The sequence below is a fragment of the Micromonospora sp. B006 genome (genome assembly GCF_003408515.1).
Taxonomy (GTDB): Bacteria; Actinomycetota; Actinomycetes; order Mycobacteriales; family Micromonosporaceae; genus Micromonospora; species Micromonospora echinospora_A.
Window position 1 is genome coordinate 2657833 of the sequence record NZ_CP030865.1, and the last position, 56595, is coordinate 2714427.

Here is a 56595-nt window from a genome sequence, read left to right on the forward strand (position 1 = left end):
ACGTGCACCATGCTGGGCAGCAGGATGATCCGTTCGCCGGGCAGCGCGACGCCGTCGATGCGGGTGTAGCGGTGCACCTCGGCGACCAGGTCGGCGGCGGTGCGGCCGATCACCTTGGACGGCCCGGTGGAGCCGGAGCTGAGCTGGATCACCGCGTGCGGGCTGCCCGCCGTGCGGTCGGAGTAGGCGCTCACCCCGGCGGTGACGTCGACGAAGATCCGCAGCGCACCGCCGCCGGAACGCACCGGCGCGACCACCACCTGCGGGCTGAGCCGGCGCAGGGCCTGGTCGACCTCGTGGTCGGTGAGCCGGTGGTCGAGCAGCACCGCCTGGGCCCCGGTACGCCAGGTGGCGAGCAGGTGCGCCACGTACGCCAGCGAGGGCGGCAGGCGCAGCGCGGCGGCGCCTCCGGCGCGCAGCCCGGCCTCGGTCAGCCGGTTCTGCGCCTCGCCGACGAGCCGGCACAGCGTGCCCTTGTCGACCGGCTCGGGCAGGCGGAGACAGATGTCGGTGTCGCGTCCGGTGAGGAGGATGTCGTCCACCCAGTCCACCGTCGAGGCAGGGTCTTCCGCCACGGGATGTGCAGTCACGACCAGCCACTTCCACTGAGGAACTGGGCGGATCCGCCCAGCGGGTACGTCGTTCGGGTACGGACGGAACCCTACGACGCCCCTTCTCCGCATCGCCAGATGCAAATGGCTAGATCCAAAACGGCGGCTGGGTGGATTGCTCAGGCTCGATCGGACAGGCAGGATCGGGGCACGCCGGCAAGGTAGCCCGCCGGCCGCCGCATGCTGTGCGCGCGGCCCCCCGCGCGGACGGCGGGCGACTACGCTCCCGTTATGTTCCGTACGGCCCGGCCCGACGACTTCACCTCGGTCATCCGCCTCTACCGGCAACTGAACCCGGACGACCCGCACCTCGGCGACGGCTCCGACGAACGGGCCTTCGCGCGGATCCTGTCCACCGAAGGGCTGCACCTGTTCGTGCTCGAACTGGACGGCGCGGTCGTCGCCACCACGTACCTCAACGTGATCCCCAACCTGAGCCGGTCGGCGTCGCCCTACGCGGTCGTCGAGAACGTGGTGGTCGACGAGTCGCGGCGCGGCGCCGGCCTGGGCAGGCAGATCATGGCCGGCACGCTGCGGGCCGCCTGGGACGCGGGCTGCTACAAGGCGATGCTCATGACCGGGTCACGCTCGCCCGCGACCCACGCCTTCTACCTGGCCTGCGGGTTCTCCGGCGACGCGAAGACCGCCTACCTGGCCCGGCCGTCGTGACGGTCAGCGGTCACCCGCCGGTGGGGGCGCGGCGCCGCGCAGCACCAGCGCGCTGTTGAAGCCGTCGAAGCCGCGCGCCCCGACCAGCGCGATCCGGCTGCGCGGCGGGCGTGGCTGCCGCAGGAACGTCAGCTCGCAGCCGGGCGCCGGCTCCTCCGGGCCGGCGGAGGCGGGCAGCATCCCCCGGCGGAACGCCAGCAGCGCGGTGGCCGCGTCCAGCGCCGACCCGCCCTGATGGGCGCGGCCGGTCAGCGGCTTCTGGGTGGTCACCGGCGGGGTCCGGGCACCGAACACGGCGCGCAGCGCGTCGGCCTCGGACCGGTCGTACGCGGGCACTCCGAGCGCGTCCGGCCAGATCACGTCCACGTCGTGCGGGCGTACCGCGGCGCGTTCCAGCGCCAGCCGCATCGCGCGGGCGTAGTGGGCCGGGTCCGGGCCGACGGCCGGGTCGGTGGGCGCGGCGTCGTGGGTGGCGGCCCAGCCGGTGATCTCGCCGTAGACGCGGGCGCCCCGGGCCAGCGCGTGGCCCAGCTCCTCGACCACGAAGACCGCGCCGCCCTCGGCCGGCACGTAGCCGCTGGCCGCGACGTCGAACGGCCGGTACGCCCGCTCCGGGTCGGCCACGTCGCTGAGCAGGCCGGAACGCAGCTGGCAGGCGAGCGCGTACGGGCTCAGCGGGCACTCGGTGGCCCCGGCGATGACCACGGGCGTACCCCGGCGGACGGTGCGCACCGCGTGCGCCAGGCTGTCCAGCCCGCCGGCCGACTCGGAGACGGTCACCCCGGACGGCCCCTTGAACTGGTGGCGGATCGACAGCTGCCCGACGCTGGCCGCGTAGAACCAGGCGATCGACTGGTACGCCCCGACGGTGCGGGTCGGCCCGCCCCAGAGCCGTTGCAGCTCCCGCTGCCCGAACAGGTTGCCGCCCGAGGAGCTGGCGAGCGTGACCGCCCACTTGTACGGGTCCGGTGACACCTCGGGCAGCCCGGCGTCAGCCAGCGCCAGCTTGGTGGCGGCGAAGCCGAGGTGGGTCCACCTGTCGGTCTGCACCCGCTGCCGGGTGTCGCTGGACCCGGCCGGGTCGAAGCCGGCCACCTCCCCGGCCACCCGGGTCGGATACCGCTCCGGGTCGAACAGCGTGATCGGCCCGGTACGCCGGGTGCCGGCCAGCACGGTGTTCCAGTGCGCCTCGGCGCCGACGCCGCTGGGCGCGACCACGCCGATGCCCGTCACCACGGCCCGGGCGGTCACGGTGCCGTCCTCGTTCGCGACTGCGGGGCTCGCAAACCCGGCTCACTCCTCGCGCTCACGGTGCCGTCCTTGTTCGCGACTGCGGGGCTCGCAAACCCGGCTCACTCCTCGCGCTCACGGTGCCGTCACCGCGAGCCGGCGGAACACCATCGCGGACTGGAAGCCGCCGAACCCGCTGCCCACCGACAGGGCCACGTCCACCGGCACCTCCCGGGCCTCGTTCGGCACGTAGTCCAGGTCGCACTCCGGGTCGCGGGTGGTCCAGTTGGCGGTGGGTGGCACCACGCCGTACTCGATGGCCAGCGCGCAGGCGGCCATCTCGATCGAGCCGATGGCGCCGAGCGAGTGGCCGACCATCGACTTGATCGAGCTGATCGGAACCCGGTACGCGGTCTCCCCCAGCGCGCGTTTGAACGCTGCCGTCTCGTGCCTGTCGTTCTGCCGGGTGCCGGAGCCGTGCGCGCTGATGTACGACACGGCCGACGGGGCGAGCCGGGCCTGGCGCAGCGCGTCGCTGATGGCCACCGCCATCTCGGCGCCGTCGGGGCGCAGCCCGGTCATGTGGAAGCCGTTGCTGCGGCTGGCGTACCCGGCGACCTCGCAGTAGACGTGCGCGCCCCGGCGGCGGGCGTGCTCGGCCTCCTCCAGCACCAGCACCGCGGCACCCTCGGCGAGCACGAACCCGTGCCGGTCGGCGTCGAACGGCCGGGAGGCGTGCTCCGGGTCGTCGTTGTCCGGGCTGGTCGCGCCGATCGCGTCGAAGGAGGCGACTGTGACCGGGGAGATCGGGGAGTCGGCCGCCCCGGCCAGCACCACGTCGGCCTCGCCGTCGGCGACGAGCTGGTGGGCGTACCCGATGGCGTCGATGCCGGACGTGCAGCCGGTGGAGATGACCTGCGCCGGGCCGTGCAGGCCGTGCCGGCACGCCACGTCGGCGGCCAGGCTGCTGGGCACCAGCGCCTGGTAGAGGTACGGCCCGCCGAGGGAGTGGTCGACAAGCCAGTGCCGGCCGGAGTCGCTGACGCGCACGTACTCCTGCTCCAGCGCCATGGTTCCGCCGACGGCGGTGCCGAGCACCACCCCGGCGCGTTCGCGCTGCGCGTCGGTGAGGCTCAGACCGCTGTCCGCGAGCGCCTCGGCGGAGCAGGCGAGCGCGAACTGCACGTACCGGTCGGCGCGCTGCCGCTCGGCGAGCGTGATCCCGGCGGCGTCCGGGTCGAAGTCGCACTCGGCGGCGATCTGCGAGCGGAACGGCGACGGGTCGAAGAAGCTGATCCGCCGGGTCGCGGTGCGCCCCTCGGTGATCGTCTTCCAGAACCGGTCCCGGGTGGCGCCGCCGGGCGCGACGACGCCTACACCCGTGACCACCGTGCGCCGGCCGGTCACGACGGCTCCCGTGGCGGCGGCGCCGCACTCTCGGTGTCGACGTGGCCGAGCTCCGGGCGCGGGGCGAGGGGCCCGAGGTGGAACACCACCTCGGCGGGCTCGTCGCCGGTGTTGCGCAGCCGGTGCCGCACGTCCTTCGGCACGTAGAGCGCCTCCCCGGCGGCCACCGGCACCGGCACGTCGTCCAGGTCGACGGTGATCGCGCCGCGGGCGACGTAGAGGAACTCCTCGCTGTACGGGTGGTAGTGCTCGGCGATCCGCTCCCCCGGCGCGAGCGTGGCCACGCCCATGAAACCGGAGGTGCTGCCGACTGTCTTCGGGCCGAGCAGCACCCGCAGCTCCCCGCCGCGGCGGCGGTCGGCCGGTACGTCGTGGACGGAGACCCGGGCGGTGGTGGTGTCGGTCATCGCGTGCCTCCCGCGTGCGCCCGCTCGATCTTTTCCTTGATCACGGCGAGCTGGATCGCGCTGTTGGTGTTGATCCGGTCGGTCATGCCGGCGTTGTCGACGGGCGCGGTCGGCTTCATCGCGAAGTCCTGCGTCCATGTCATCCGGGTGCCGCCGGGGATCTCCTCGTACCGCCAGTGGATGCGCATGTACTCGAACGGCCCGGTCTCGACGCGCCGGGCGTGCACCTCGCGGGTGGCCGGGTCGGCCGTACGTTCGCTGACCCAGCTCCACGCCACGCCGTTCTCGTCGGGGTGCATGGTGAGCCGGAAGCGGACCGTGTCGCCGTCGCGGTGCAGGATCTCCGCGACCGCGTACTCGGTGAACAGCTCGGGCCACCCGGCCACGTCGTTGGTGATCTCCCAGACCAGCGGCAGCGGCGCGTCGATGTCGACGGCGTTCTCGGTGTGCCCGGGCGGATCCGCCTTGCGGGCCACCAGGTCGGCGACGCCGGCGATGCTGAGCTGCCCGGCCTGTTCGGGGATCTTCACCCGCCACCTGTCGGCCACCACCGCCGACAGTTCGAGCAGCGCCAGCGAGTCCATGCCCAGCTCCTCCAGGCTCGCGGCGGGCGTGCTGGCGGCGGCGTCCGGGTCCAGGCCGCAGTGCGTGACCAGAATGTCGGTGATCTCGCGGGCGAGCGGGCGGTCGGGGGCGACAGTCATCGGTTCCTCCAGGTGGTCGGGCCGGCCGCGGGCGCGGCGCTGACGGGGGTGCGGCCGGCCGGCTCGGCCGCGCCGCGCGGGTCGGGCACGGCGGCGCGTGCGGCGTCCTCGGCGGGCGGGGCGAGCAGGCGGTCCACGACGTCGGTGGTGTGCCGGGCGGCGCGGAACGCGGGGTCGCGCAGCACCCGCCGGGCGAACGGGATGGTGGTACGCACGCCGGGACCGGCCACGTCGAACTCGGCCAGCGCCCGGTCGAGCCGGTCCAGCGCGGCGTCCCGGTCCGGCGCCCAGACGGCCACCTTCGCCAGCAGCGAGTCGTAGTGCGGGCTGACTAGATAGCCGGCGTGCCCGTGGGTGTCGACCCGGGTGAACGGGCCGCCGGGCGGCCGGAACCGGTCCAGCCGACCGGGCGCGGGCGCGAAGTCGCGGTCCGGGTCCTCGACGTTGACCCGGCACTCGATCGCCACGCCGGTCAGCCGGACGTCGGACTGCCGCAGGCGCAGCGGGGTGCCGTACGCGATGTGCAGCTGCTCCTGCACCAGGTCCACGCCGGTGATCATCTCGGTGACCGGGTGTTCCACCTGGATCCGGCAGTTGATCTCCAGGAAGTGGCAGCGTTCCGCCTCGTCCACCAGGAACTCCACGGTGCCGGCGCCGACGAAGCCGACCGACAGCGCGCCGCGCAGCGCCACCTCGGCGACGGTGTCCAGCGTGGCCTGCCGCAGCGCCGGGGCGGGCGCCTCCTCGATCAGCTTCTGGTGCCGGCGCTGCACCGAGCAGTCCCGGGTGCCCAGGTGCACGCCGTTGCCCCCGCCGTCGCAGAGCACCTGCACCTCGACGTGGCGGGCGTCGGCGAGGTACCGCTCGACGTACACCCGGTCGTCGCCGAACGCGACCTGCGCGGCGGCGCGGGTGCGGGCGTACGCGCGGGGCAGCTCGGCGGCCGAGCGCACCACAGTCATGCCGCGCCCGCCCCCGCCCGCCGCGGCCTTGACGATGACCGGGTAGCCCACCTCGGCGGCCACCTCCTGCGCCTCGGCGGCCGTCGCCAGCGTCCGGACGCTGCCCGGCGGCAGAGGCAGCCCGGCCCCGCTCATCAGCGCCCGCGCTGTCGACTTGTCGGCGAGCGCGGCCATCACCTGCGGCGGCGGGCCGACGAAGACCAGCCCGTTCCCGGCGCAGATCTCGGCGAAGTCGGCGTCCTCGGACAGGAAGCCGTAACCGGGGTGGATCGCCTGCGCGCCGGTCTGCCGGGCGGCCTCGACGATCGCCGCCGCGTTGAGGTAGCTGCGCCGGCTGGCCGCCGGGCCGATCCGGACCGCCTCGTCGGCCAGCCGCACCGGCAGCGAGTCGGCGTCGGCGCTGGAGTGCACCACCACAGTGCGCACGCCGAGTTCCCGGCAGGCACGCAGCACCCGCAGCGCGATCTCGCCCCGGTTGGCGATCAGCACCTTGTCGAACATCAGCCGTCCTGTCCGGTGACCGGTTCCAGGGCGATCAGCGGCTGGTCGTACTCGACGGGCTTGCCGTCGTCGACAAGCACCTCGACCACCCGTCCGGCCTGGCCGGCGGTCACCTCGTTCATCAGCTTCATGGCCTCGACGATCCCGACCACCTGGCCGGGGCGGACCATGTCGCCGACCGCGACGAACGGCATCGCCCCGGGCTCGGGGGCCCGGTAGAACGTGCCCACCACCGGTGCCCGCACCGTCGGCCGGTCGGCGGGCGGCGCCGCCTGCCGGGCGGGCTCCTCGATCCGCGCGCCCACCGGTTCGGCCCCGGCGCGCGGCGCCGGGGGCGCCGGGTCGTGCCACTCGACCTCCAGCACCGACTCGCCGCTGCGCAGCCGCACCCGGCGCACCGGCCCGGCCAGGTCGGCGACGAGCTTGCGGGCCTGCCGGCGCAGCCCGTCGAGCACCTGCTCGGTTTCCGCTTCGGCCATCACGCCACCTCCGGCCGCTCGGCGGCGCGCGGGGCCGCAGCGGGGCCGGAAGTGGCCGAGCGGGCCGCCCCGAAGCGGCGGAAGCGCTGCCGGCGACGGCGTACCAGGGTGGCCGACGGGACGGTGAGCAGCGGGGCGAGGTTCGCCGCGACCGCGCGGCGCAGCAGCTCCGCCGCGCCGGTGGGGTCGGCGTGCGCGGCGGGACGCGGTTCCGGCACCAGTTCGTCGACCACGCCGAGGCGGCACAGGTCGGCGCCGGTGAGGCGCAGCGCGCGGGCGGCCTGCGGGGCGGCCGAGCTGTCCGGCCAGAGGATCGCGGCGCAGCCCTCGGGGCTGATCACCGAGTAGACGGCGTGTTCCAGCATGAGCACCCGGTCGGCGACCGCGAGCGCGAGCGCGCCGCCGCTGCCGCCCTCGCCGGTGACCACCGCCACCACCGGCGTGGGCAGCACGGTGAGCGCGAGGATGTTCTCCGCGATCGCCGCCGCCTGGCCCTGTTGCTCGGCGGTCACCCCCGGATCCGCGCCGGGCGTGTCCACGAGCGTCACCACCGGCAGCCGCAGCCGGGCCGCGAGGCGCATCAGCCGCAGCGCCTTGCGGTGCCCGGCCGGGCTGGCCATGCCGAAGTTGCGGGTGACCAGCTCGGCGGTGGTGTGTCCCTTCTGGTGGCCGATCACCATCACCGGCCTACCGTCGAGGCGGGCGATGCCGCCGACGACGGCTGGGCAGTCCGCGCCGAGCCGGTCGCCGTGCAGCTCCACGAACCCGTCGAACGCGGTCTCCAGGTAGTCCAGTGTGGTCGGCCGGCCCGGGTGCCGTGCCGTGCGTACCGTCTCCCAGGGGTCGCGGTCCGGCGCGGCGGGCGCGGCGGTCACGGTGGGCGCCGGGCGCGGCGCGGGCGCGGTCACCGGCGCGCGGCGGCCGGAGTCGGCGGCGGCGAGCAGCGCGGCGAGCCGGCCCCGCAGCGCGTGCCGGGGCACCACCATGTCGACCTGGCCGTGGCGCAGCAGGTACTCGGCGGTCTGGAAGCCCTCCGGCAGCATGGCGCCGGTGACCTGGCGGATCACCCGGGGGCCGGCGAAGCCCAGCCGGGCGCCGCTCTCGGCGAGCACCAGGTCGGTGTTGGTGGCGAAGGAGGCGGCCACCCCGCCGTACGTGGGGTCGGTGACCACGCTGACCGTGAGCAGACCCGCCTCGCGCATCCCCGCGAGGGCCTGGCTGACGGTGGCCATCTGCATCAGCGACAGCGCGCCCTCCTGCATCCGCGCGCCGCCGGACGCGGTCACCAGCACCAGCGGGACGTCGTCGGCCAGCGCCCGCTCGGCGGTGCGGGTGATCAGCTCACCGACCGCGCAGCCGAGGCTGCCGCCGAGGAAGCGGAAGTCCATCACCGCCAGCGCCACCGGGTGCCCGCCCACCCGGGCGGTGCCGCAGAGCACCGCCTCGTCCAGGCCGGTGCCGGCGCGCGCCGCGCCGAGCCGGTGCGGGTACGGCAGCGCGTCGACGAACTCGATCGGGTCGACGCGTACCGCCCGGTCCGGCAGCGGCGTGAACGAGTCCGGGTCGGCGAGCTGCGCCACCCGGTCCGGCGCGTCGAGCCGGGCGTGCGAGCCGCACTCCGGACACACGTCCAGGTTGCGGCGCAGCCGCTTGCGGTAGAGCAGCGAGGCGCACCCGTCGCACCGGGACCAGAGCTGCTCGTCGCGCGGGGCGGTGGTGGTCACTGTGGCCGCCCGGCGGCGTCGTGCAGGTGAGCCGGGGCGTCGTACCGGTAGAAGCAGTGCGCCATCGCGTCGCGGGGCGAGCGCCACGTCGGCAGGTACGGCGAGATGAACGGCCGCAGCCGTTCGCTGATCCGGACGAACTCCGGATGCCCACGGTTGTCCTCCACCGCGCCCTGCGCGGGCGTCTCCGTCTCCAGCAGATGGACGTAGAGATCGTGCAGCCGGTACAGCGAACGGTGCCGGACATCGACCAGGCCCGGCAGCTCGGTCGCGTCGGACTCGGCGAAGATCTCGGCCACCCGGTCCTCGGCCGTGGGCACCACCTTGGCGACGATGAGCGAACGGTCCATTCGCGGCCTCCCTGCGTACGTCCCGGTGCGCGGCGAACCGGTCGCGCCGCACGGATTGCCACACGGTGCCGCCGAGGCCGTCTACCGGGCGTCAACCGCGCCCCATCGCGCCACAAACATGGTGACGCTGCGTTGACGGAAGCTGTGCGCGAGCTATGGGAAGATCGCCTTCCGCGCTCCGGCGGCGACACTTATTCGCAGATCACGGGCGTGTCACGGTGCCTACTGCGGACAGTCGGGTGAACGACCGACCGTTGACTGAGAGTAACAGGCGTTGATATTCTCCGTCTCGGTCAGCCCAGCCACGGTGGAGGTTCCCGACCGTGGCGGAGGCGTTCCGACACCGGCGTCGCGGGCGACGGGCCGGGAGACGAGGTCGGGACGAGGGTTCCGGTGCTGGGGGGTGCGCCGTGTCGGGTGGATCGAGGATGCCGACGGCGGGGGAACCCGCCCCACGGGTGGCACTGCACCTGCTCGGCGGATTCCAGTTGCTGCACGACGACACACCGGTGGTCGTACCCCGGGGCCTGCAACGCGTCATCGCCCTGATCGGCCTGCGCCCTGCCGCCACCCGCAGCCACCTCGCCGGGCTGCTCTGGCCCGAGACCCCGGAGGAGCGCGCGCTGTCGTCGCTGCGTACCGCGCTGTGGCGGCTGCGGCAGGACCCGTGCTGCCCGCTGCGCACCGACGGCGACACGGTCCGCCTCGGCCCGACCGTCCGCCTCGACGTGGACGACCTGGTGGAGACGGCGACGCTGGTACGCGAGGGCGCCGTCCCCCGCGGCGCAACCGGCGCCGGCCGCCACGACCTGCTCCCCGGCTGGTACGACGACTGGGTGCTGCTGGAACGCGAGCGGCTGCGCCAGCTGCGCCTGCACATGCTGGAGGAACTCGCCGGCAACCACCTCACCGCCGGCCGGCACGGCGAGGCGCTGGAGGCGGCGCTGGAGGCGATGGCCGCCGAACCGCTGCGGGAGACCCCGCACCGCCTGGTGGTGCGCATCCACCTGGCCGAGGGCAACGCGTTCGAGGCGGTCCACTCCTTCTACGTCTACCGTGACCTGCTCCTGCGCGAACTGCGTCTGGAACCCTCCCCGGCCATGACGGCGCTGCTGGACGACACGCTCGCGCCGATCCGCCGCGCCAGCCGTCCGGAACCGCCGCCGCCGCGCCGCACGGACCGGGCCGCCAAGGCGGCACCACCATCAATACCCCGGGGTACGCGGTGACGGCGAGGTGACAGCGCGACCGACACGGTGAGGCCAGCAAGGTGCGGCGGAGGGGGTCACGATGAGTCGACTGTTGGTGGTCAGCCGGATCGTGCCGGGCGCACAGGGACGGGTGGCGCAGATCTTCGCCGAGTCCGACGCGACGGAACTGCCCCACCTCACCGGCGTCCGGCACCGGTCCCTGTACTACCTGCACGACCTGTGCGTCCATCTGATGGAGACGGTCGACGTGGCGCCCGACCTGACCGCGGAACTGCGCGACAACCCGCTCTACGAGCAGATGAACAAGCGGCTGTCCGCGCACACCTCGCCGTACCTGCCGACCTGGGACTCGCCCCGGGACGCGGTGGCCGGCTGCTTCTACAGCTGGACCGCCGCCGGCACCCCTGCGCCCGACCGGATCCACTGACCGGACACGGGCGACGGACGGGGCGCCCCGGAACCACGCACGGCACCCAGGTTCCGGGGCGCCTCCCGTCCGTCCACGACTCGATTCCCGCTGACCGCCTGGCCGTGCGCCGGCAGGTCCTCCATCGTCGCCCGACGCACGCTCGGTCACTTTCCGGCCACCGGCGGGCACCGCCCGTCCCGCCGTCGCGGCCCGCCACCGGCCTGCCTGTCGTCGGCGGCGCGCGTGTGCGAAGCTGCCCCGAGTCTTTCGCCATCGTCGTGCACGTACATAGAAGGAGGTTGGCCATGCCGTCGAGCTTCGGGCAGTGGCTGTTCGTGATCCTGGCCCTGCTCATCGGACTGGTCGTCGGCTGGGTGGTCAGCGGCCGCCGGTCCGGCGCCGCGACGCCCACGGTGGAGACCACCCCCGCGGTGACCGCCACCATCGACGAGCCGCGCCCGGTCGCGGTCGTCGACGAGCCCCCGGCGGCCGCCACCGTGTCCGAGCCCGCCCCCGCCGAGTCCGCGACCGCCGAGCCGGCCGTCGCCCGCTCCGCCGACGAGCCGGTCGATTCCTCCCCCGCCGCCTCCGACCCGGTCGCCTCCGACCCCGTCGCCTCCGAGCCCGAGCCCGTCGTGTCCGACTCGGTCGTGTCCGACTCGGTCGTGTCCGACTCGGTCGTGTCCGACTCGGTCGTGTCCGACTCGGTCGTGTCCGACTCGGTCGTGTCCGAGCCGGTCGTGTCCGAGCCGGTCGCCTCCGAGCCCGCCGCCTCCGAGCCCGCCGTGTCCGAGCCGGTCGTGTCCGAGCCGGTCGTGTCCGAGCCGGTCGTGTCCGAGCCGGTGTCGGCCCCGGCCGGGAACGAGCCGGTGGCCACCGAACCGATTGCCGTGCCCGTGGCCGACGCCGACTCGGTGACGGCTCCGGCCACCGTTGACTCCGACCCGGTGACCGTTCCGGCCACCGCCGCCCAGGACGAGCCGGTCGCGGAGCACGAGCCCGTGGTCGGCACGACCATCGACGCGCAGGCCGTCGAGGCCGCGCCGGTCGAGGCCACCGAGCCGCTCGCGGTGCCCGCGCCGCGTACCTCGGTCGAGAACGACGTCCCGGCCGCTACGGACACCGGCGCGCCGGACGACTTCCGGCGGATCCAGGGCATCGGGCCGAAGCTGGCCACCGCTCTGCAGGACGCCGGGATCCGCACCTACCGGCAGCTCGCCGAGCTGGACGAAGCCGCGCTGCGGCAGACGGTGAAGGCCGCCGGCCTGCGCTCCGCGCCGGGTCTGGCCACCTGGCCACAGCAGGCGAAGGTGCTGGCGGGTGCCGGCGCGGACGCCGATCGAGTGCTCCCGGCCGCCGCCGAGTAGACGCTCCTCCGCATTCCGGGCCGGTGGTGACGATGGTCGCCACCGGCCCGGCACGTTTCCCCACCCCCGCCACCTCCCCGACCTGGCGGCCCGCCCCACCAGTACGGGGAGGTGGTGATATCACCACCGCACCAACCCCGCCACCTCCCCGTACTGGCGGCCTGCCCCGCCGGTACGCCGAAGTGGTGACATCACCACCCCATCGACCCCGCCACCTCCCCGAACTCGCGGCCCCTCCCGCCAGAACCCCGAACTGGCCACATCACCACCGCACCGACCCCGCCACCTCCCCGAACTCGCGACCCGCCCCACCAGAACCCCGAACTGGCCACATCACCACCCCATCGACCCCGCCACCTCCCCGAACTGGCGCACCAACCCACCAAAACCCCGACGTGGTGACATCACCACCCGTCACCCAGGGTCCGGATCCGGGATGCCGGAAAACTGACCGCGCGCGGGCGGGCATGACTACGGTCGGTGAAGGGCCGGCACGGCCCGCCGCACGAACCGCCACCCGCAGGAGCATGTCGTGCCCACCGCAGCGCCGGAGCCCGCCGGCCGGCGAGCGCCGGTCCGCGATCCGGAGGCGCCGCGCCGGGTCACGCTGCTGGAGCTCTTCTTCGACCTGGTCTACGTGGTCGCGCTCGCGCTGATCTCGCGCAACCTGGTGGCCGGTGTCAGCTGGCAGCGGGCGGCCGAGTCCCTGATCATGCTGATGGCGATCTGGTGGACCTGGGCGATCACCACGCTCGTCACCGACATCTACGATCCGCAGCGCACCGAGATCAAGCTGCTGATCGTGGCGGTGATGTTCGGCGCGCTGCTGATGACGACAGCCATCCCGGAGGCGTTCGCCTCCCGCGGCCTGGTGTTCGGCGGCACGTACGTGGCGATCCATCTCGGACGCGGCCTGTTCCTGATGCCCGCCGTGCGCCGACATCCGCAGAGCAGCCGCCGGGCCATCCGCATCTTCGTCTGGTTCGCCGTGTCGGCGGTTCCCTGGTTGATCGGCGCGCTCGCCGCGCACGGCACCGCCCGGTTGTGGTTCTGGGCCGGCGCCCTGGCCATCGACTATCTCGGGTTCCGGCTGGCGTATCCGGTGCCCTGGCTGGGCGCGGTGCCGCACGCCCAGCGCAACGTGACCGCCGAGCACCTCTCCGAGCGGTACCAGCAGTTCTTCATCATCGCGCTCGGCGACGCCGTGCTGGTCGCCGGCACCGTGTTCAGCACGCACCACTCGGAGGTGGAGAACCTGGCCGCCTTCGCCGTCGCGTTCTCCACCACGCTGCTGCTCTGGCGCATCTACGTGCACAAGTCCGGTGAGCTGCTGCCGCACGCCATCGCCCGGGCCGCCCAGCCGAGCCGGTTCCTCAACACCGCGCCGTACACCCATCTGCTGATGGTGGCCGGCGTGGTGGCCACCGCGGCGGGCTTCGACCTGGTCCTGCTGGAACCGACCGGCCACACCCCGCCGGCCTGGCTGGCGGTGATCCTCGGCGGCCCGGCGCTGTTCCTGACCGGTCGGGCCGCCTTCGAGTACGAGGTGTTCAGCCGAGTCTCGCGGTCCCGCCCCGGCGGGGTGCTGGCGTTGTTGACGATCGCGCCGGCCGGGTTGTTCCTGGCGCCGGTCTACGCCTCCGCGGGCGCGATGCTGGTCCTGGCCGGGGTGGCCGTCGCCGACTACCGCCGGAGCCGGGGCCGTCCGCCCGAGGAGCCGATGCCGCCGCACTGACGAGCGCCACAGTGACGGGCGCCGCCGGTAATCGGAATCGGCCGTGCCGGGACCGGCGCGCCGTTTGACGGATCACCCGCCCGGGGTACATGGCCTCCACCTCGAATCCACCACAACCCCAGTGGAGGCAACTGATGCGCGGCACCTCGATATTCGGCGTCCTGGTCGTCATCTGGCTCATCATCGGTGCCATCGCCGCCGGTCAGCGCGGCTACTACGGCAACGACGAGACGAACTGCGCGGAGGCGGGCACGATCCTGGTCACCATCGTGGCCGGCCCGCTGAACTACATCGGCGCCAACCCGAAGGTGGACTGCAAGCTTCCCGAGCCGTCCAAGTAGGCCGCCACCCCCGTACTCCCCTTTCGGCCCGCGCCCGCCCGGCGAGCGCGGGCCGTTCCGTGCCCGAGGCGCGGCACGTCACCACCTCCAGGGCGTCCTAGGAGGCTGGGTTTGGTCGGGGTTTGCCGGGCGGAGGGGTGGGAACGGCAGCGGTCCGCCGACGGGAACGGAGAACCGGGCATGCGGATCGGCTACAAGCTCGCCTCGGAGGCGTTCGGACCCCAGGAACTCATCCGGCAGGCGATCCGGGCCGAGGAGGCCGGCTTCGACTTCGTCGAGATGAGCGACCACTACCACCCCTGGCTGGAGTCGCAGGGGCATTCCTGCTTCACCTGGAGCGCGCTCGGCGCGATCGCCGCCCGTACCAGCACGCTCGGCCTCGCCACCGGAGTCACCTGCCCCACCGTCCGCTACCACCCGGCGATCGTCGCGCAGGCCGCGGCGACCATGGCGCTGATCTCGGACGGGCGGTTCACGCTCGGAGTGGGCGCCGGCGAGCGGCTCAACGAGCACGTCGTCGGGCAGGGTTTTCCCAGCGTACGAGGGCGGCACGAGCGGCTGCGCGAGGCGCTGGAGATCATCCGGTTGCTCTGGCAGGGCGGTTACCGGTCCTACGAGGGGCGGCACCTGAAGCTGGAGGACGCCCGGATCTGGGACCTGCCCGACGATCCGCCGGTGATCGCCGTGGCGGCCAGCGGCCGGGAGTCCGCCGGACTGGCCGCCGAGCTGGGCACCGGCCTGTTCGCCACCGAGCCGAAGTCGTCCATCGTCGACCAGTACCGCAACGCCGGCGGCCGGGGCCCCCGCTACGCGGAGGTGCCGATGGCCTGGGCCACCGACGAGGAGTCGGCGGTACGCACGGCGAAGGAGACCAGCCGCTGGGCGGTCACCGGCTGGAAGGTGATGAGCGAGCTGCCGAACCCGGTGAACTTCGACGCCGCCACCACCTGGGTCGAGGACCACCACATCCGCAGGCAGTTCTCCGTCGGCCCGGACGCCGGGCCGCACGTGGAGAAGGCCCGCGCGTACGTCGAGGCCGGCTTCGACCACATCGTGCTGCAGAACGCCGGCCCGGACCCGGACGGCTTCCTCGACTTCTGCGCCCGCGACCTGCTCGCCCGGGTCCGTGCCCTCGGGTCCTAGCCGGGCGGGTCAGCCGCCGACGTGGATGCCGGGACGGCGGGTGGGATCCGGCTCGGACTTGCGGATGATCTCCCGCACCACAGGCGGGGTGTCACCCCGGCCGAGGATGAGGTAGCGCAGCAGGTGGGCGATCGGGTTCCCCTCCGACCACTCGAAGTGGCAGTGCGGGCGTACCCCGGTGGCGTCGCGCAGCGCCAGCAGGATCGCGGCGATCGCGTTCGGCGCGGCCGGGCTGCTGGCGCGCAGGATCCGGTAGCCGCCGGCCTCCACCCCGTGCACCCGCAGCACCTGGCTGAACTGCGACGGGTCGCTCACGTCGATCTCCAGGAAGAGCACGTCGGCGGCGCCGGGCACCGGGTTCATCGACCGTTGCGCCCGCTCCTTCACCCGGTACTCCTTGACCGACCCGCGCTGCCGCTTGTTGGCGATCAGGTGCAGCCGCCCGTCCCGGGCCACCGACTCGTCGACGAACCGGCGGGCCGTCTCGTCGAACTCGATCCGCTCGGCGCGCAGCTCGGTGGTCCGGGTGACCCGGGAGATCAGTGACACCGCGACGATCCCGGCGATGAAGAACCCGGAGATCGTGATCCCGTCGGGCTTGGCCACCACGTTCTCCGCCAGCGCGTACAGCAGCACGGCGGTGAGCAGCGCGAACCCGGCGCCGGCCGCGCGGCTGCCGGCCCGCAGCGCCGCGATGGTCACCGCTATCGCGCCGGAGACCATCATCGCCAGGATGCCCGTGGCGTACGCGCCGGCCTGGGCGTTGACGTCGGCGGAGAACGCGATGGTGATAGCCACGCTGATCGCGGTGTAGACCAGCACCACCGGGCGGACCGCGCGGCCCCACTCCGGCGCCATGCCGTACGACGGCAGGTAGCGCGGCACGATGTTGATCAGCCCGGCCATCGCCGAGGCGCCGGCGAACCAGAGGATGAGGATGCTGCTGATGTCGTAGACGGTGCCGAACGCCTGGCCGAGATGCTCGTGGGCGAGGAACGCGAGCGCCCGGCCGTTGGCCGGCCCACCGGGCTCGAACGCCTCGGGCGGGATCAGCACGGTGGTGACGAACGTGGTGGCGATCAGGTACACCGACATGATCAGCGCGGCGGCGGTGAGCAGCCTACGGGTGTTGCGGATGCGGGCGGCCAGCCGCTGCTCCGGATCGTCGCCGCCGCCGCGCACCAGCGGCATCATGCTCACCCCGGTCTCGAAGCCGGACAGTCCGAGCACCAGCAGCGGGAACGCGAGCACGCTGGTGGCCAGCACGTCCCCGGGCCCGCCGGCGTCGGCCAGCCGGCCGGTCCAGTCGGCCAGCGGCGCCGGGTCGGCGACCAGCTCGGCCACCCCGGCGACCACCACCACCGCGTTCAGCGCCAGGAACACCGCCACCAGCGGGATGGCGACCTGCACCGCCTCGCTGAACCCGAGCAGGAACACGCCGCCGAGCACGAGCAGCAGCGCCACGGTGACCAGCACCGCCGCGGTCTGCCCGTGCGGGAACGAGGCGGGCAGGACCGGGTTCTCCAGCAGGTGCACGCTGGCGTCGGCGGCGGAGAGCGTGATCGTGATGATCCACGAGGTGGCGACGAAGCCCAGCAGCACCAGCACGAAGACCTTGCCGCGCCAGAACGGCAGCAGCCGCTCCAGCATCGCCACCGAGCCCTGCCCGTGCGGGCTCTCCCGGGCCACCCGCCGGTACATCGGCAGCATCCCGAGCAGGGTCAGCGCCACGATCAGCAGGGTGGCCAGCGGACTGAGCGCGCCGGCCGCCACGACCGCGATGCCCGGCAGGTAGGACAGCGTGGAGAAGTAGTCGACGCCGGTCAGGCACATCACCTGCCACCACGGGTGCGACCGGGTCTGGTGCTCCCGGACCTCCGGGCCGACCGGTTCGACGCGGTGGGCGAACAACCACCGGTGCAGCCGCCCGGGCGGTGGGGCCGGACGGGCCGGGGCGGCCACCCGTTCCGGCAGCTCCGGCACGGGACGAGCGGGCCGCTCGGCGTGGTCGCCGTGCCGGCCGGCCCGGGCGGCCGCGGCGGCGTGCGCCTCCCGGCGCCGCGCCCGCGTACGCCTGGGCTGTTCCGCGTCCCCCGCCTGCCCCATTTGCTCCCCTTCGTCCCCCTGGCAAAGACGGTAGGGGTTGTCCCGGCCGTGGCCCGGTCGAACCGGTCAAAGATCCGCTGCGTCGGCGGTCACCGCGTCGCGCAGCGCCGCCGGGTCGGCCACGGTGACGGTGACCGCCGGGTGCCGTGGCCACGGACCGGGCGCCAGCGCCGGCACCGGCTCGGCGAACCGCAGGCAGACACCGGCGGCCACGCCGGCGCCGAAGGTCACCCCGCCGTCGGCCAGCGACAGGTGCGGGCCGATCGCCCGCCACCAGCGGTACGGCCCGCTCAGCTCGGCGCCGGTGACGTTGTCCCTGGTGGTGCGCAGCAGCCACGGGCCGAACCGGACGAGCAGACCGTCCGGGCCCCACTCGACCCAGGCCGTGGCGGGCCGTACCCGGAGCAGCGCCAGCGGCAGCCGGAACGCCGGGTCGAAGCGGAACGGGAAGCGGAGGGTCGGTTCGTCTCGCGGCACCGCGGCGAGGTACCCGGTCCGGCGGCGCCGACACCCGCCGGCGGCGTCCCCGCGTCCCGCGCCCGGACGGCGGGACGCGGGGACCCCCCGTCCCGGCTACTGCAGGAACGCCCCGAGGGGCGACAGCAGCAGCCGGCCGAGCAGCGCGGCGTTGTCGTCCAGCCGCGTCCGCTCACACTCGCGGGCCTCCGGGTCGTGGCGGCAGCGCCAGATCTTCTGCGCGTTGCGCCAGGCCACGTTCCGGGTGTACTCCACCAGTTCGCCCTGGTACCAGTCGTCGATGTCGCCGTTCACCATGTCGATCATGAGCTGCCACCTGTCCAGGTAGCCCCGGCGCAGCTGCGGGATCCGCTCGGCGAAGATCTTGTTGATCTCCAGGTAGTCGCAGTGCTGGTCACTGCCGTCGATCGGCTCGGAGTCCAGGCTGTCGAACGTCGTCACCAGCGCGAACGGCAGGTCGTAGTTGATGTGCGCGTTGACGCCCGCGGCGGCCGAGGGCAGCGGGCGGGCGTCCGGGCCGCGCATCCGCTTGAACAGGCACTCCCACGCCCGGGGCGTGCTCGGGCTGGAGTCGGTCCAGAACCGCAGCGCCTCGAAGTAGCGGGCCGCGAACTCCACGTCCAGGCGGGCCAGGAAGGGCGGGTCGTGGAACCGGTCCTCGTACAGGCCGTCGAGCACGGTGCTGGTGATGACCAGGTAGAGCTTGTTGAAGTCGGCGAGGGGGCAGCTCTCCTCCAGCGGCGGGAGCCGGACCAGCAGATCCTGAAGCTTGGTGAGATGGTCGACGACCGCGGGCACGTCGGCCGGGTGATCGGCGAGCAACCCGACGATGTCCTGGTGCACAGGACCCCAGACCGGTTCGGTCATCTTTCCTCCACGATGGTCGGCGCCCCCACGACGCGCCACTGCTCCGGCGCACAGCGTGCCAGCCGGCGACCGCCGCCGGATCCGTAGAACGACGTATTGCCGACGTACGTCTATGCCGGACGGTTACGCAGGAAGATGGCGCTGGCCTGCACCCGCGTACGGACCTGCAGCTTGTCGAAGATGTGCGAGACGTGGACGCCGATGGTCCGCTCACTGATGAACAGCCGCTGGCCGATCTCCCGGTTCGTCAGCCCTTCGGCGACCGCCGCGAGCACCTCCCGCTCCCGCGAGGTGAGCGCGGCCAGCTCGTCCACGCTGGGCCCGGCGGGGGCCGCCCGGGGCCGGGGCACCGGCGCCGGATCGGGCGCGGCGTCCACAGTCACCCGGGCCCGGGAGGCGATCGTACGGATCTCCGCGGTCAGCGGCGCCGCGCCGAGCGACTGGGCCATCTCGTACGCCTGCCGCAGCAGCTTGCCCGCGGTCGCCACCCGGCTGCGCCGGGCCAGCAGCGCCTCGGCCTGCCGCAACCGGGAGTACGCCGCCGGATAGGGGTGGTTGCGCCGGTCCCACTCGAGCGCCGAGCGCTCCCACAGCGCGGGGTCGCCACGGCCGTCGTCGAGCCGGCTCAGCTCGGCGTCGCAGAGCGCCAGGAATCCGTCGGCGACGTACCGCACCGGCGCGCCCGCCTGGGCGCTCTTGCGGGTCGCCCGGTCGACCGCCTCGCGCAGCCGGCGTACCGCGTTCGGGTCCGGCTCGATGGTGCGGCCGGCCGCGGCCTCGGCCTCCGCGCGCAGCCCGTGCCAGGCCAGCGTGGCCAGCACGATCACGTCGTCCGACCGGCTCTCGGTCAGGCCCCGCTGCACCGCCTGCCGGGCCAGGTCGTGCCGGCCCTGCCACATCGACAGGCCGGCGCGCAGGATGAGCATCGGCAGCACGTGCCGGGCGCCACCGCCGGCCAGCATGGTGGCCACCGCCTCCAGGTCCCGGTCGGACGCCTCGACGTCGCCGTACCCGACGGAGAGCCGGCACCGGGCCAGCAGCAGCTCGACCGCGTCGGCGCCGGAAGGGCGGTGCCGCAGCGCGGCGGCGACGACCTTCTCCGCCTCGGCCCACTGCCCCACCCGGAACAGCCCGTTCGTCGCCACCGCCAGCAGCCGGGTCTCCCAGGTACGGCCCAGTCCCAGCTCGGCGACCCGTTCGGCGCCGCGGCGGGCCACCACCACACCCTCCTCGAGAATGTTCAGCGGCCCGGTCATCAGCTCGGCCAGGTGCAGGTACGCGCACGCCACGTCCTCCGGGTGGCCGGAGCGCTCGGCGGTGTCCAGCGCCCGGCGCATGACCGCCAGACCGGACGTCGGGTCCTCCAGGAACGCCTCACTGAACCCGAGCGCGGCGCTGGCCATCACCACCTCGGAGGTGGAGTCCGGCACGTCGGCGGCGAGCGCCAGCGCCTCCCGGGCCAGCTCACCGGCCTCGGCGTAGCGGCCCAGGTGCAGCAGCAGCTCGGACAGCCGGGCCGCGGCGGCGCAGCGCTCGTACGGCGTGCAGTCGGGCGAGGCCAGCACCTGCCGGTACTCCTCCTCGGCCGGCGCGGAACGGCCCGCCGCGGCCAGGTAGCGGGCGCGCCGGATGTGCAGCGCGCAGACCGGCGGCCCGGACGGGTCGGTGGCCAGCTCCTCCAGCAGGGTCAGGGCGCGGGCGTGCTCCCCACTGTGGTGCGCGGCCTCGGCGGCGTTGCTGAGCAGCTCGGCGCGGTCCACCTGGACCGGCTCGGGCCGGCCGCCGTCGGGCAGCACGGCAGCCGGCTCGGTGGCGAGCGTCAGCGCGGCGGACCAGTGGCGGTGCGCCTCGGCGTACCCGTGCAGCCGCTCCGCCTCGCGGGCAGCGGCCATCGCGGCGGGCAGCGCCCGGGCCGGCTCGCCCGCGTGCCGCCAGTGGTGGGCCAGCCGGGCCTGGTGCAGCTCGCCCGGGGCGGCGGTGAGCGCCTCGGCGAAGCGGCGGTGCAGCGCGGCCCGCTCGGCGGGCAGCAGCTCGCCCGCCAGGACCTCGGCGACCAGCCGGTGGCGCAGCCGGTAGCCGTCGTCGGCGCCGACCAGCAGGCGGTGCGCCACCGCCTCGCGGACCGCGTCGAGCAGCTCCTCCTCGGGCAGCCGGACCACCTGGGCCAGCAGCCAGTGCGCGACCGGCTCGACGCCCACCGCGACCGCGTGCACCACGGCGTGCGCGGGCTGCGGCAACGCGTCGACCCGGTCGAGGAACACCTCACGCACGGTGTCGGAGATGCCGTCGCGGCCGTCGCGCCGGTCGCGGGCCAGCTCCTCGGCCACGAACGGGTTGCCGCCACTGCGCTGCCAGAGCTGGTCGGCAGCCTCCGGCGGTAGCGGCGCGCCGACCACGGCGGCGGCCAGCTCGTCGGTGGCGGCCCGGTCCAGCGGCAGCAGATCGACCACCCGCACCGAGCGCAGCCGGCGCAGTTCGGTGAGGACCCGGCGCAGCGGGTGCGCGCCGCGCAGCGACTCGGCCCGGATCGCGGCCAGCACCGACAGTTGGAGGTCGCCCAGGCCGGCGAGCAGGTAGAGCAGGAGCTGGCGGGTGCTGCGGTCGACCCACTGCAGATCATCGAGGACGAGCACCAGCGGCCGCCCGCCGGCCACCAGGTGCAGGCCCTGGGCGACGCGCTCCAGCAGCGCCCCGGCGCCGTCCGGGCCGGGCGTCTCCTCGTCGAAGACCCGCAACAACCCGCGGATCGCCGACGCGGTACGCGCCTGGTCCTGCTCGGCGTCGAGCCGGCGCACCGCCTGGCGTACCGGGTGCAGCGGCGAGGCGTCGCCGATGTCCAGGCAGGCGCCGGTCAGCACCAGGGCCCCGGCCTGCCGCAACTGCTCACCGACCTCGGTCAGCAGACGGGTCTTGCCCACTCCGCTCTCACCGGTGAGGAACACCGCCCCGGTCCGCCCGGGCCGCAGGTCGTCGAAGAGCGCCGACCGCAGCGTCGCCATGGTGCCGGTGCGGCCGACGAGCGGTGCGGTGTCCACTTCGCTGGCCATGGGACGCAGCCTAGTCACAGGGTCCCGCACCGTTCTACGGCCTCGGGGCCGGACTCGTACTCCTCGCGTCGACTACACGACTAATGGTTGCGCGTGGCCGACATACGTCGTCCTACCGATCCCCCGAGAACCCGGTGGTGAAAGTCTTCGGAGGTCGTCAGGCACCGGACCAGGGAAAGGGTGGGTGCGATGTTGATCACCACGCCCGTGGGGAGCCGGGAAGCAGTCGTCGCGGTGTGCCGGCCGCTGCCGGAGGAACGCCGCACGGTGACCGTCCTCTTCGTCGACATCGTCGGCTCGACCCGGCTGGTCGAGCGGCTCGACCCGGAGGACCTGCGGGCGTTGCAGCGCGCCTACTTCGGCACCGTCGCCTCGGTGCTGCGCCGCTGGCGGGGCGTGGTGGAGAAGTACGTCGGCGACGCGGTGATGGCGTTGTTCGGCGCGTCCGCTTCGGACGGCTTCGACGCGTACCGGGCGGTGCGGGCCGGGCTGGACATCCAGGCCGCGCTGGACCGGCGGCGGCCCGGCGGGATCCGGCTGCGCGTACGGGTCGGCGTGGCGACCGGCGAGGTGCTGCTCGACCTGGCCGGCGCCCACGACGGGGGCCACGGCGCGGCGAGCGGCGCGGTCATCACCACCGCGGCCCGGCTCCAGGAGCACGCGCCGCCCGGTGGTGTGGTGGTCTGCCCGGTCACCCGCGACGCGGTGGCCGGCCTGGTCGAGCAGCGTCCACTCGCCACCATGACGCTCGCCGGCAAGTCGCTGCCGCTGGACGTGTGGCGGGTGACCGGTCCGGCCGGGCGCCGGCCGGCGCGGCACCGCGCCCCGCTGGTCGGGCGGCGGCGTGAGCTGGCCACCGCGGCCGAGGAGGTGACCGCGGCGCTCCGGCAGCGGCGCCCTCGGTGGATCTCGCTGGTCGGGCCGCCGGGCAGCGGCCGCAGCCGGCTGCTGCACGAGGTGATCCGTGCGGTGTCGCGGGTGGACGGTGTCCCGGTGCGCCGGCGCGTGGCGTACTGCCCGCCGTACCCGGCCGGCGAGCTGGCGCCCCTGGCCGACCTGCTCCGTACCCGGGTCGAGGCCCGCCACCCGCTGCCGGGCGCGGCCGTCGCCGACGGTCCGGGCGGCGGGGCGCTGGCCGCGTTCCTGGCCGCGCCGCACGACGACACGGCGGCGGCGCGGGCCGTGGTGGCCTGCCGGGAGGCGCTGCTCGACCTGGCCACCGAGGCGCCCGTGGTGGTGGCCGTGGACGACCTGGACCGGGCCGCGCCGGCGCTGCGCCGGTTCCTGCGCCAGCTCCACGTCGCGGCGAGCGACCGCGGGCTGCCGCTCGCGGTGGTCACCACGTACGGCTCCGGGTCGGCCGACCCGCTGCCCGCCCCGGGAACCCGGCGGATCCCGCTGCGCCCGCTGGGCCCGCTGGAGACCGGACGGCTGCTGCGGCACCTGCTCGGCCACGCCGGCCGGCCCGCCGCGCTCGCCGCACGGCTGCTCCCGCTGGCCGGCGGCAGCCCGGCCGTCGCGACCGCGTACGCCCTGACCGACCCGGCGGACGAGCCGGCCGGCGTGCCCGCCGCGGTGCGCCGGCTGGTGGACGCCCGGATGGACCGGCTCGACGGCACGCACCGGGCGGTGCTGATGGCCGGCGCCGCCCGCGGTGGCCTGGTGGCCGCCGCGACGGTGGAGGCGATGCTCGGCTGGCCCGCCGGCCGGGCGGCACCGGTGCTGCGCGCCCTGGCGGTGGCCGGACTGCTGCGCCCGGCCGCGACGGGTGGGTGGACGGTCGAGCCGCTGGTGGCGCGGGTGGCCGCGCACCGGCTCTCCCGGGCCGTACGAGCGGACTTCGCCCGCCGCCTTCGCGCCGCGTCGCAGGGCGGCGACATCGGCGCTCCGGACGCGGTGGCCGACGGAGATCGTGTCGCCGCGCGGGCCGGTCTCCGGGCCGTCGGCGTGACCGGGACGCCGGGCGCGGGGGCCGATGGCGGACACGCCGCCGCCCGGGCGGCAGGAGCGGGCGCGGGTCGGCAGCCGGCCCGCGTCCCGGAGGACACCGCTGCCGGCTTCGCGCCGGCGGCGGGAACCGGTGTCCCCACGCGGGACACCGACGAGCGGGACATCTGCCCGCTCGGGGCGGGACGGTCGCGCCGGTCGGGTGGAGGGGCCCGACCGGCGCCCGTCCCGCCGGACCGGGGCGACGCGCTCCGGGTGGTGCCCCGGTTGCCGGCCCGGGCCGGCCCGGCGGCGGCCGGCGATCTCACGGCGTGGCCCGGGTGGCGGACCGTCCCGTTACCCGGAGCCGCGGCGCGGCCCGAGGGGGTGGGCCGCGCGCGGCGACGAGCCGGGCCCGGCGGGTACGCGCCGGGGCTCGCCGCATGAGCGTGACGTCCGGGTCGGAGCGGGCACGGGGCCACTCCGGCCCGGACGGTCACCGGCCGGGCAGCACGAGGGCGACGGTCGCGGGAGGCGCCGGGGCGTCAGTCGCGGGCGATCGTGCGGCTACGCCCCCGGAACTCCGCCACCACCTCGTCGCCGCGTCGCACCGTGACGTCGTAGATGCCGCTGCGGCCGTGCCGGACCCGCTCGGTGGCGTACGCCTCCAGCACGTCGCCCTCGCGCACCGGGCGCAGGAAGTTGATCTCGCCGCCGGCCGCCACGGTGGCCGGGCCGTGGCTGTTGCAGGCGAGCGCGAACGCCGTGTCGGCGAGCAGGAACACGAAGCCGCCGTGCCCGATCGCGTGCCCGTTGAGCATCGCCGGGGTGACCCGCATCCGCGCCACGGCCGCGCCGTCGCCGGCCGAGACGAGCTCGATGCCGAGCCCCTTGGAGGCCACGTCGGCGTCGAACATGTCGTGCGCCGCGGTACGGCCGCCGCCGTCGGCCATGTCAGGACTCCCGCCGCTGGTCGACGATGCGGCGCATCTTGCCCATCGACCGTTCCACGCCGTCCGGTTCGATCACCCGCACCGCGACGGAGACGCCGATGGTGTTCTTGACCTGCTCGGCCAGGGCCACGCCGGCCCGCTCGGCCTCGTCGGTAGCCGCGTCCGCGCGCCGCTCCACGTGGACGGCGAGCGTGTCCATCCGCCCCCGCCGGTCGAGCACGCACTGGAAGTGCGGCGACAGCGCCGGGGTACGCAGGATCAGCTCCTCGATCTGGGTCGGGAAGACGTTCACCCCCCGGACGATCATCATGTCGTCGGTACGCCCGGTGATCTTCTCGATCCGCCGCATCGGGCGGGCCGTGCCGGGCAGCAGCCGGGTCAGGTCGCGGGTGCGGTAGCGGACGACCGGCATGGCCTCCTTGGTCAGCGAGGTCAGCACCAGCTCGCCCCGCTCCCCGTCGGGCAGGACCTCCCCGGTCACCGGGTCGATGATCTCGGGGTAGAAGTGGTCCTCCCACAGGTGCAGGCCGTCCTTGGTCTCCACGCACTCGACAGCCACACCAGGTCCCATCACCTCGGAGAGCCCGTAGATGTCCAGCGCGTGCATGTCCAGGCGCTGCTCCAGCTCACGGCGCATGTCCTCGGTCCACGGCTCGGCCCCGACGATCCCCACCCGCAGCGAGGTGGCGCGCGGGTCGACGCCCTGGCGTTCCATCTCGTCCACGATGGCGAGCATGTAGCTCGGGGTCACCATGATGACCTCCGGCGCGAGGTCGCGGATCAGCATCACCTGGCGTTCGGTCATGCCGCCGGAGACCGGGACGACAGTGCAGCCCAGCTCCTCGGCGCCGTAGTGCGCGCCGAGGCCGCCGGTGAACAGGCCGTAGCCGTACGCGACGTGCACCCGGTCGCCGCGGCGACCACCGGCGGCCCGGATCGAGCGGGCCATGAGCTTCGCCCAGGTGTCCAGGTCGGCGCGGGTGTAGCCGACCACCGTGGGGCGCCCGGTGGTGCCGGAGGAGGCGTGCAGGCGGGCGATCCGTTCGCGGGGCACCGCGAACATGCCGAACGGGTAGTTCTCCCGCAGCTCGGCCTTGGTGGTGAACGGGAAGCGGGCCAGGTCGGTCAGCTCGCGCAGGTCGCCGGGGTGCGCGCCGGCGTCGTCGAACGCGCGGCGGTAGTGCGGCACGTTGTCGTACGCGTGGCGCAGCGAGTGGCGCAGCCGGTCCAGTTGCAGGGCGCGCAGCTCGTCGACGCCGATCCGCTCGACGGGATCCAGCTCGTCCGGACGAGGGGTGCGGTCCTGCACGGCTACCTCCTGGCGCGACGGGCCCCGGACGCCCACCGTACGCCCGCCCCCACCCTCCCGCCCTCCCCCGCCCCCCTCCCCCGCGATCTTGCACTTGCCGCCCCCCGGGTGTCCCCTTCGCCCGCGATGCCGGGGCCGAAACCGCAAGATCGCCGGAAGCCAAGGGCCGGGGTTATGCTCTCGGTGGCGGTGGGGCCCGCCGTTCCGGCAGGTGCCGGGAGAACCGCGACGTCGCCAACGGTCCCTGCCAGTGACGAGTCCTGGTGGGAGGTGCCGTGTCCGATCCCCGCGTCGATCCGGACGTCGACCTGCGCGTACCGGCCGACCGGGCGGAGCTGCCCGCGCATCCGGCGGCGGTGCTCGGCGTGATCGCCGCCGGCGGTGTGTGCGGCGCGCTGGCCCGGGCCGGCGCGCAGGCCGCCGTGCCGCACCAGCCGGGCGGCTTCCCGTGGGCCACGTTCGCCGTCAACGTGACCGGCTGCCTGCTCATCGGCGCGCTGATGGCGGTGCTCGCCGCCCGTGCGGCCCACCCGCTGACCCGGCCGTTCCTCGGCGTCGGCGTGCTCGGCGGGTTCACCACGTTCTCCGCGTACGCGGTCGACGCGCAGCGGCTGCTGACCGACGGCGCGGCCGGCACGGCGGGCGTGTACCTGGCCGCCACGGTGCTCGCGGCGCTGGTGGCGGTCGCGGCCGGGGACATGGTGACCGCGCGGCTGCTGGCCGTCCGGGACGGGAGGCGACGGTGACCGTCCTGCTGATCGCGATCGGCGCCGCCGTCGGCGCCCCGCTGCGTTACCTGACCGACCGGGCGGTGCAGGCCCGGCACGGCTCACCGTTCCCGTGGGGCACCCTGGCCGTGAACGTGGCCGGGTCGCTGCTGCTCGGCGCGCTCCTCGCGGCGCCGGTCGGCCCGGAGGTGACCGCGCTTGTCGGTACCGGCTTCTGCGGCGCGCTGACCACGTGGTCGACGCTGAGCTACGAGACGCTGCGCCTGGCTCGCACGGCGAAGCGCCGGCTCGCGTACGCGAATGTGGCGCTCAGTGTGGCCGCGGGCCTCGGCGCGGCGTTCCTCGGCTACGCCCTCGTGACCGCGGTGGCCGGCTGAGCGCGCCGGTCAGCGGGGCGGACCGTCAGCGGGCCCGGCGTTCCGGGTGCGCCCGGTTCCACGCCCGCATCCGCTCCGGGTAGCCGGTGCGGGCGGCCTCGTACAGCGGCAGCGCGTGCTTCTGCGCGATCTTCGCGGCGACCCGGGGCGAGCCGGTACGGCGGCGGATCCACTCGCCGTCGTGCGCGATGGCGACCACGGTCGTGTCGGTGGCGGTGGTCTCCGGTTCCAGGTAGAACTCGACTCCGCTCCGGCTGGTGACGAACGCCTCCAGCTGCGCGAGGTCCTCCCGGTTCGCCTCGCGGTCGAGCTTCGTCGGGGTCGTCGGGTCGGCGGCCCGGCGGCTGAACCAGCCCATGCCCGCCTCCTCTCCTCGGCGTTCGCTCCAGTGCAGCACGCCCGCCTGGCAGGCGGCTGGGAGCCCGGTGGGAGTCGACTGGGCCGGCTCGGCCGACCGTCACCCCCGGCTCAGCCGACCTTGATCCCTGGGGCGCCGGCCGGCGCGTCCGGCGCGGCGGGGCGCTCCCGCAGCACCGGCACCAGCGCGAGCGTGGGCAGCAGGAGCAGTGGCACCACGCCGAGCGCGGACAGCACGCCGAAGTGGTCGCCGAGGAAGCCGAGCAGCGGCGGGCCGGCGAGGAACGCGGTGTAGCCGATCACCGCGACCACGCTCACCCGGGCCGGGGCCTTGTCCTCGTCGTCGGCGACGGCGCTCATCCCGACCGGGAAGCCGAGCGAGGCGCCGAGCCCCCACAGCGCGACGCCGACCACGGCGAGCGGGCCGTTCCCGGCCAGCACGGCGAGCGCGGCGCCGGCGGACGCCATCGCGATGGTGGTGAACAGCACCGGCACCCGGCCCCACCTGTCGATGGCGACGGTACCGACGGTGCGGCCGATCGTCATGCCCACCACGAACACGCCGAACACCGCGGCACCGACCGCCTCGTCGACCCCGTACCCGTCGACGAACGCCACCGCGAGCCAGTCGTTGGCGCTGCCCTCGGTGAACGCCATGACCAGCACGAGCAGGCCGATCAGCAGGGTGCGGGGCTCGCGCCAGGCGGCCAGCAGCGCCTGCCGCCGGGCCGCCGGCTCCCCGGCCCCGGCCGCCTCGGCCGTGGCCGCGAGGAAAGCCCGGGCGCCGAGCAGCGTGCCGGCCAGGATCAGCACGGACAGGACCGGCAGGTGCACGCCGACGGGTACGCCGAAGTGCGCGGCGCCGGCGCCGAGCCCGGCCCCGGCCACCGAGCCGAGGCTCCAGGCGGCGTGGAACCGGGGCAGGATGGTGTAGCCGAGGCGCTTCTCCACGGCCGCACCCTCGACGTTCATCGCCACGTCGCACAGGCCGGAGCCGAAGCCGAACGCGGCGAGGCCGAGTCCCACCCCGACGACCGAGCCGGCCAGGCTGGCGGACAGACCCGCCACGGTCAGGCCGAGCGAGACCAGCACCACCGACACGGCGACAGTGCGCGCGGGCCCGAGCCGCTGGGTGACCAGGCCGGCGGTCGGCATGGCCAGCAGCGAGCCCGCCGACGCGCAGAGCAGCAGCAGGCCGAGCCGGCCCGGGTTGAGGTCGAGCGCCTCCTGGGCCGCCGGGACCCGGGAGAACCAGCTCGCCACCGCGAGCCCGTTGAGGGCGAAGACGACGGCGACGCCGTTGCGGGCGGTCAGCACCGTCCGGGGCGCCGGTGGCCGCTTCCCGGCCGGCGCGTCGATGGTCCTGCTCACGGTGCGGTGGTCCCTTCCCCCGTCTGGTTCCCGACGACAATCGCACACCTGAGAGCGCTTCCACCACAAGCGCCGTTATGGCTTAGCCCATCCGCGCCCGAGCAGGCATGATGCGGTCATGGATACGCCGACCGCACGGCCCGCCACCCTCGAAGACGTGGCCCGCGACGCCGGGGTGTCCCGGGCCACCGCCTCCCGGGTGCTCGGCGCCTACGGGTTCGCCTCGACGGACGCCCGCGCCCGGGTGCACGCCGCCGCCGAGCGCCTCGGCTACGTACCGGACGTCACCGCCCGGGCGCTCGTGCGCGGGGCCGGAGTACGCCTGGTGGTGGCCGTGGTGGGCCGCGACGACACGGTGCTGGACGACCCGTACGTGCACCGGGTGGTGGGCGCGGCGTCGCGGGTGGGCGCGCCGCACGGCCTCGGGGTGGCGCTGGAGTGGCTGCCGCTGGCCGACCCGTCGGGGCTGTCCCGGCTCGGCGCGGACCGGGGTGTGTGCGGCGTGATCCTGGTCAACACGACCCAGGCCGCGCTGGACGCGGTGCCGCCGAGGCTGCGCGGCCGGGTCGTCTCGATCGGTCAGGGCTCGGCGACGGTGCCGTCGTTCGACGTCGACAACGCCGGCGGCGCGGGCGAGGTGCTGCGTCACCTGTACGCCACCGGCCGGCGCCGCATCGTCATGGTCACCGGGCCGCGCTGGCTGAGCTGCGCGGAACGCTCGGTGACCATGTACCGGGAGCTGATGCGGGAATCCGGGTCGCCGGAGCGGCTGGTCAACGGCGACTTCACCGTGGCGCGGGGCGGCCGGGCCGCGCTGGAGGCGCTGCGCCGGTGGCCGGACGCCGACGCGGTCTACGCGGCCAGCGACGCCACCGCGTTCGGCGTGATCGCCGCGCTGCGCGGGCGCGGCGTGCGGGTGCCGCACGACGTGGCGGTGGCCGGGTTCGACGACCTGCCGTACGCCGCCGTGAGCAGCCCGCCGCTGACCACGGCGACCCATCCGGTGGACCGGATCGCCGCCGCGGCGGCCACGGCCGTGCTGACGCGCGCGCCGGTCGCCCCGAGCACCGCGTTCCCGTCGACGCTTGTCGCCCGGGAGAGCGCCTGAGCGCCGGTCGGTGCCCAGCGGCGGCCCGGACGGCCTGGACCAGGGTCCGCAGCGCGTCGCCCAGCTCGGCCGGGACGGGAGTGGACGGATAGGGGCCGGTCGGCCCTGGCCGCCGCCGCGCGCCTGCCGGTCAATGGGTACGGGCGAAGGAGGGGTCCGATGGGCGGTGTCATGACGTGGATGTACCGGGGCAGCCGGCCGAACCGGCCGGCCCGGATGTTGAACGCGCTGTCGGCGTGGCAGTACGGCGCCGGCCTCGCTCCCCGGCACTGGATGACCATGGAGGTGCCCGGCCGCCGCACCGGGCGGATCGTCTCGGTGCCGATAGTGGTCGCCGATCACGACGGCGAGCGGTACGTCGTGTCGATGCTGGGCGAGCGGGCCAACTGGGTGGCGAACGTGCGCGCCGCGGAGGGCCGGGTGGTGCTGCGCCGTCGCCGCCGTGAGCCGGTCCGGCTGGTCGAGGTGCCGGAGGCGCAGCGGCCACCGATCCTGCGCCGGCACCTCGCGCTCGCCCCCGGCGCGCGCCCGCACGCGCCGGTGGACCGGCACGCCCCGCTCGCCGACTTCGCCCGGGTCGCCGCCGGCATCCCGGTCTTCCGGATCGTCGCGGCGGAGCCCTCGACGCGGTGACGGCGGCTCACGCCCCGGTGAACGCGCGCAGCAGGGTGCGTACGGCCGCTCTGAGGTCGTCCCGGCCGGCCGGGGTGCCGGGCGGTGGGGCGCTGAGCGCGCCCGCGCCGACGCTTACGCCGACTGGCAGCCGCCGGACTGACCGCCGGCCACCGGCCGGGCCGACCCGGGACCGTCGGCGAATCGGAGTCGTGACAATCCTTCAGAATATCGATCGCTCGCGTTTTCGAGGTCGTCCGAATGGGATAGGTGGCCGGTAAGATCGGCGACAGAACTGCGACCGATCCCGGACTGCCCGGCGGCCGGCGTCAGCTCACACTGAGCGCATGAATACGAGACTCCGCCGCAGCCGGGCTTTCCGCCTCGCGGTGTGTCTCGCCCTCGTGGCGATATTGAGCGGCTGCATGCAGCTCAACCTCGGGCTGACCGTGAACGACGACGACACCGTCTCCGGTCAGCTCCTGCTCACCGCGCCGAAGTCCGTGCTCAAGCAGCGCAACCCGGACCCGGCGGTCGCCTTCGCGCAACTGCGGCCGAACATTCCCTCGCTTCCGCCCGGGGCGGAGAGCCGGTACGAGGACGCGACCTCGTACGGCATTCAGATCACGTACCGGAAAACGCCACTGGCGCAATTCACGAGCGAAAGCGTGAATCTTGTCCGAGACGATGATCTGTATCGCTTCTCGCTCCCGCTGGACCCGAAGAAATACGGCGGGATGATCGGGCAGCAGGATCCGCGCCAGCAGCAGGCCTTCATGACCCTGATGGCGTTCGAGATCTCGGTGACGTTCCCCGGCCGGGTGCTCGACACCAACGGCACGGTCACCGGGCGCTCGGTCAGCTGGAAGGTGGTCGCCAACCAGCCCAAGCCGGCCGAGCTGCGCGCCGTCGCCCAGGCGCCCCCGCCGCCGGCCACCAGCCCGGCCGCGGTGGTGACCGGGAACGGCTCCTTCCCCTGGCTTCCGGTCGTCGGCGCCGTGGTCGTCCTGCTGCTGGTCGCCGCCGTGGCGCTCGTGCTGCTGATGCGGCGACGGCGCTCCCGCGGCGGCCCGGACGCGGCGGCCACCGCCGGCCCGGGCGGCACCACCGGCTCCAGCGCCCCCCTCGGCCCGGGTGCCACCACCGGTCCGGGCACGCCCGCCGGCCCCGCTCCGGCCACCAGCGGCGCCCCGGCCGCGCCCGACGCGCCGGCCGCACCGACTCGACCCGCCGGTCCGCCGGCCTGAGCCCCACCGACCACCGACGGCGTCCGCGCCGGCGGCCCACCAGGACACCGGGCGGACCCTGGGTCACGTGACCCGGAACGCCGCCGCACCATCCCACCCCGACCGCACCACCGCACCATCGGAAAGAAGGGGATCGCCGTGAACGATCTCTTCACCTGGGCCGCCCTGGGCAGCCTCACCGGCGCCAGCGCCGCCACCCTGCTCGCCACGAACGTCATCGGCGGGCTGATCGGCCCGAGCGGCGACAAGGCCCGCAAGTGGATCGCGCTGGGCTTCGCGCTCCTGCTGTCCTACCTGACCGCCGCGTTCGCCACCGACGCCGGCCCGGAGAAGTGGATCATCGCGTTCTTCAACGGACTGGTGATCTTCTCCGCCGCGCTCGGCGTCAACCAGCTCCCCCCTGGCAACCGGCAGGCGACGCAGGCGTCGCCGACCCAGCTCGCCCAGGGCCGCGAGCCCCGCTACGTCCGCTCCTGGGTCTGAGAGAGGTGACCCCATGATCTTCGGCATCCTCAGCGCCGCCGTCCAGGTCGTCTTCGGCGCCGTACTCGGGCAACTCGCCGCCGGCACCGTCGGCCTGCTGGTCGGCGCGGTCGTCGGACTGCTCCTCGGCGCGCCCTTCGGTTGGGCCTCCGCCTCCGCCGGCACGTACGGCCCCGACCCGAAGGGGATCTTCCTCTTCGTGGTCGACCACACCTGGAGCCTGCTCAACACGTTCGCCGGGGCGCTCTTCCTGGTCCTGCACCTGGTCTTCGGCCACCAGCTCGACCGGATCGTCTCGGCCGGCAGCGGCCGGGTCAACGTGATCGAGGGCGTCTCCCCCCGGTACGCCACCACGATCGGCACCGTGTGCGCCGGCTCCAGCCCGGGCATCCAGCGCCACGAGGACGTGCACGTGTTCCAGGCCCGGCTGCTCGGCCCGTTCTACCTGCCGCTCGTGGCGCTCAACTACGTGCTGTTCACCATCGCCCCGGTGTGGCTGCTCTGGCACGACCACACCAACGCGCCGATCAACCGGTTCACCCGCTACTTCGAGATCGGCGTGTACCCGCACGTCTGGAACGAGGCCATCGCGTACCGGATCCAGGGGACGCCACCGCGATGACCGGCGCGATCGAGGCGGCCGTCGCGGACGTCGCGAGCTGGCTGACCGGAGCCGCGGGTGAGCCCGTACCGGTCGGTCCGCCGCGCGACGACCCCGACGGCGGCCTCACGCTCTGGCCGCTGGAGCTGCGGCCGGCCCGGCAGACCGCCACCGGCGGCGCGGCGCGCGAGCCGTACCGGTTCGTGGTCCGGCTGCTGGTCGCGGGCGGCGGGCCGGCCGCCCTCGCGGCGCTGGACCGGGTGCTCGCCGCCGCCACCACGGCGGGCCGGCCGGAGCTGGTGCTCGCCACCGGCGACCCGGCGCTGTGGCGGGCGCTCGGCGTGGCGCCCCGGCCGGCGCTGCTGCTGGACGTGCCGGCCCGCATCAACCGGCCGGTCCCGGCCGCGCCGCCGGTGCGGCACCCGCTGCGACTGCGGCAGCTCGGCATGCGCACGCTCGACGGCCGGGTGGTCGGCCCGCAGGACCAGCCACTCGCCGCCGTCCGGGTGGAGCTGGTGGGCAGCGCCCAGGCCACCGAGACCGACGCCGCCGGCCGGTTCCGGCTGGCCGGCGTGCCGCACGACCCCGACTCGCCGGACGCCCCGGTGCGGATCCGGCTGATCGGCGCGGGCCGCGTCCACACCGCCGAACTCGACCCGGACGGCGACCACCTGATCGTCGTCCGCGCCCCCGACTGACGTCCGAGGAGGACCGATGCCCACCTACTTCTCCCCCGGCATCTACGTCGAGGAGGTGCCCAGCGGGGCCCGCCCGATCGGACCGGTCGGCATGAGCACCGCCGCCTTCGTCGGGGTCGCGCCCAACCGGACCGCCCACGTCGGCGAGGCGCTGGCGGTGAACAGCTGGACCGAGTTCCTGCGGCTGTACGCCGACGGCGAGCACCTGGAGAGCACCCCGCTGGCCCGCGCCGTGTTCGGCTTCCTGGACAACGGCGGCACCCGCTGCTGGGTGGTGAACGTCGGCGAGGGCGGACGGCTCACCGGCACCGGCGGGCGGCGCGGCGGCCTGGAGCTGCTGGAGGCGATCGACGAGGTCTCCATCCTGGCCGCCCCCGGCTACCACGACCCGGTCTCGCACGAGGCGCTGATCAGCATGGCCGAGCGGCTGCGCACCATGGTGGCCATCTGCGACCCGCCGCCCGAGGTCACCGACGTCTCCCGGCTCACCCGGGTCGCCACCCCGGGCAAGCCGCCCAAGCCCGCGTCCGCCGGCTCGGCCGCGTCGGCCGACAAACCCCCCGAGGGTACGCCGGGCGACGCCGACGACGAACCGCCCGGCACCGGCGGTGACCGGCCCCGGCAGTCGGACTACGCCACCTACTACTTCCCGTGGATCCGGGTCCGCGACCCGCTCAGCGGCGACCTCGTGCTCACCCCGCCGAGCGGGCACGTCGCGGGCATCTGGGCCCGCACCGACGCGCTGCGCGGCGTGCACAAGGCGCCCGCCAACGAGCCGGTACGCGGCGCCGTCGACCTCGCGTACCGGGTCACCCGCCCCGAGCACGACGTACTCAACCCCAAGGGCGTCAACGTGATCCGGTTCTTCGCCGGGGAGGGCATCCGGCTGTGGGGCGCCCGCACGCTCGCCGCCGAGGCCAGCGAGTGGCGCTACCTGAACGTGCGGCGGCTGTCCATCTCCATCGAGCAGGCCATCGCCAACGGCACCCGGTGGATGGTGTTCGAGCCGAACGACTTCACGCTGTGGCGCTCGATCCGGCGCGACATCGGCGCGTTCCTCACCCGGGTGTGGCGCGACGGCGCGCTGCTCGGCCGTACGCCCGAGGAGGCGTTCTTCGTCAAGTGCGACGAGGAGACCAACCCGGCCGACGTCCGCGACGCCGGAATGGTGGTGGCGCACATCGGCATCGCGGTGGTCAAGCCCGCGGAGTTCGTGGTGTTCAAGCTGAGCCAGTGGGCCGGCGGCACCGAGACCGAGACGATCGGAGGCTGACATGCCCACCACCGCGACGCCGCAGCCGGGAGCGCCCGTCGACCCGTACCGGGCGTACCACTTCAAGCTGCTGATCAACGGCGTCACCAACGGGCACTTCACCGAGGTCAGCGGCTTCGAGGTGGCGATACCGGCGCTGTCGTACCGGGAGGCGGGCAACGAGCGCATCCGGGCCGTGCCCGGCCAGGTCGAGTACGCCCCGGTCACCCTCCACTTCGGCCTGACCAGCTCACGGGAGCTGTGGGACTGGGTGAACGCGGCGGCGAAGGGCACCGTCAACCGGCGCAACGTGTCGGTGGTGCTGCTGGACCCGGCCGGCACCGCCGAGGTGCTGCGCTGGAACATGATCAACGCCTGGCCGACCCGGTGGCGGGGCGCCCACCTGAACACCCTGTCGCAGGAGATCGCCATCGAGGCGCTGACCCTGGCGTACGAGGGTCTGGAGTTGGAGGCCGGCGGTGCCGCCGCCCCGGCGACCGCGTGACCGGCTGGCCGGCGCGCTGCGGGCCACCGCCGACCGTCTGTCCGGTCCGGGCCCGGCCGCGGACGTGCCGCCCTCCCCCGGCCAGCCGCCCGAGCACTGGCGGCGCCTGGTGGCGGCGCACGCCCCCGGCCTGCTGCGCGACCTTCACCCGCCCGCCGATCCTCCCGCGCTCTCCGCTCCTCCCCCGCCCGCCGATCCTTCCCCGCCCCCCGCTCCTTCCCCGACCTCCGCTCCTGCCCCGACCTACGTCGAACGGCGCCAGAGGGGCCGGTGGCGGAACTGGATGGCACGTTTGATCAACGGACTCGCCGCTTCCCGCAACGGCCCGCCGAGATCTTGGTACGAAAGGGCCCCCACAGGGGCCGTTTCCTACCAAGATCTTCCGCGGGTCTTGGAGGGTGGGACGGGGATCTCGGGTGGTGAGAGATCCGCTGGGCGGCTCGGACGGGGTGCGGCACTGCCCGGGCTCGGAGCGGCGTCCACACGGGCGGACGGTGTGGAGGGCGCGGCGGGGCCGGAGACGTTCCCGCCGACGGTGGACACTCGGTGCCGCTCGGGCCAGGCGGTACGACCCGACCGTGCCGGGTCACGTGAGGACTCTCCGACGTGCGGGTGCGTGACGTTACGCGGTCCGGCCGGACCGGCATGCGTCGCCGATGGGTCCGGATCGCGGGACGCCTTCGGCAGACCACACACCCACGGCACCCCGGCCACCGGCACCGGCACCGGCACCGGCACCGGCGGGACAGCAACAGCCACAGAGAGCACAGCGACCGCCGGTGCCGGACGAACAACAGGGGTAGGAACCAGTAGCGCCGGCACCGGCAGCAGTGATCGCAACGGCGCCGACAGGTCCACCGGCGCCGGCGCGCCCACCAGCGCCGACCGGCGCACCGGCCCGGCCAGCAGCCGGGACACGGTCGGATCGCCTGGTCACGTGAGCTTCGGCGAACCGGACCGGCCGGCGCCGTCCGAGCGGCGGCCCGACCTCGATCGGGTGGGCGCGCTCCGGAACCTCGCACAGCTCGACCGGTGCCGGGCCCGGCACCGGGACGACAGAGCGGACGTGCCGCCCGATCGAGGGGACGTGCTCCCGCTCGTCTTCGCGGCTGCGCCACTGTCGTCGCCTCCCGGACCGGCCGCACGCACCAGGGGCGGTCGAACCGGATCGGCGAACGGTCGCGACGGGACCGGGGACGGAACCGTCGCCCGGTATCCGGGGCGGGCCGCCGGCTCACCCCACCCGGACGGACACGACCCGACGTCCGGCGGCGAGTCCGGGGCGAGGCAGGGGCAGCGGCCCGGGCGGCCCACGTACGGCGGCCCGTGGCCGGCGCTGCCGGAGAACTCCGGCCCGATCCGCACGACGGGCCCGGTGTCGACCGGGATGACGGACGGCGGTGGGCCAGGCGCGGACCTGTGGCCGGCGCTCCCGGCCGAAGCGGCGTGGCAGCCCTCGCGGACCACGCCGTGGAGTGACACGGCCCGGCTGGACCGGGAACAGGCGGGTGACTGATGGAGCGCGTCGCCTTCCTCGTGGACGAGTCCGGCACCCGGGTCGACTGCCTGCTCAACCCGGAAACCGTGCAGGTGACCCGGCTGGCCGGGGTACGCCCGCGCTGCGGCCCGGACGGTCCGCTGACCGGTGCCGGGCTGGCCGACGATCCGCTGGTCTTCACCGGCGGCGGCCGTACCGAACTGGTCCTCGATCTGCTCTTCGACGTCGACTTCGTCGAGTCGCCGGCCCGGCCGCAGGACGTGCGCGCGCTGACCCGGCCGTTGTGGATGCTCGCCGAGAACTCGACTGTCGAGCACGGCTGGCTGCGCCCGCCGCTGGTGCGCCTGGTCTGGGGCAAGACCTGGAACGTCCCCGGCGTGATCACCGCGATCGCGGAACGCTTCGACGCGTTCACGCTCACCGGCACACCACGGCGTTCCTGGTTGCGGCTGAAGCTGGTCCGGGCCGCGGAGAGCGCCGAAGCGGCACGCGCCGGATTCGAGGAGGAACTGGCCGCGGCGAGCACGCCTGCCGTCGCACCCGGCTCGGCGGTGGTCGCCGCCGCCGACGGCGCGGCCGAGCCGGGCTGGTCCGGGGTGCGCTTCGACCTGCTCGCCCACGACGCGCTGGGCTCGCCGCTGCGCTGGCGGCTGCTCGCCGAACACAACCGCATCACCGACCCGCTCACGGTGCCCGCCGGCACGGCGCTCGCCGTCCCGCCGGTCGGTGCCGCCACCGTCCCGCCGGATGCCGTCACCACAGGGGGTACGCCGTGAGCCGGGCCGCAATTGTCACAGTCGACGGCCGGCCGCTGGCCGACCCGGCCCGGCTGCGCGCCGTCCGGGTCGCCGCCCGCCTCGACCGCCCGGCCCGGTGCGAGCTGACGCTCGCCGCCGCCCCCGGCGCGGGCCCCCTCGACCCTCCGGTACGCCCCGGCGCCACAGTCGACGTGCGCCTCGACGGGCAGGCGGAGGCGCTGTTCACCGGTGAGGTGACAGCCGTCGAGCGGGAGTACGCCGGTGACGGCGTGCCGCTGGCGCGGATCCGGGCGTACGACCCGCTGCACCGGCTGCGCAAGCGCCAGGAGCTGCGCGTGTTCGAGTCGGTGACCGCCGCCGAGCTGGCCGCCGACCTGTGCGCCGGGCTGGGGCTGAGCGTGGCGGCCGAGGACGACGGGCCACGCCTGGACCGGCTGCTCCAGCACCGGCACACCGACCTGGACCTGCTGTGCGAGGTGGCCGGCCGGGCCGGGCTGCACCTGAGCGTGGACGGCGACCGGTTGCGGCTGCTCACGCTGGACGGCTACGGGGAGCCGCTGCCGCTGACGCTCGGCGAGACGGTGCACGCGCTGCGGATCACCGAGAACCTGGACCGGGCGGGCGCGGCGTGCGCCGTCCTCGGGTGGCACCCGCAGCGCGCGGAGGCGCTGGGCCAGCGCGCGGACGAGGCCCGCAGCGGACGGCGTATCCCGCTGCGCCCGGAGCCGGGTGACGTCGGCGCGGACGGTGTCCGTACCGCTGTCGACCAGCCCGGCCGCAGCGACGACGAGCTGGCCGCGCTGGCCCAGGCCGGGCTGGACGCCCGGGTGGCCGCGCTGGTCACCGCCGAGGGCACCGCGGAGGGCGACCCGGCGCTGCGGCCCGGCCGGCGGATCGCGCTGGCCGGCGTCCCCGAGCCGGTCGCCGGGGTGTACGTGCTCACCGAGGTGGTGCACACGGTGGACGCCGACGGGCACCTGACCCGGTTCGCCACGGCGCCGCCCGGCCCGCCGCCGACGGCCGCGCCCCCGGCCGCGACGGTCACGCTCGGCACCGTCACCGACATCGACGACCCGGACGGGCTGGGCCGAGCCCGGGTGACGCTTCCCGCGTACGGGGATCTGGACGCCGGCTGGCTCGCGGTGCTCTGCCCGGGCGCGGGCCGGGGCAAGGGCATCGTCGCGCTGCCCGACCCGGACGACACCGTGCTGGTGGCGCTGCCCGGCGGCGAACCGGCCTCGGGCGTGGTGCTCGGCTCGCTGTTCGGCGCGGTCGAGCCGTACGACACCGGGATCGTGTCCGGGCGCTCGCGCCGCTGGTCGATGCGGACCGGCACCGGGCAGTCCATCGTGATCGACGACGACGGGCGGACGCTGCGGCTGGCCACCGACGCGGGCAGCTTCGTCGAGCTGCGTCCCGAGCTGACCACCGTGCACGCCGCCGGTGACCTGGTGCTCTCCGCGCCCGGCCGGGCCGTCGTGGTACGCGGGCGCACCGTCGACTTCCTGCACGCCCCGGCGGCCGAGGACGCCGAGACCGCCGCCGCCCAGGCCCGTACGCTCGCCCGTTCCGCCGGAGGTGGCTGATGCGCTGGATCCACCGCGACTCGCTGATCACCTGCGGACACGACGGGCGGGTGAGCAACCGCCCGTCCCAGCAGTGGGTGACGGTCCAGGCCGTGCCGGTGCTGACCCGTCCCGACCCGGAGGGCCGTGACATCACCGCCTGCCCGAACTACGGCCCGACGATCAAACCGTGCCTGCACACGCTGACCGTCACTGTGGGTTACAGCACGTGGGTGCGGGTGGACCGGCAGCCGGTGGTGTTGTCGCACCTGGACGGCCTCACCGACGGCACCCCGCCGGGCACCGTGCACCACCAGGTACGCGACGTGCGGCAGAGCTTCCTGGGGGCGGACGCATGAGGGCCTTCCGCTTCGTCGGCGCCGGCTTCGACGCCGGCCGCGCCGGTGGTCTCGCGCTCACCGCCGCCGGCGGGCTCGCCATGACCGACGGCGACGAGACGGTACGCCAGGCGCTGTACCTGCTGCTGTCCACCACGCCCGGGGAACGGCTGATGCGCCCCGGGTACGGGTCTCGGCTGCACCGGCTCGTGTTCGCGCCGAACGACGACACCACGGCCGGGCTGGCGATCCACTACGTGCGGCAGGCGATCCGCCGCTGGGAGCCCCGGGTCGAGGTGCTGGACGTGGACGCCGGCCCGGACCCGGACGGCCCGTGGCGCCTGGTGATCCGGCTCGACTACCGGGTCCGGGCCAGCCTCTCCCCCGGCCACCTGGTGTTCTCCGTCGACCTGCTCCCCGCCGACGAGGAGACCGCAGACGAGGAGGGCACGTCATGACGCTGCCGGTGCCGCACCTGGACGACCGCGCCTTCCTCGACCTGGTCACCGAGGCCCGGGAACGCATCGCCCGGTCCTGCCCGGACTGGACCGACCTGTCGGCGCACGACCCCGGGATGGCGCTGGTGGAGGCGTTCGCCTACCTGACCGAGGTGATGATCTACCGGCTGAACCAGTTGCCGGAGAAGGCGTACGTGGCGTTCCTGAACCTGCTCGGTGTCACCCGGCACCCACCGGCGGCGGCCTGGGTGTACGTGCGCCTGACCCGTACCGGCCCGGATCGCGGCCCGGTGCGGGTGCCGGCCGGCACGCGGGTCGCCGCGGCCCGCGGCGCGGACCCCCGGCCGGTCGTCTTCGTGACCACCGAACCGGCGGTGCTGCCCGCCGGGGAGACCACGACGACGGTACGCGTGCACCACTGCGAGCCGGTCGAGGCGGAGCTGCTGGGCACCGGCACCGGGCAGCCCGGTCAGGTGTTCCGGGCCGCCCGCGCGCCACTGACGCGTACCACCGAGGCGCTGGACCTGCTGCTCGGCGTGGAGGTGCCGGCGGGCTCGGTGGAACTGGGCGCGGCGGCCCGCGAGCACGAGGGGCGCACGTACGAGATCTGGCGGCCGGTGGACAGCTTCGCCGGTGTCGGCCCGCAGGCGAAGGTCTACCTGGTGGACCGGGCGTCCGGGGTGGTCACGTTCGCCCCGGCGCTGGACCTGCGCCCGGTCGTGGGCGCTGCGGCCGTCGAGGGGGCGGCCGGGGCGACCACAGTGGCGGCGGTGCCGCCGGCCGGGCGGCAGGTGCGGCTCTGGTACCGCTGCGGCGGCGGGCCGGCCGGCAACGTGGCAGCGGGTGTGCTGACCAGCCTGCGCGACCCGCTACCGGGGGTGAAGGTGGACAACCCGGCGCCGGCCACCGGCGGGCGGGACCTGGAGTCGCTGGAGTCGGTGCTGGCGCGCGGACCGTACGAGTTCTTCGCCCAGCAGCGCGCGGTGACCGCCCGGGACTTCGAGATCCTGGCCACCGGCCCCGGGGCGGTGGCGCGGGCGCGGGCGTTCACCCGGGCCGCCGTCTACAGCTTCGCCCGGCCCGGCGAGGTCGAGGTGGTGCTGGTGCCGTACGTGCCGGACGCGGCCCGCCCCGGCGGACGGCTGCCGGTGGAGGTGCTGCGCGAGCACGAGGTGGAGGAGGCCCGCCGCCGGGTCGAGGCCGACCTGGAACGCCGCCGTGCCCTGGGTACGGCGGTGCGGGCGGGCTGGGCCCGCTACAAGGCGGTGTCCATCCAGGCCCGGGTGGTGGTGCGCCGCGAGGAGGACGTGGACGCGGTACGCCGCCGCATCCACGACCGGCTGCACCAGACGCTCAGCCCGCTGCCCACGCCGCTGAACCCGGCCGGCTGGGCGTTCGGCGAGCCGCTGCGCGCCTCGAACGTGTACCGGATGCTGGAGCACGCCGAGCCGGGCGTGCGCTACGTCGAGTCGGTGCGGTTCGTGGTCGACGAGGCGCCCGACGCGCAGGTGCGGACCGTGGCCGTGGACCAGTACCAGGCCGACACCTGGTACGCCGGCGGCGGCCCGGTGCTGTTCCGCTCCACCAACGCGGGGGCGGGCTGGGAACCGGCCGGCCGGTTCGACGGCGAGACCGTGGTGCGGGTGGTGCCCGCGCCCGCCCCGGTACGCCCCGGCGTGGTCCCCCGGCCCGGTTCGCTGGCGGTGGTGACCACCCGCGACGCCGGAGGCTCCCGGGTCCGGCTGAGCACCGACCTGGGCGAGACGTGGACGCTGCTGACCGACCTCGACTCCGGCGTCCGCGATCTGGCCTGGATCGACCGTGACGGCACCGGCGCGCTGCTGCTGGCCACCGACGCGGGCCTGTACGAGGTGCCGCTGCTGCCCGGTGCCGTGCCGTTGCAGATCCTGGTCGACCCGGCCGACGCGGACCGGGGCTTCTACGCGGTGCGCGCGTTCGTCTCCGAGCGCGGCGCGCCGGGGGTGGCCGTGGCCGCGCAGGCCGGGTTCGGGGTCTACCTGTCCACAGCGGCCGGACGGCCCGGCACGTTCGCCCACGTCGGCCTCGCCAACGTCGACAACCGGGTGCTCGCGGTGCAGTACGACGGCCCGGCCACGCTGCTGTGGTGCGGCGCGGGCGAGCCGGACCCGAAGAAGCCCGGTCAGGGCTGCCACCGCACCCGGCTGTTCGAGTCGGACGTGAAGTGGCAGTCGATGGCGTCCGGCTGGATCGGCGGCACCTGCCGGGACCTGGCGTTCAGCGGCCCGCTCGCGCTGGCCGCGACGCAGAGCGGCGGCGTGGTCCGCCTCGACACGCTCGCCGGGCAGCCGCAGTGGTCGCCGGTGATGGTCAACTGCGGGCTGCCACTGCGGGACCGGACCCGGTTCGTCCCGGTCGACGCCATCGCCGCCACCGCGCCCACCGGTACGTCAGGCGGCGGGCGGCTGGTGCTCGCCGGTGGTGAGCGCGGCGTGTTCCGCAGCGGCGACGGCGAGGACTGGACGGCGAGCGCCAACCAGGCCACCGCCGACGTGGTCACCGTCCCCGGCACCTGGCTGCTCTGCTCCGGCGAGCACGACATCGAGGTGGTGCGGCAGGATGCGCCGAGCGGCGATTGAGCGGCTGCTGCCCGCCGCGTACCAGCGGGCCGCCGGGCCGGGCAGCGCGCTTGGCGCGCTGCTGGACGTGATGGAGGCGCTGCACGCCCCGGACGAGGCGGTGCTCGCCGACGTCGACGCGCTGTTCGGGCCGTACCGGACGCCGGACGGGTTCGTGGCCTACCTGACCCGCTGGGTGGCGATGGACCACGTGGTCGCCGCGCCCCGCGCCGACGCGCCGCTGCCGTTGCCGGTGGGCCGGCTGCGGGACCTGGTCGCGCACGGCGCGCTGCTGGCCCGCTGGCGCGGCACCCCGTACGGGATGCGGACCGCGCTGGAACTGGCCACCGGCGTGACCGGGTTCGCGCTGGACGAGCCGCCCGAACGGCCGTTCCACCTGGTGGTGCGGGTGCCGCCGGCCGCCGCCGACCGGCTCGCGCTGGTCACCCGCATCGTCGAGGCGGAGAAACCGGCTGCGGTCACCGTCGAGGTCGTCGCTAACCCCGGCCCGCCCGAACCGGCGCCGCCCGAGCCGGACGACGCCGAGCCCGCCGCCGGGGTGGCGACGGTCCGCGCTGTCGGCCGGGCCCACGTACCAGCACCCCTGCCCCACGATCCGCCCGAGGAGCCGTCATGACCACCGAATGGACAGTCGTCGCCGCCGCCGAGCAGTTCACACTGGACGCCCGCAACAACGGTGAGCTGACGTTCACCGTGTCGAACCCGGGCACCGCGCCGGACACCGTCGTGTTCGACGTCGCGCCCGGTGAGGGCAGCCAGCGGGCCTGGTTCACGGTGGCCGAGCCGCAGCGGGTGGTGCCCGGGCAGGGCTCGGTGTCGTTCCTGGTGCGCCTCGCCGTGCCACCAGGCACGCCGCCCCGGCGCTACGACATGACCGGGTTCGCGTACTCGGCGAACACCGCGCCGGAGGAGAGTTCCCGGTCCAGCGGCCGGGTCACGTACGACGTGCGGGCTGTCGTACCCCCGAAGCGCGCGCCGTGGCCGTGGATCGCGGCCGCCGCGGCGCTGGTGCTGGTCGTGGCCGGGGTGGTGGCCTGGCTGGTGACCCGCGGACCGGACACCCCGGCCCCGCCGCAGGCGAATGCGGTGACAGTAGAGGCGGAGACGCTCGTCTCCGGCGCGGCGGTGCAGTCCCCCACCGGCGCGAAGGCGGAGGTGGTGGCGCAGAAGAACTGCTGCGACGTGGTGTGGTCCGGTGACGCGCAGTTGTTCTTCCTGGGCCGGGCCGTGGGCGACCGGGTGACGGTGCAGGTGGACCTGCCGGCCGACGGCACCTGGCGGTTCTCCACCGTGCGGACCACGTCGTTCGACTACGCGAACACGATCTGGCTGGTCGACGGCCGGCAGGTCGGCGACACGTTCTTCGGGTTCACCCCGACGGTGGTCCGCACCGACGAGGTGGACGTGGGCACCGTGGAGCTGACCCGCGGCCCGCACAAGCTGACGCTCGTGGCGGTGAGCAAGACCCAGGGCACCGACAGGTACTTCGCCGGGGTGGACGAGATCCGCTTCACGCCCGTCGTCCGGCCATGACCGGGCGACAGAAGGTGCTGCTGGTGGCGGTGGCAGTGCTGCTGGTGGCGCTGTACGTGGTGGCGGTGGCCGGGCACCGCGACGACCCGGGCGACCCGGCGGACGGGCCGGGCGCGCTGGCTCGCCTGGGGCGCGGGTCCGGGACGGTCGACCCGGCGACGGTGGCGGTGAACTGCCTGCCGCCGGCCGCCGAACCGGCCACCACCGCCGACGGGGTGACGCTCACCTTCGGGACGGTGTGCCGGCTGCGGGTGGCCGACCCGGGCGCGCTGCGCACGCTCGTGCTGCGCGGCACGACACCGTTCCAGGTGACCGCCCGCGCGCCCGGCGACGCGGACGTCACGGTCACCGACGAGGTCGCGTCCGACGCGAACGGCCCGGCGGTGGCGAAGGTGGCCGTGGACCGGGAGACCGAGGTGCTCCTGCGCTGTCCGGGAGGTGGCGGATGCGCCGTCACGCTGGCCCGGTCCTGACCGGGACGGAGACGCGGCATGGGTGAGTTACGCAAGCCGTTCCTGCTGCTGGCCCTGCTCGCGGTGGCGCTCGTGGTCGGCGTGGAGATGGGCGCGGCGGCGCTGACCGGCGGCGGGGACGCCGGCGGCGCGCTGCGGGACAGCGCCGGTCAGCTCGGCGTCGAGCTGGGCGACGTCGGCGCGGTGTCCGAGCCGTCCGGGCGGGGCATCGGCTATCTCGCGCTGATCGACGTGGTGGCGCTCTGGACGACCGGGCTGTTCTGCCTGAGCCTGGTGCTGCCGGACCGGGTCCAGGGCCGGGTGCAGGGCGTGGCCACGCTCGTCTTCTCGATCGTGCTTCTGCTGGTGTCGCTGGTCCTGCTGATCGTCGCGTTCGTCGAGCTGACCGTGATGGTGTCGCTGTTCCTGGCGCCGCCGTTCGGCACGCTGGCGTACCTCGCGGTCTGGGGGTTCTTCCCGGTCGACGACGCGGCGGTGCTGCTCGGGCTGGCGCTGCTGCTCAAACTGGTCTGGGCCGCTCTGCTGCTCGCCGCCCAGCCCCGGTTCCTGCGCAACAAGGGCCTCGTCGCGCTGGTGCTGACCACGCTGCTGTGCACTGTGGTGCTGCAGTTCCTGCACGCCCTGGTGCCGGTGATCCTGGTCAGCATCCTGGACGACCTCGGCGCCGTGGTGTTCGCCGTGGTGGCGCTGATCTGGGCGCTGGTGCTGCTGATCGGGTCGATCCCGGCGATCGTCAAGGCGATCCGGACCACCGCCACCACGTCCGGCCGTACGGTCAGGTGACCGCGCGTCCGGTCAGGCGATCGCGGCCGAGGCGGCGGCGACGAACTGTTCCGCCGCCCGAGCCGGGGTGGCCCGGGCGGACTGGGCGTTCTCGGCGGCCTTGACCAGCTCGGACTTCACCGTGCGGTGTCCCCTGAGCGGGGGTCGCGGGCCGTCGCCGAACGTCTTCGCCAGCTCCGAGTCGAACCGGATGGACCGCTTCAGGGCCGGATCGGTGAGCTTGGCGCGCAGGTCGACGTTGGGCGGCAGGCCGCGGTCGGTGCCGAGCAGCACCACCGCTTCGGGATCGTTGAGCATGAAGTTGATGACATCGACAGCGACGTCCTTCTTCCTGCTGCGGCTGTGCACCGACCAGTACGTCTCGGCGCGGGCCCACTGGCCGCTCGGGTCACCCGGGTACGCCACCACGCCCAGTTCGTCAGTGGTGCTCTTCTGCAGGTCCGGCAGCTGACCGGCCCAGACCCAGGACGTGGCCGCCCGGCCGGTGACCACCAGCTGCTTGGTGGCGTCGCTGGTGTTTCCCTCGCGGATGACGTCCGGCGCCGGCGTCGCTCTCCGGTCGCGGGCGCCGGACCACAGCGCGAACCACCGGGTCACGTCCTCGACTGTGAACCCGAGGCTCTTGTCCTGGTACAGCTCCTTGCCCTGCTGGCGCAGCCACACCCAGAACGCCTTGTAGTCGGCGCTCGGATCCTGCGTACCGGGGACGCCTGTCTTCTTCGTCACCTGCTCGGCCCAGACGATGTGCTGCTCCCACGTCATGCCGGTGGTCGGCTCGGACAGCCCGTGCCTGGTCAGCAGCGTCCTGTTGTAGACCAGGCCCTGGGTGTTCCCCCCGGCGGGAACTCCGACGAAACTGCCGTCCACGTATCCGTACCGCCAGAGGCTGTCGTGCATCGGGCGGGTCTCCAGCTTGCGCGCCCCCTGGTAGTAGAGCAGCCCGGCGAGCGTCCGCCGCGCCGCGTACTCGGCCAGGTGGTCGTCGTCGATCTGGAAGATGTCCGGCGCCTTGCCGCCGGCGGTGAGCGTGGCCAGCCTGTCGAAGTAGCCCGGCTCGGTCTGCCAGGTCTTCGTGAAGGTCACGTTCGGGTGCTTCCTCGTGTAGAGGGCCAGCACGCCGTCGGTCAGCCTGGCCCGCGCGTCGGTGCCCCACCAGAAGACGGAAAGCTCGACCGGGGCGTTCGGGTCGACGGAGGCGTCCTCGTCGTCACTGCATGCGGCCGTGGCCATCACCGGCACCCCGGCCGCCCCGGCCAGCAGGCCACGCAGCAGCAACCGCCGCGACAGAGGGCTGGAAAGCGGCGCGCCGTCGGCGCGCCTGGCAAGAGCGCGGATCAGATCCTCCTCGGCCGCCGGTCCTGGTGTCGGCTACGAAGATACGGTCGTCGCGCCACCGGACCCGCCACGCGGCGGTCAGGTGACCGCGCCGCCGGCCGCGAGCGTGGCCAGGCGCGGCAGTTGCGACGGGTCGGTGAGCGCCGACCCGACCGCCACGCCGCGCGCCCCGGCGGCGAGGAAGTCGCCCGCGTTGCCGGCGTCGACACCGCCGGTGGCCACGAACCGGGCCTCCGGCAGCGGCCCGGCGACCGCGCGGAACCACGCCGGGCCGAGGCTGACCGCCGGGAACGCCTTGAGCCACACCAGGCCGTGGTCGAGTGCCCGCTGCGCCTCGGTCGGGGTGGCCACGCCGGGCAGGTGCGGCACGCCGAGACCGGCCGCCGCGTCGGCCACCGCCAGATCCAGGCCCGGCGCCACCGTGAACGCCGCCCCGGCGGCCACCGCGTCGTGGACCTGCGCCGGGGTACGCACGGTGCCCGCGCCCACGATCCGGTCCCGCCGCCGCCCGGCCGTCACGGCGGCGCGCAACGCCGGCACCGCTTCCGGGGTACGGATGGGCACCTCCACCACGGCGATGCCGAGATCCCAGGCCAGTTCCGCCAGCCGTACCGTCTCACCGGGCGGCAGGTCGCGCAGGATCACCATCACCCGCGCGTCGCCGAACAGGGCCTCGAAGTCGTGCCCGCTCATCTTCTGCTTCCTCCCCTGACCGGCTCGGTCCACATCGTCTCCGGCAGCGCCAGCGCGTGCGCGATCGTCTCCGGGTCCGGCGGCGGGGCGTTGTCGCCCGGCACGGCCAGCACCGGCGCCGCGGTCAGGTGCCCCAGCCGCAGGCAGGCTCGCAGGTCGAGGCCACGCAACAGCCCGGAGAGGAACCCGGCGGCGAACGCGTCTCCGGCGCCGACCGGCTCGACCACGTCCACGGGCAGCGCCGGCACGAACACCGCCGGCCCGGTACGCGGCAGCGCCGTCGCGCCGACCGGACCGTCCTTGACCACCACCAGCTCCGGGCCGGGCAGCAGCGCACGAACAGCGGCCGGATCGTCCGCCGACCAGAGCACCGCCGCCTCGTCCAGCCCGACCAGCACCACGTCGGCCCGGTCGGCCAGGTCACGCAGGACCGGGCCGGCCCGGTCGGCGGGCCAGAGCGCCGGGCGGTGGTTCACGTCGAAGCTGACTCGGGCGCCGGGCAGCGCCCGCCCGTCCAGCGCGGACACGAGCAGGTCACGGCAGGTGCCGGAGAGCGCGGCGGTGATGCCGGACAGGTGCAGCAGCCGCGCCCCGGCCAGCCCGGGACGCGCGAGGTCGGCGGCGCCGAGGCGGCTCGCGGCCGACCCGGCGCGGTGGTAGTGCACGCGGGTGCCGCCCGGCCCCGGATCCTTCAGGTAGAGCCCGGTCGGCGCGTCCGGATCCACTGTTACCAGGCTGACGTCCACGCCCGCGGCGGCGACCTCGGCCACCACCCGCCGCCCGAACGGGTCGTCGCCCACCCGGCTGACCCACGCCGCGCGGTGCCCGAGCCGGGCCAGCCCGGCCGCCACGTTGGACTCCGCGCCGCCCACGCCGACCGCCAGCCGCGCGGCGTGCTCCAGCGACCCGCCGTCGGCAGGGGCGAGCACCACCATCGTCTCGCCCACGCAGACCACCTCCGGCCTGCTCCCGGCACCGCCTCGGTCCACGACCGCGGCACCAAGCGACTCGCTCACCGGACGACCGCCGCGTCTACCCGGGCCGCGATGTCGGCCGGGTCGAGGTGGCCGTCGGCGACCAGCACCCGGTGCCGGTTGTGCCGGGGCCGCCCGGCAGCGACCACCGCCGGGCTGTCGAACGCGTACGCGACGCAGACGCCCGGGTACATCGCGGTGCGCACGAACCACCTGTCGCCCGGCCCCAGACCGGTGAACACCAGCGTGTACGCGCCACCGCCGGGCGCGGAGGCGGACAACGCCAGCCAGGGCGCGGCCGAGCCGTTCACCGCCTCCTCGCCCGCCGCCTCGGCGGTGCGCACCCGCGCTTCCCCGTCGGCCACGGCACGCCAGAAGAATCCGCCGTGCCCGGCGCCGCCCGGGCGGCCGTTCGTGGCCGGGCTGCCCAGACGCACGTCGGCGCCGGTGGCGGAGGTGAGCGTGGCGGACAGGTCCAGCCACCAGGCGTCCTCCCCGGCCGGGATGGCGGTGATCCGCCGGTGCTCGCGCAGCAGCACCCGGCCGTGCCGGTCGCGCCACTCCAGGTCGTGGTCGAGCCGGTCGGCGGTCCGCTCCCGCCAGCCGGTGTGCGCGATGACGCCGTGGTCGTCGCGCCAGGTGTAGCCGGTGCCGCGCACGTACGTCCGGCCGCCCCACAGGTTGACGCCGTCCACGTCCTGCACGGCCAGTGACGCGCCGAGGTGCCAGACGTGGTCGGCCGGGAGCGCGTCGGTGACCAGGGTGCCGGCCCGGGTCCGCACCGGATGCAGGTACGGCCGGGGCCCGTGGCGCGGGTCCAGGTCGGGACGGACGAGGTACCGCGCCACCTCGACGCCGTCCACCACCAGCCGGGGTTCGGCGTCGGCAGGGCTCTGCTCGGCAGCGGGGGAACGAGGTTCGGGGGTCACGTCGGGTCCGGGGCGGGAACCGGGCGGCGGGCGTCCAGCGCGTGCAGCGCGGCGAGGGCGTACCCGCCGAGGATCGGCACCGCGACCGGCGTGACCAGCACGCCCAGCAGCACAGCCAGCGCGCAGATGCCGGAGGCGGCGGCCCACACGCCGGGGCGCTGCGGGCAGGAACGCGCCACCTCACGGGCGGCCGTCCGCCAGCCCCGGCCGCCGGTGCGTCCGACCGCGACGGCGACCAGGCCCGCGTACCCGAGCACTGCCGCCACCACCACGGCGGTGAGCGCGAGCACGGGCCCGCCGCCGGGCACCCGGCCGGTGGCGAGCGCGACCAGGTCGGCGGCGAGCAGCGCGACGGCGGCGAGCGCGACGGTGCTGACCGCCAGCCCGGCGGGCAGCGCGCGGCCGAACCGGGCCAGGCTGGTCCGCGCGTCGGGCCAGGCGCCGGTGACCGACCTGTCGTGCAGCGCGGCACTGGCGGTGGCGAGCGCCGGGGCGAGCGTGAGCACCGGCAGCGCGGCGAGCGCCACGGCGAAGCCGAGCAGCGCCAGGTCGGTCGCCTCGCGCAGCGTGGCCCGCCAGTCGCCACGGGCCGGCACGGCATCGGGATGGGCGGACACGGCGGTCATCCCTTCAGTCCGCTGGTGTTGATGCCCTCGACGAGCATCCGCTGGAAGGCCAGGAAGAACAGGAACACCGGCAGCAGGGACAGCACCGACATGGCGAACATCGGGCCGACGGCGCTCTGGCTGGTCGAGTCGATGAACAGGGTCAGCGCCACCGGGACCGTGTAGTCCTCCAGGCTGGACAGGAACACCAGCTGCCGGAAGAAGTCGTTCCAGGTCCAGATGAACGAGAAGATCGCCGTGGTGACCAGCGCCGGGCGGCTCAGCGGCAGGATGACGTGCCGGAACACGCCGTACGGGGACGCGCCGTCGATGGTGGCCGCCTCGTCCAGCTCGCGCGGGATGCCGCGCATGAACTGCACCATGAGGAAGACGAAGAACGCCTCGGTGGCCAGGAACTGCGGCACCAGCAGCGGCAGGTACGGCCAGTCGCCGCCGACCAGGCCGAGGCTGCGGAACAGGATGTACTGCGGCACGATCAGCACGTGCCCGGGTAGCAGCAGCGTCCCGATCATGACGGTGAACCACAGCTTGCGCAGCCCGAACCGCAGCCGGCCCAGGGCGTACGCGGCGAGCAGGCAGGACAGCGCGTTGCCGACGACGGTGAGCCCGCTGACCAGCACGCTGTTGAGGAAGAACCGGCCGAAGCTGATGTCGAAGTTGGTCCAGCCGTCGAGGTAGTTGCCGGGGGTGAACCGTTCCGGCAGCAGGCCGACGTTGTTGACGATCTCGGCCTGCGACTTGACCGAGGTGCCGAGCATCCAGAACAGCGGGTAGAGCACCACCGCGACGATCGCCACGAGCACGACGAGCCGCAGGACGTTCCGGCCGCTGCCCGGCCGGCGGCGGGCGACAGGAAGCGCCGTCATGAGTCGTCTCCGTCCGAGTAGTGCACCCAGAACCGGCCGGTGCTGAAGAAGACGGCGGTGACCACGCCGATCGCCACCAGGAACACCCACGCCATCGCCGACGCGTAGCCCATCTCCAGGTCGGTGAAGCCGGAGATGTAGAGCTTCAGCGTGTACATGAGGGTGGAGTCGACAGGGCCGCCGGTGCCGTTGCTGAGCACGAACGCGGCGGTGAAGCCCTGGAAGCCGTTGATCGTCTCCAGCACCAGGTTGAAGAAGATCACCGGGGAGAGCATGGGCAGGGTGACCGCGCGGAAGCGCCGCCACGCCCCGGCGCCGTCCACCGCCGCCGCCTCGTACAGCTCGGTGGGCACCTGCTTGAGCCCGGCCAGGAAGATCACCATGGGCGCGCCGAACTGCCAGATCGCCAGCACCATCAACGTCTCCAGCGCCCAGTCCGGGTCGCTGACCCAGGGCAGCCCCTCGACGCCGAACAGGGCGAGGAACGAGTTGAACGCGCCGTCCCGGTTGAACATGTTGACCCAGACGATGGCCAGCGCGACGCTGCCGCCGAGCAGCGACGGCAGGTAGAACAGGCTCCGGAACAGCCCGACACCGCGCCAGGCCCGGTTGAGCAGCAGCGCCACGCCGAGCGCGGCGGCCAGCTTCAACGGCACCGCGATCAGCGCGAACGTCAGCGTGACCCGCACCGCGTGCCAGTACGACGGGTCGGCGGTGAACATCCGCTCGTAGTTGGCCAGCCCCACCCACCGCACCTCGGACAGCGGCGTGAGGATGTCGTAGTCGGTGAAGCTCAGCCAGAGCGACAGCAGCATCGGGATCGCCGTGACGCCCATCAGTCCGATGAGCCAGGGCGAGAGGAAGACGTACCCCGCCAGGCCCTCGCCGAGCCGGGCCCGGCCGGCCCGACGCCGCGTGGGGCGGGGGCCGGCCGGTCCGGTGCGCGGGGTCCGGCCGGGCGCCGTGGTGAGAGCCACGGGACCGGTCCTTTCGTGGGTCAGGCGATCGCGGACTTGCAGGCGGTGACGAACTGCTCCGCCGCCTGAGCCGGGGTGGCGCGGCCGTACTGGGCGTTCTCGGCGGCCTTGACCAGCTCGGACTTGACCTTGCTGTGCCCCTTGATCGGCACCTGGGGCGAGGCGCCGAACTTCTGCGCCAGGTCGGACTCGACCTGGATGGACTGCTTCATGGCCGGGTCGGTGGCGGTCTCGCTGACCTTGGCGCGCAGCTCCATGTTCGACGGCAGACCGCGGTCGGTGCCGAGCAGCGCGACCGCCTCCGGGTCGTTGTTCAGGAAGTTGATCACGTCGACGGCGACGTCCTTGTGCTTGCTGCCCTTGAACACCGACCAGTACATCGAGGCGCGCGCCCACTGCCCGCTCGGGTCACCCGGGTACGCGACCACGCCCAGCTCGTCCTTGGTGTTCTTCTTCAGGTCCGGCATCTGGTTGACCCAGACCCAGGAGGTCGCCGACTTGCCGGTGACCACGAGTTGCTTGGTGATGTCGCTGGAGTTGCCCTCGTGGATGACGTCAGGCTTCGGGGTGGCGCCCCGGTCCCGCGCGCCCTTCCACAGCTCGAACCACTTCGTCACGTCCTCGGCGGTGAAGCCGAGCTCCTTGCCGTTGTACAGGTCCTTGCCCTGCTGGCGCAGCCACACCCAGAGCGCCTTGTAGTCGGCGCTCGGGTCCTGGGTGCCGGGCACCTTCGTCTTCTTCGCCACCTGCTCGGCCCAGGCGATGTGCTCCTCCCAGCTCATCCCGGTGGTCGGCTCGGGCAGCCCGTTCTTGGTCAGCAGCGTCTTGTTGTAGACCAGGCCCTGGGTGTTCTCCCCGGCGGCCACCCCGGCGAGCTTGCCGTCGACCACGCCGTACTCCAGCAGGCTCTTGGGGAACTTCGACACGTCGAGCTTGCCGGAGTCGCTGTAGCTGCCCAGGTCGAGCGTGGTGCTGCGGCCGGCGTACTCGGCCAGGTAGTTGTCGTCGATCTGGAACAGGTCCGGCGGGTTGCCGCCGGCGGTCAGCGTGGCGAGCTTGTCGAAGTAGCCCTGGTTGGCCTGCCAGGTCTTCTCGAACGTCACGTCCGGGTGCTTCTTGGTGTAGAGGGCCAGGGCGTCCTCGGTGAGCTTGGCCCGGGCCTCGCCGCCCCACCAGAAGACGGAGAGTTTGACCGGGCCGCCGTCGTCGCCGGCGGAGTCGTCGCCGCATCCGGCCGCGCCCAGGGCGAGCGGCACGGCGAGCGCGACGGCGGCCAGGCCGCGCACGAGTCGGCGTCGGGTCACAGGGGTACGGTGATGCCGCCCGGCGGGTACGCCGGCGGTGGGGGACGTTGCGGGGTGCATCTGCGCTCACTCCTCGGCTGTGGGAGGCGACGACGTCACCGGCGGCCGTCCACGGGCCGCCCGGGTCCGCAGTGCTGTGCGGGCCCGGGCCACCTGCTCAGGCCCCGGTGCCGTCCCGGCCGGGCGCGGGGACGGGCCCGGTCGAGTCGCGGACGACCAGTTCGGTCTGGAGCATTACCTGTGCGGTGGTGCGACGGTCGCCGGCCGCCGCGCCCCGGCCCCGGGCGCCACGTGGCGCGTCGGAGTCCAGTTGCAGCAGCATGTCGACGGCCGTCCGGCCGGCGGCCGCGGTCGGCGTGGCCACCGTCGTCAACTTGGGGCGGGTGAGCCGGCTCAGCGCGATGTCGTCGACGCCGACGACGCTCACGTCGTGCGGCACCCGCGTCCCGAGCGCGTCCAGCCCTTCGATCAGGCCGATCGCCATCAGGTCGTTGTAGGCGAGCACGGCGGTGACGCCGCTGCGGCGTACCTGTTCGGCCAGGGCGCCGCCGCCGGTCTCGGTGGGCTGGTTGGGTCCGAGGACGGTCAGCTCCGCTGAACCGCTGCGGGCGGCGGCGGTCGCGGCGCGGCGCATCTCCCGGGCGGTCCAGGAGCCGCGCGGGCCGCCGAGCAGCGCGATCCGGCGGTGGCCGAGCCCGAGCAGGTGCTCGATCGCAGCCCGGGCGCCCTGGCCGACGTCCATCATCACGCAGGGCAGGCCGGCGACCTGGCGGTTTATCACCACCACCGGAACCTCGCGGCTGACCTGCTCGATCAGGCTGTTGCTCATCCGGGGGCTGCACAGCAGCACGCCGTCGACCTGCTTGGCCAGCGCGTGGACCAGGTCCTCCTCGGCGACCGGATCCTCGTTGGTGTCGGCCACGAACACGTGGTAGTCGCGGTGCCGGGCCTGCCCCTCCGCCGCCTTGATCAGCGGCGGGAAGAACGGGTTGGCGATGTCGGCCACGATCAGGCCGATGTTGTGGGTGCGGCCGGTGATGAGGGCCCGGGCGGCCCGGTTGGGCCGGTAGCCGAGGTCCTCCGCGCAGGCCAGCACCCGGACCCGGGTCTCCGGGTTGACCAGGTGCGGGGCCGAGAACGTACGGGACACGGTGGAGATGTGCACACCGGAGGCGCGGGCGACGTCCCGGATGGTGGCTGGCACGGCGGGCTCCCTCGTCCGATGTGGTGGGGGTCACGGGTGCCGCCCATTAATGCAAACGGTTGCGCCCGTGTCAACGGTCCATTGTTGCGGCTCGATTGCGTCGACGGTCCCGGTGGGCGCGCGAAACCTCATCAATGCGGATGGATGGGGCGGGTTGACCGCCATCCGTTGACGACGTATCCACCGTCGTGGTTTCTTCGGCTGCAAACCTTTGCAGCCGACTGCCGGGGAGGCCGACGTCATGTCACCACCGGCCCGGGAACGGGTCCGCCACGCCCTGGTGGGCGCCGGGGCGCGCGCCGAGATGTTCGTCCGCGCCCTGGCTCTCGACCACGCCGACGCCGCCGAGCTGGTCGCGTTCGCCGACGTCAACCAGACGCGGATGGACGCGCACAACCGCTGGCTGGCCGAGCTGGGCCACCCGCCGGTGCCCACGTACGCCGCCGGCGACTTCACCACCATGCTCGCCAAGGAGCGCGTCGACGTGGCGCTGGTGACCAGCGTGGACGCCACCCACGACGAGTACGTGACGGCGGCGCTGCGCGCTGGCTGCGACGTGGTCGTGGAGAAGCCCATGACAGTCGACGCGGATCGGTGCCGGCGCATCCTGGACGCGGTCGCCGAGACCGGCCGCCGCGTCACAGTCGCGTTCAACTACCGCTACAACCCGCTGCACGAGCAGGTCCGGCGGCTGCTGGCCGACGGCGCGGTGGGCGAGATCGGGTCGGTGCACTTCGAGTGGCTGCTCGACGTGCGCCACGGCGCCGACTACTTCCGCCGCTGGCACCGCGACAAGTCCGTCTCTGGCGGGCTGCTCGTGCACAAGTCCGGCCACCACTTCGACCTGGTCAACTGGTGGCTGGACGCGCGCCCGGTCGAGGTGCACGCGTACGGCCGGTTGTTCTTCTACGGCGCGGACGGCCGCCGGCACGGCTACGCCCGCGACTACGACCGGGCGCACGGCTCCCCCGCCGCCGACGGAGACCCGTTCGCGCTGCGCCTGGCCGACCACCCGCGACTGCGTGAGCTGTACCTCGACGCCGAGGCCGAGGACGGCTACCACCGCGACCGCAACGTCTTCGCCCCCGGCGTGACCATCGAGGACGACCTCGCCCTGCTGGCCCGCTACGACACCGGCGCGACGATGACCTACCACCTGACCGCGTACGCCCCCTGGGAGGGCTACCGGGTGATGGTCAACGGCAGCCGGGGCCGCCTCGAACTGGAGGTGACCGAGAGCGACCACGTCAGCCCGGCCGTCGCCGGAGCACTCAAGGGCGCGGCGCTGCACGGCGACGAGGCGGCCGTCGAACAGGGCGCGGCCCGGCTCACGCTGCGCCCGTTCTGGGCGCCGCCGGTGGAGATCCCGGTCGACGGCTGGACCCGGCGCGGGCACGGCGGCGCGGACGCGCGGATGACCCGGGTGCTGCTCGGCGGCGAACCCGACCCGCTCGGCCGGGCCGCCACCGCCCGCGACGGCGCGCTGGCGCTGCTCACCGGCCTGGCCGCCAACCGCTCGCTGGAGACCGGCGCGCCCGTCCTGGTCGCCGACCTGCTCACCCTGCCCTGACCGAGGAGCCCGCCCCCGTGCCGATCATCTCCCCCAGCGATCTGCTGCTGCCCGCCGAGCCCGGCCTGCGCGCCCTGGCGCGCGAGCTGTACGCGCTCGTCGCCGAGCAGCCGATCATCTCCCCGCACGGGCACGTCGACCCCGGGCTGCTGGCCGAGGACCAGCCGTTCCCCGACCCGGCCCGGCTGCTCGTCGTACCCGACCACTACCTGACCCGGATGCTGCTCAGCCAGGGCGTACCCCCGGCCGACCTGGGGGTGCCCAGCGTCGACGGCAGCCCGGTGGAGACCGACGGGCGGACCGTCTGGCGGCGCTTCGCCGCGCACTGGCACCTGTTCCGCGGCACCCCGTCCCGCCTGTGGCTGGAGCAGACGTTCCGCAACGTGTTCGACGTCGACACCCCGCTGAGCCCGGCCACCGCCGACACCGTCTACGACGCGATCGCCGCGCGCCTTGCCGAACCGGGGTTCCGGCCCCGCGCGCTGTTCGAGCGCTTCGGCATCGAGGTGCTCGCCACCACCGAGTCGCCGCTGGACGACCTGGGCCGGCACGCCAAGCTCGCCGCCGACGGCTGGGGCGGGCCCGGCGGGCGGGTGGTCACCACGTTCCGCCCCGACGACGTGGTGGACATGGAGTTCGGGAACTGGTCGGCCAACGTGGACCGGCTCGCCGAGGTCTCCGGCGAGGACACCGGCACGTACGCCGGCTACCTGGCCGCGCTGCGGGCCCGGCGGGAGGCGTTCGCCGCCGCCGGCGCCACCTCGTCCGACCACGGGCACCCGACCGCCCGTACCCTCGATCTCAGTCCGGCGCAGGCCG

Annotated in this window: 55 protein-coding genes (2 of these 55 cut by a window edge); 29 read left to right on the forward strand and 26 right to left on the reverse strand. The window is 74.5% G+C overall.

Annotated features, from left to right (window positions below; genetic code table 11):
* On the reverse strand, positions 1–551 hold the start of the coding sequence (locus MicB006_RS12680) for a class I adenylate-forming enzyme family protein (protein WP_370013480.1). It extends 805 nt beyond the left edge of the window; only the first 551 of its 1356 coding nucleotides appear in the window; its start codon is at positions 549–551; its stop codon lies beyond the left edge, outside the window.
* 291 nt (positions 552–842) lie between these two features.
* Here MicB006_RS12680 and MicB006_RS12685 point away from each other — a divergent pair, with 291 nt between their 5' ends.
* Positions 843–1280, forward strand: a complete 438-nt coding sequence (locus MicB006_RS12685; protein ID WP_370013448.1) for an N-acetyltransferase family protein — start codon at positions 843–845, stop codon at positions 1278–1280.
* 3 nt (positions 1281–1283) lie between these two features.
* Here MicB006_RS12685 and MicB006_RS12690 read toward each other — a convergent pair whose 3' ends face one another.
* The 8 genes from MicB006_RS12690 to MicB006_RS12725 form a co-directional block, all read right to left on the reverse strand.
* Positions 1284–2531 carry a beta-ketoacyl synthase N-terminal-like domain-containing protein gene (locus MicB006_RS12690; RefSeq protein ID WP_116506213.1) on the reverse strand — a complete coding sequence of 416 codons (1248 nt, stop codon included), beginning with the start codon at positions 2529–2531 and terminating at the stop codon, positions 1284–1286.
* A 114-nt stretch (positions 2532–2645) separates the two neighbouring features.
* Positions 2646–3917, reverse strand: coding sequence for a beta-ketoacyl synthase (locus MicB006_RS12695; protein ID WP_116506214.1), 1272 nt, complete (start codon positions 3915–3917; stop codon positions 2646–2648).
* Entirely contained in the window at positions 3914–4324 is a 411-nt protein-coding gene (locus tag MicB006_RS12700) for a cupin domain-containing protein (RefSeq protein ID WP_018784080.1), read from the reverse strand. The genes MicB006_RS12695 and MicB006_RS12700 overlap by 4 nt, the downstream gene beginning before the upstream one ends.
* Positions 4321–5028: an SRPBCC family protein gene (locus tag MicB006_RS12705; RefSeq protein WP_073828436.1), complete on the reverse strand. Its 708-nt coding sequence runs from the start codon at positions 5026–5028 to the stop codon at positions 4321–4323. Before MicB006_RS12705 ends, MicB006_RS12700 begins: the two co-directional genes overlap by 4 nt.
* The gene (locus MicB006_RS12710) at positions 5025–6491 is read right to left on the reverse strand and encodes an acetyl/propionyl/methylcrotonyl-CoA carboxylase subunit alpha (protein ID WP_116506216.1); all 1467 of its coding nucleotides are present in this window, start codon (positions 6489–6491) and stop codon (positions 5025–5027) included. The genes MicB006_RS12705 and MicB006_RS12710 overlap by 4 nt, the downstream gene beginning before the upstream one ends.
* Entirely contained in the window at positions 6491–6970 is a 480-nt protein-coding gene (gene accB, locus MicB006_RS12715; RefSeq protein WP_116506218.1) for an acetyl-CoA carboxylase biotin carboxyl carrier protein, read from the reverse strand. The genes MicB006_RS12710 and accB overlap by 1 nt, the downstream gene beginning before the upstream one ends.
* Positions 6970–8694 (reverse strand): acetyl-CoA carboxylase carboxyltransferase subunit alpha, encoded by a 1725-nt coding sequence (locus tag MicB006_RS12720; protein ID WP_116506220.1) that lies wholly within the window; start codon positions 8692–8694, stop codon positions 6970–6972. Before MicB006_RS12720 ends, accB begins: the two co-directional genes overlap by 1 nt.
* Positions 8691–9044 carry a TcmI family type II polyketide cyclase gene (locus MicB006_RS12725; protein WP_116506221.1) on the reverse strand — a complete coding sequence of 118 codons (354 nt, stop codon included), beginning with the start codon at positions 9042–9044 and terminating at the stop codon, positions 8691–8693. Before MicB006_RS12725 ends, MicB006_RS12720 begins: the two co-directional genes overlap by 4 nt.
* A gap of 428 nt (positions 9045–9472) precedes the next feature.
* Between MicB006_RS12725 and MicB006_RS12730 the strand changes: the two genes are divergently transcribed.
* From MicB006_RS12730 to MicB006_RS12755, 6 genes are all read left to right on the forward strand, one after another.
* Entirely contained in the window at positions 9473–10273 is an 801-nt protein-coding gene (locus tag MicB006_RS12730; RefSeq protein ID WP_116506223.1) for a BTAD domain-containing putative transcriptional regulator, read from the forward strand.
* A 61-nt stretch (positions 10274–10334) separates the two neighbouring features.
* Positions 10335–10682 carry a TcmI family type II polyketide cyclase gene (locus tag MicB006_RS12735; RefSeq protein WP_073828430.1) on the forward strand — a complete coding sequence of 116 codons (348 nt, stop codon included), beginning with the start codon at positions 10335–10337 and terminating at the stop codon, positions 10680–10682.
* 722 nt (positions 10683–11404) lie between these two features.
* Positions 11405–12031, forward strand: coding sequence for a helix-hairpin-helix domain-containing protein (locus MicB006_RS32760; RefSeq protein ID WP_370013481.1), 627 nt, complete (start codon positions 11405–11407; stop codon positions 12029–12031).
* Between the two features lie 532 nt (positions 12032–12563).
* Positions 12564–13766 (forward strand): low temperature requirement protein A, encoded by a 1203-nt coding sequence (locus MicB006_RS12745; RefSeq protein WP_116506226.1) that lies wholly within the window; start codon positions 12564–12566, stop codon positions 13764–13766.
* A 134-nt stretch (positions 13767–13900) separates the two neighbouring features.
* Positions 13901–14107: a hypothetical protein gene (locus tag MicB006_RS12750; RefSeq protein ID WP_030504423.1), complete on the forward strand. Its 207-nt coding sequence runs from the start codon at positions 13901–13903 to the stop codon at positions 14105–14107.
* 180 nt (positions 14108–14287) lie between these two features.
* Complete coding sequence (locus MicB006_RS12755; RefSeq protein WP_116506228.1) at positions 14288–15250, forward strand: TIGR03557 family F420-dependent LLM class oxidoreductase; 963 nt, start codon at positions 14288–14290, stop codon at positions 15248–15250.
* 9 nt (positions 15251–15259) lie between these two features.
* Here MicB006_RS12755 and MicB006_RS12760 read toward each other — a convergent pair whose 3' ends face one another.
* The 4 genes from MicB006_RS12760 to MicB006_RS12775 all read right to left on the reverse strand — a co-directional run bounded on the left by MicB006_RS12760 (position 15260) and on the right by MicB006_RS12775 (position 21747).
* Positions 15260–17356, reverse strand: coding sequence for an amino acid transporter (locus MicB006_RS12760; protein ID WP_116506230.1), 2097 nt, complete (start codon positions 17354–17356; stop codon positions 15260–15262).
* A gap of 66 nt (positions 17357–17422) precedes the next feature.
* Positions 17423–17833 (reverse strand): hypothetical protein, encoded by a 411-nt coding sequence (locus MicB006_RS12765; protein ID WP_116506231.1) that lies wholly within the window; start codon positions 17831–17833, stop codon positions 17423–17425.
* A gap of 96 nt (positions 17834–17929) precedes the next feature.
* Positions 17930–18700, reverse strand: coding sequence for a DUF5995 family protein (locus tag MicB006_RS12770; RefSeq protein ID WP_073828424.1), 771 nt, complete (start codon positions 18698–18700; stop codon positions 17930–17932).
* A 110-nt stretch (positions 18701–18810) separates the two neighbouring features.
* Positions 18811–21747, reverse strand: a complete 2937-nt coding sequence (locus MicB006_RS12775) for a helix-turn-helix transcriptional regulator (RefSeq protein WP_116506233.1) — start codon at positions 21745–21747, stop codon at positions 18811–18813.
* A gap of 189 nt (positions 21748–21936) precedes the next feature.
* On the opposite strand from MicB006_RS12775, the gene MicB006_RS12780 reads away from it, so the two are divergent.
* Positions 21937–24120 carry an adenylate/guanylate cyclase domain-containing protein gene (locus tag MicB006_RS12780; RefSeq protein ID WP_116506235.1) on the forward strand — a complete coding sequence of 728 codons (2184 nt, stop codon included), beginning with the start codon at positions 21937–21939 and terminating at the stop codon, positions 24118–24120.
* Positions 24121–24218: 98 nt separating this feature from the next.
* Here the strand turns inward: MicB006_RS12780 and paaI are convergent, their stop codons facing one another.
* The gene (gene paaI, locus MicB006_RS12785) at positions 24219–24626 is read right to left on the reverse strand and encodes a hydroxyphenylacetyl-CoA thioesterase PaaI (RefSeq protein WP_116506237.1); all 408 of its coding nucleotides are present in this window, start codon (positions 24624–24626) and stop codon (positions 24219–24221) included.
* Position 24627: 1 nt separating this feature from the next.
* Positions 24628–25935 (reverse strand): phenylacetate--CoA ligase PaaK, encoded by a 1308-nt coding sequence (paaK, locus tag MicB006_RS12790; RefSeq protein WP_116506239.1) that lies wholly within the window; start codon positions 25933–25935, stop codon positions 24628–24630.
* A gap of 263 nt (positions 25936–26198) precedes the next feature.
* Here paaK and MicB006_RS12795 point away from each other — a divergent pair, with 263 nt between their 5' ends.
* Together MicB006_RS12795 and MicB006_RS12800 are read left to right on the forward strand one after the other, a co-directional pair.
* A complete protein-coding gene (locus tag MicB006_RS12795) occupies positions 26199–26681 on the forward strand; it encodes a CrcB family protein (RefSeq protein WP_225980719.1) in 483 nt (160 codons plus the stop codon).
* Complete coding sequence (locus MicB006_RS12800; RefSeq protein WP_116506243.1) at positions 26678–27040, forward strand: CrcB family protein; 363 nt, start codon at positions 26678–26680, stop codon at positions 27038–27040. Before MicB006_RS12795 ends, MicB006_RS12800 begins: the two co-directional genes overlap by 4 nt.
* Positions 27041–27065: 25 nt before the next feature.
* Here the strand turns inward: MicB006_RS12800 and MicB006_RS12805 are convergent, their stop codons facing one another.
* Both MicB006_RS12805 and MicB006_RS12810 read right to left on the reverse strand, forming a co-directional pair.
* Positions 27066–27398 carry a hypothetical protein gene (locus MicB006_RS12805; RefSeq protein WP_116506245.1) on the reverse strand — a complete coding sequence of 111 codons (333 nt, stop codon included), beginning with the start codon at positions 27396–27398 and terminating at the stop codon, positions 27066–27068.
* 110 nt (positions 27399–27508) lie between these two features.
* Positions 27509–28768 (reverse strand): MFS transporter, encoded by a 1260-nt coding sequence (locus tag MicB006_RS12810; protein ID WP_116506247.1) that lies wholly within the window; start codon positions 28766–28768, stop codon positions 27509–27511.
* A 118-nt stretch (positions 28769–28886) separates the two neighbouring features.
* Here MicB006_RS12810 and MicB006_RS12815 point away from each other — a divergent pair, with 118 nt between their 5' ends.
* From MicB006_RS12815 to MicB006_RS12905, 17 genes are all read left to right on the forward strand, one after another.
* Positions 28887–29876 (forward strand): LacI family DNA-binding transcriptional regulator, encoded by a 990-nt coding sequence (locus tag MicB006_RS12815; protein WP_073828415.1) that lies wholly within the window; start codon positions 28887–28889, stop codon positions 29874–29876.
* A 159-nt stretch (positions 29877–30035) separates the two neighbouring features.
* Complete coding sequence (locus MicB006_RS12820) at positions 30036–30509, forward strand: nitroreductase/quinone reductase family protein (protein ID WP_116506249.1); 474 nt, start codon at positions 30036–30038, stop codon at positions 30507–30509.
* A 326-nt stretch (positions 30510–30835) separates the two neighbouring features.
* Positions 30836–31735: a DUF3153 domain-containing protein gene (locus MicB006_RS12830; protein WP_225980720.1), complete on the forward strand. Its 900-nt coding sequence runs from the start codon at positions 30836–30838 to the stop codon at positions 31733–31735.
* A 138-nt stretch (positions 31736–31873) separates the two neighbouring features.
* Entirely contained in the window at positions 31874–32218 is a 345-nt protein-coding gene (locus tag MicB006_RS12835) for a hypothetical protein (protein WP_116506252.1), read from the forward strand.
* A 13-nt stretch (positions 32219–32231) separates the two neighbouring features.
* Positions 32232–32840, forward strand: a complete 609-nt coding sequence (locus MicB006_RS12840; RefSeq protein WP_116506254.1) for a glycine zipper family protein — start codon at positions 32232–32234, stop codon at positions 32838–32840.
* Positions 32837–33517 (forward strand): carboxypeptidase-like regulatory domain-containing protein, encoded by a 681-nt coding sequence (locus MicB006_RS12845; RefSeq protein WP_116506256.1) that lies wholly within the window; start codon positions 32837–32839, stop codon positions 33515–33517. Before MicB006_RS12840 ends, MicB006_RS12845 begins: the two co-directional genes overlap by 4 nt.
* A 16-nt stretch (positions 33518–33533) precedes the next feature.
* Positions 33534–34790: a phage tail sheath subtilisin-like domain-containing protein gene (locus MicB006_RS12850; protein ID WP_116506258.1), complete on the forward strand. Its 1257-nt coding sequence runs from the start codon at positions 33534–33536 to the stop codon at positions 34788–34790.
* Position 34791: 1 nt separating this feature from the next.
* Entirely contained in the window at positions 34792–35274 is a 483-nt protein-coding gene (locus MicB006_RS12855; RefSeq protein ID WP_073828408.1) for a phage tail protein, read from the forward strand.
* Positions 35275–36789: 1515 nt separating this feature from the next.
* Positions 36790–37548, forward strand: a complete 759-nt coding sequence (locus MicB006_RS12865; protein WP_116506261.1) for a hypothetical protein — start codon at positions 36790–36792, stop codon at positions 37546–37548.
* Positions 37545–39116: a contractile injection system protein, VgrG/Pvc8 family gene (locus MicB006_RS12870; protein ID WP_116506263.1), complete on the forward strand. Its 1572-nt coding sequence runs from the start codon at positions 37545–37547 to the stop codon at positions 39114–39116. Before MicB006_RS12865 ends, MicB006_RS12870 begins: the two co-directional genes overlap by 4 nt.
* On the forward strand, positions 39116–39454 hold the full coding sequence (locus MicB006_RS12875) for a hypothetical protein (RefSeq protein ID WP_116506265.1): 339 nt from the start codon (positions 39116–39118) through the stop codon (positions 39452–39454). The genes MicB006_RS12870 and MicB006_RS12875 overlap by 1 nt, the downstream gene beginning before the upstream one ends.
* Positions 39451–39891, forward strand: coding sequence for a GPW/gp25 family protein (locus MicB006_RS12880; RefSeq protein WP_116506267.1), 441 nt, complete (start codon positions 39451–39453; stop codon positions 39889–39891). Before MicB006_RS12875 ends, MicB006_RS12880 begins: the two co-directional genes overlap by 4 nt.
* Positions 39888–42509 (forward strand): putative baseplate assembly protein, encoded by a 2622-nt coding sequence (locus tag MicB006_RS12885; RefSeq protein WP_116506269.1) that lies wholly within the window; start codon positions 39888–39890, stop codon positions 42507–42509. The genes MicB006_RS12880 and MicB006_RS12885 overlap by 4 nt, the downstream gene beginning before the upstream one ends.
* Positions 42490–43125 carry a phage tail protein gene (locus tag MicB006_RS12890; RefSeq protein ID WP_116506271.1) on the forward strand — a complete coding sequence of 212 codons (636 nt, stop codon included), beginning with the start codon at positions 42490–42492 and terminating at the stop codon, positions 43123–43125. The genes MicB006_RS12885 and MicB006_RS12890 overlap by 20 nt, the downstream gene beginning before the upstream one ends.
* Positions 43122–44042, forward strand: a complete 921-nt coding sequence (locus tag MicB006_RS12895) for a hypothetical protein (RefSeq protein WP_116506273.1) — start codon at positions 43122–43124, stop codon at positions 44040–44042. The genes MicB006_RS12890 and MicB006_RS12895 overlap by 4 nt, the downstream gene beginning before the upstream one ends.
* Positions 44039–44515 (forward strand): hypothetical protein, encoded by a 477-nt coding sequence (locus MicB006_RS12900; RefSeq protein ID WP_116506275.1) that lies wholly within the window; start codon positions 44039–44041, stop codon positions 44513–44515. The genes MicB006_RS12895 and MicB006_RS12900 overlap by 4 nt, the downstream gene beginning before the upstream one ends.
* Before the next feature lie 18 nt (positions 44516–44533).
* Positions 44534–45298, forward strand: coding sequence for a hypothetical protein (locus MicB006_RS12905; protein WP_116506277.1), 765 nt, complete (start codon positions 44534–44536; stop codon positions 45296–45298).
* 12 nt (positions 45299–45310) lie between these two features.
* Here MicB006_RS12905 and MicB006_RS12910 read toward each other — a convergent pair whose 3' ends face one another.
* The 9 genes from MicB006_RS12910 to MicB006_RS12950 all read right to left on the reverse strand — a co-directional run bounded on the left by MicB006_RS12910 (position 45311) and on the right by MicB006_RS12950 (position 54206).
* Positions 45311–46573: an ABC transporter substrate-binding protein gene (locus tag MicB006_RS12910; RefSeq protein WP_225980721.1), complete on the reverse strand. Its 1263-nt coding sequence runs from the start codon at positions 46571–46573 to the stop codon at positions 45311–45313.
* A gap of 138 nt (positions 46574–46711) precedes the next feature.
* Positions 46712–47326 carry a bifunctional 4-hydroxy-2-oxoglutarate aldolase/2-dehydro-3-deoxy-phosphogluconate aldolase gene (locus tag MicB006_RS12915; RefSeq protein WP_116506278.1) on the reverse strand — a complete coding sequence of 205 codons (615 nt, stop codon included), beginning with the start codon at positions 47324–47326 and terminating at the stop codon, positions 46712–46714.
* Complete coding sequence (locus MicB006_RS12920; RefSeq protein WP_255419523.1) at positions 47323–48273, reverse strand: sugar kinase; 951 nt, start codon at positions 48271–48273, stop codon at positions 47323–47325. The genes MicB006_RS12915 and MicB006_RS12920 overlap by 4 nt, the downstream gene beginning before the upstream one ends.
* A 65-nt stretch (positions 48274–48338) precedes the next feature.
* On the reverse strand, positions 48339–49229 hold the full coding sequence (locus MicB006_RS12925) for a PmoA family protein (protein ID WP_116506283.1): 891 nt from the start codon (positions 49227–49229) through the stop codon (positions 48339–48341).
* On the reverse strand, positions 49226–49846 hold the full coding sequence (locus MicB006_RS12930; protein WP_225980722.1) for a hypothetical protein: 621 nt from the start codon (positions 49844–49846) through the stop codon (positions 49226–49228). The genes MicB006_RS12925 and MicB006_RS12930 overlap by 4 nt, the downstream gene beginning before the upstream one ends.
* A 5-nt stretch (positions 49847–49851) precedes the next feature.
* Positions 49852–50721, reverse strand: a complete 870-nt coding sequence (locus MicB006_RS12935) for a carbohydrate ABC transporter permease (RefSeq protein ID WP_116506287.1) — start codon at positions 50719–50721, stop codon at positions 49852–49854.
* On the reverse strand, positions 50718–51698 hold the full coding sequence (locus tag MicB006_RS12940) for a carbohydrate ABC transporter permease (protein ID WP_047892450.1): 981 nt from the start codon (positions 51696–51698) through the stop codon (positions 50718–50720). Before MicB006_RS12940 ends, MicB006_RS12935 begins: the two co-directional genes overlap by 4 nt.
* 20 nt (positions 51699–51718) lie before the next feature.
* Positions 51719–53062, reverse strand: a complete 1344-nt coding sequence (locus MicB006_RS12945; RefSeq protein ID WP_116506289.1) for an ABC transporter substrate-binding protein — start codon at positions 53060–53062, stop codon at positions 51719–51721.
* Positions 53063–53159: 97 nt separating this feature from the next.
* A complete protein-coding gene (locus tag MicB006_RS12950; RefSeq protein ID WP_043323558.1) occupies positions 53160–54206 on the reverse strand; it encodes a LacI family DNA-binding transcriptional regulator in 1047 nt (348 codons plus the stop codon).
* A gap of 241 nt (positions 54207–54447) precedes the next feature.
* On the opposite strand from MicB006_RS12950, the gene MicB006_RS12955 reads away from it, so the two are divergent.
* Both MicB006_RS12955 and uxaC read left to right on the forward strand, forming a co-directional pair.
* Positions 54448–55776: a Gfo/Idh/MocA family protein gene (locus tag MicB006_RS12955; protein WP_116506291.1), complete on the forward strand. Its 1329-nt coding sequence runs from the start codon at positions 54448–54450 to the stop codon at positions 55774–55776.
* Positions 55777–55793: 17 nt separating this feature from the next.
* A protein-coding gene (uxaC, locus tag MicB006_RS12960; protein ID WP_116506293.1) for a glucuronate isomerase crosses the window boundary here: on the forward strand, positions 55794–56595 show its 5' portion. The gene runs 632 nt beyond the window's last position; the window shows 802 of its 1434 coding nt (coding positions 1–802); it begins with the start codon at positions 55794–55796; its stop codon lies off the right edge, out of view.

Bases quoted from the DNA above. Each gene is read 5' to 3' on its own strand.
- MicB006_RS12905 (WP_116506277.1), top strand. From the start codon at position 44,534: ATGGGTGAGTTACGCAAGCCGTTCCTGCTGCTGGCCCTGCTCGCGGTG.
- MicB006_RS12880 (WP_116506267.1), top strand. From the start codon at position 39,451: ATGAGGGCCTTCCGCTTCGTCGGCGCCGGCTTCGACGCCGGCCGCGCC.
- MicB006_RS12900 (WP_116506275.1), top strand. From the start codon at position 44,039: ATGACCGGGCGACAGAAGGTGCTGCTGGTGGCGGTGGCAGTGCTGCTG.
- accB (WP_116506218.1), bottom strand. From the start codon at position 6,970: ATGGCCGAAGCGGAAACCGAGCAGGTGCTCGACGGGCTGCGCCGGCAG.
- MicB006_RS12815 (WP_073828415.1), top strand. From the start codon at position 28,887: ATGGATACGCCGACCGCACGGCCCGCCACCCTCGAAGACGTGGCCCGC.
- MicB006_RS12725 (WP_116506221.1), bottom strand. From the start codon at position 9,044: ATGGACCGTTCGCTCATCGTCGCCAAGGTGGTGCCCACGGCCGAGGAC.
- MicB006_RS12755 (WP_116506228.1), top strand. From the start codon at position 14,288: ATGCGGATCGGCTACAAGCTCGCCTCGGAGGCGTTCGGACCCCAGGAA.
- MicB006_RS12875 (WP_116506265.1), top strand. From the start codon at position 39,116: ATGCGCTGGATCCACCGCGACTCGCTGATCACCTGCGGACACGACGGG.
- MicB006_RS12685 (WP_370013448.1), top strand. From the start codon at position 843: ATGTTCCGTACGGCCCGGCCCGACGACTTCACCTCGGTCATCCGCCTC.
- MicB006_RS12895 (WP_116506273.1), top strand. From the start codon at position 43,122: ATGACCACCGAATGGACAGTCGTCGCCGCCGCCGAGCAGTTCACACTG.
- MicB006_RS12820 (WP_116506249.1), top strand. From the start codon at position 30,036: ATGGGCGGTGTCATGACGTGGATGTACCGGGGCAGCCGGCCGAACCGG.
- MicB006_RS12845 (WP_116506256.1), top strand. From the start codon at position 32,837: ATGACCGGCGCGATCGAGGCGGCCGTCGCGGACGTCGCGAGCTGGCTG.
- MicB006_RS12705 (WP_073828436.1), bottom strand. From the start codon at position 5,028: ATGACTGTCGCCCCCGACCGCCCGCTCGCCCGCGAGATCACCGACATT.
- MicB006_RS12730 (WP_116506223.1), top strand. From the start codon at position 9,473: ATGCCGACGGCGGGGGAACCCGCCCCACGGGTGGCACTGCACCTGCTC.
- MicB006_RS12830 (WP_225980720.1), top strand. From the start codon at position 30,836: ATGAATACGAGACTCCGCCGCAGCCGGGCTTTCCGCCTCGCGGTGTGT.
- MicB006_RS12760 (WP_116506230.1), bottom strand. From the start codon at position 17,356: ATGGGGCAGGCGGGGGACGCGGAACAGCCCAGGCGTACGCGGGCGCGG.
- MicB006_RS12850 (WP_116506258.1), top strand. From the start codon at position 33,534: ATGCCCACCTACTTCTCCCCCGGCATCTACGTCGAGGAGGTGCCCAGC.
- MicB006_RS12770 (WP_073828424.1), bottom strand. From the start codon at position 18,700: ATGACCGAACCGGTCTGGGGTCCTGTGCACCAGGACATCGTCGGGTTG.
- MicB006_RS12885 (WP_116506269.1), top strand. From the start codon at position 39,888: ATGACGCTGCCGGTGCCGCACCTGGACGACCGCGCCTTCCTCGACCTG.
- MicB006_RS12780 (WP_116506235.1), top strand. From the start codon at position 21,937: ATGTTGATCACCACGCCCGTGGGGAGCCGGGAAGCAGTCGTCGCGGTG.
- MicB006_RS12890 (WP_116506271.1), top strand. From the start codon at position 42,490: ATGCGCCGAGCGGCGATTGAGCGGCTGCTGCCCGCCGCGTACCAGCGG.
- MicB006_RS12935 (WP_116506287.1), bottom strand. From the start codon at position 50,721: ATGACGGCGCTTCCTGTCGCCCGCCGCCGGCCGGGCAGCGGCCGGAAC.
- MicB006_RS12805 (WP_116506245.1), bottom strand. From the start codon at position 27,398: ATGGGCTGGTTCAGCCGCCGGGCCGCCGACCCGACGACCCCGACGAAG.
- MicB006_RS12735 (WP_073828430.1), top strand. From the start codon at position 10,335: ATGAGTCGACTGTTGGTGGTCAGCCGGATCGTGCCGGGCGCACAGGGA.
- MicB006_RS12945 (WP_116506289.1), bottom strand. From the start codon at position 53,062: ATGCACCCCGCAACGTCCCCCACCGCCGGCGTACCCGCCGGGCGGCAT.
- MicB006_RS12915 (WP_116506278.1), bottom strand. From the start codon at position 47,326: ATGAGCGGGCACGACTTCGAGGCCCTGTTCGGCGACGCGCGGGTGATG.
- MicB006_RS12750 (WP_030504423.1), top strand. From the start codon at position 13,901: ATGCGCGGCACCTCGATATTCGGCGTCCTGGTCGTCATCTGGCTCATC.
- MicB006_RS12955 (WP_116506291.1), top strand. From the start codon at position 54,448: ATGTCACCACCGGCCCGGGAACGGGTCCGCCACGCCCTGGTGGGCGCC.
- MicB006_RS12710 (WP_116506216.1), bottom strand. From the start codon at position 6,491: ATGTTCGACAAGGTGCTGATCGCCAACCGGGGCGAGATCGCGCTGCGG.
- MicB006_RS12865 (WP_116506261.1), top strand. From the start codon at position 36,790: ATGGAGCGCGTCGCCTTCCTCGTGGACGAGTCCGGCACCCGGGTCGAC.
- paaI (WP_116506237.1), bottom strand. From the start codon at position 24,626: ATGGCCGACGGCGGCGGCCGTACCGCGGCGCACGACATGTTCGACGCC.
- MicB006_RS12700 (WP_018784080.1), bottom strand. From the start codon at position 4,324: ATGACCGACACCACCACCGCCCGGGTCTCCGTCCACGACGTACCGGCC.
- MicB006_RS12775 (WP_116506233.1), bottom strand. From the start codon at position 21,747: ATGGCCAGCGAAGTGGACACCGCACCGCTCGTCGGCCGCACCGGCACC.
- MicB006_RS12855 (WP_073828408.1), top strand. From the start codon at position 34,792: ATGCCCACCACCGCGACGCCGCAGCCGGGAGCGCCCGTCGACCCGTAC.
- MicB006_RS12840 (WP_116506254.1), top strand. From the start codon at position 32,232: ATGATCTTCGGCATCCTCAGCGCCGCCGTCCAGGTCGTCTTCGGCGCC.